The organism is Cohnella lubricantis, assembly GCF_014212015.1.
GTDB classification, from domain to species: domain Bacteria; phylum Bacillota; class Bacilli; order Paenibacillales; family Paenibacillaceae; genus Cohnella; species Cohnella lubricantis.
Map to the genome: position 1 here is coordinate 1 of NZ_JACJVN010000009.1, position 57,671 is coordinate 57,671.

The 57,671-nt window shown below is 57.9% G+C and carries 52 protein-coding genes, 2 tRNA genes and 1 pseudogene (1 of these 55 running past the window's edge); 33 read left to right on the top strand and 22 right to left on the bottom strand.

What is annotated here, in order from left to right:
* Positions 1-121 precede the first annotated feature (121 nt).
* The 5 genes from pqqE to pqqA form a co-directional block, all read right to left on the bottom strand.
* Complete coding sequence (gene pqqE / locus H4Q31_RS01695) at positions 122-1,306, bottom strand: pyrroloquinoline quinone biosynthesis protein PqqE (protein WP_311771660.1); 1,185 nt, start codon at positions 1,304-1,306, stop codon at positions 122-124.
* 152 nt (positions 1,307-1,458) lie between these two features.
* Complete coding sequence (gene pqqD / locus H4Q31_RS01700; protein WP_185177344.1) at positions 1,459-1,737, bottom strand: pyrroloquinoline quinone biosynthesis peptide chaperone PqqD; 279 nt, start codon at positions 1,735-1,737, stop codon at positions 1,459-1,461.
* The gene (gene pqqC / locus H4Q31_RS01705) at positions 1,734-2,444 is read right to left on the bottom strand and encodes a pyrroloquinoline-quinone synthase PqqC (protein WP_185177345.1); all 711 of its coding nucleotides are present in this window, start codon (positions 2,442-2,444) and stop codon (positions 1,734-1,736) included. The genes pqqD and pqqC overlap by 4 nt, the downstream gene beginning before the upstream one ends.
* Positions 2,445-2,446: 2 nt before the next feature.
* Positions 2,447-3,358 carry a pyrroloquinoline quinone biosynthesis protein PqqB gene (pqqB, locus tag H4Q31_RS01710; protein ID WP_209703554.1) on the bottom strand — a complete coding sequence of 304 codons (912 nt, stop codon included), beginning with the start codon at positions 3,356-3,358 and terminating at the stop codon, positions 2,447-2,449.
* 76 nt (positions 3,359-3,434) lie between these two features.
* Positions 3,435-3,506: a pyrroloquinoline quinone precursor peptide PqqA gene (gene pqqA / locus H4Q31_RS22060; RefSeq protein WP_512698812.1), complete on the bottom strand. Its 72-nt coding sequence runs from the start codon at positions 3,504-3,506 to the stop codon at positions 3,435-3,437.
* Between the two features lie 260 nt (positions 3,507-3,766).
* Between pqqA and H4Q31_RS01720 the strand changes: the two genes are divergently transcribed.
* The 7 genes from H4Q31_RS01720 (at position 3,767) to H4Q31_RS01750 (ending at position 13,157) form a co-directional block, all read left to right on the top strand.
* Positions 3,767-6,262, top strand: coding sequence for an EAL domain-containing protein (locus H4Q31_RS01720; RefSeq protein WP_185177348.1), 2,496 nt, complete (start codon positions 3,767-3,769; stop codon positions 6,260-6,262).
* A complete protein-coding gene (locus H4Q31_RS01725; RefSeq protein WP_185177349.1) occupies positions 6,259-7,485 on the top strand; it encodes an EAL domain-containing protein in 1,227 nt (408 codons plus the stop codon). The genes H4Q31_RS01720 and H4Q31_RS01725 overlap by 4 nt, the downstream gene beginning before the upstream one ends.
* Complete coding sequence (locus H4Q31_RS01730) at positions 7,478-8,008, top strand: hypothetical protein (RefSeq protein WP_185177350.1); 531 nt, start codon at positions 7,478-7,480, stop codon at positions 8,006-8,008. The genes H4Q31_RS01725 and H4Q31_RS01730 overlap by 8 nt, the downstream gene beginning before the upstream one ends.
* A gap of 175 nt (positions 8,009-8,183) precedes the next feature.
* Complete coding sequence (gene polA / locus H4Q31_RS01735) at positions 8,184-10,871, top strand: DNA polymerase I (RefSeq protein ID WP_185177351.1); 2,688 nt, start codon at positions 8,184-8,186, stop codon at positions 10,869-10,871.
* 87 nt (positions 10,872-10,958) lie between these two features.
* Positions 10,959-11,909: a DNA-formamidopyrimidine glycosylase gene (mutM, locus tag H4Q31_RS01740; protein WP_185177352.1), complete on the top strand. Its 951-nt coding sequence runs from the start codon at positions 10,959-10,961 to the stop codon at positions 11,907-11,909.
* A gap of 73 nt (positions 11,910-11,982) precedes the next feature.
* A complete protein-coding gene (coaE, locus tag H4Q31_RS01745; protein WP_185177353.1) occupies positions 11,983-12,579 on the top strand; it encodes a dephospho-CoA kinase in 597 nt (198 codons plus the stop codon).
* On the top strand, positions 12,576-13,157 hold the full coding sequence (locus H4Q31_RS01750) for a lytic transglycosylase domain-containing protein (RefSeq protein WP_185177354.1): 582 nt from the start codon (positions 12,576-12,578) through the stop codon (positions 13,155-13,157). Before coaE ends, H4Q31_RS01750 begins: the two co-directional genes overlap by 4 nt.
* Positions 13,158-13,238: 81 nt before the next feature.
* Here H4Q31_RS01750 and H4Q31_RS01755 read toward each other — a convergent pair whose 3' ends face one another.
* Positions 13,239-13,460 carry an alpha/beta-type small acid-soluble spore protein gene (locus H4Q31_RS01755; protein WP_185177355.1) on the bottom strand — a complete coding sequence of 74 codons (222 nt, stop codon included), beginning with the start codon at positions 13,458-13,460 and terminating at the stop codon, positions 13,239-13,241.
* Between the two features lie 125 nt (positions 13,461-13,585).
* On the opposite strand from H4Q31_RS01755, the gene nrdR reads away from it, so the two are divergent.
* From nrdR to H4Q31_RS01830, 16 genes and pseudogenes are all read left to right on the top strand, one after another.
* Positions 13,586-14,047 carry a transcriptional regulator NrdR gene (nrdR, locus tag H4Q31_RS01760; protein ID WP_185177356.1) on the top strand — a complete coding sequence of 154 codons (462 nt, stop codon included), beginning with the start codon at positions 13,586-13,588 and terminating at the stop codon, positions 14,045-14,047.
* 87 nt (positions 14,048-14,134) lie between these two features.
* Positions 14,135-14,210 (top strand) — tRNA-Ala (locus H4Q31_RS01765).
* Between the two features lie 13 nt (positions 14,211-14,223).
* Positions 14,224-14,299, top strand: a tRNA-Lys gene (locus tag H4Q31_RS01770).
* A 172-nt stretch (positions 14,300-14,471) separates the two neighbouring features.
* On the top strand, positions 14,472-14,939 hold the full coding sequence (locus H4Q31_RS01775; RefSeq protein ID WP_185177357.1) for a MarR family winged helix-turn-helix transcriptional regulator: 468 nt from the start codon (positions 14,472-14,474) through the stop codon (positions 14,937-14,939).
* Between the two features lie 35 nt (positions 14,940-14,974).
* Positions 14,975-15,128: pseudogene (locus H4Q31_RS21465) on the top strand (NAD(P)H-dependent oxidoreductase); the annotation flags it as partial.
* A gap of 443 nt (positions 15,129-15,571) precedes the next feature.
* Positions 15,572-15,985 (top strand): chemotaxis protein CheW, encoded by a 414-nt coding sequence (locus H4Q31_RS01780; RefSeq protein ID WP_311771665.1) that lies wholly within the window; start codon positions 15,572-15,574, stop codon positions 15,983-15,985.
* 13 nt (positions 15,986-15,998) lie between these two features.
* Positions 15,999-17,999 (top strand): chemotaxis protein CheA, encoded by a 2,001-nt coding sequence (locus tag H4Q31_RS01785; protein WP_185177359.1) that lies wholly within the window; start codon positions 15,999-16,001, stop codon positions 17,997-17,999.
* A 49-nt stretch (positions 18,000-18,048) separates the two neighbouring features.
* The gene (locus H4Q31_RS01790) at positions 18,049-19,638 is read left to right on the top strand and encodes a methyl-accepting chemotaxis protein (RefSeq protein ID WP_185177360.1); all 1,590 of its coding nucleotides are present in this window, start codon (positions 18,049-18,051) and stop codon (positions 19,636-19,638) included.
* Positions 19,639-19,908: 270 nt separating this feature from the next.
* Positions 19,909-21,081, top strand: a complete 1,173-nt coding sequence (locus H4Q31_RS01795) for an MFS transporter (RefSeq protein WP_185177361.1) — start codon at positions 19,909-19,911, stop codon at positions 21,079-21,081.
* Positions 21,082-21,211: 130 nt separating this feature from the next.
* Complete coding sequence (locus H4Q31_RS01800; protein ID WP_185177362.1) at positions 21,212-22,165, top strand: glycoside hydrolase family 43 protein; 954 nt, start codon at positions 21,212-21,214, stop codon at positions 22,163-22,165.
* A 430-nt stretch (positions 22,166-22,595) separates the two neighbouring features.
* A complete protein-coding gene (locus tag H4Q31_RS01805) occupies positions 22,596-24,347 on the top strand; it encodes a type 2 periplasmic-binding domain-containing protein (RefSeq protein WP_185177363.1) in 1,752 nt (583 codons plus the stop codon).
* A 92-nt stretch (positions 24,348-24,439) separates the two neighbouring features.
* Positions 24,440-25,363 (top strand): ABC transporter permease, encoded by a 924-nt coding sequence (locus tag H4Q31_RS01810; protein WP_185177364.1) that lies wholly within the window; start codon positions 24,440-24,442, stop codon positions 25,361-25,363.
* 20 nt (positions 25,364-25,383) lie between these two features.
* A complete protein-coding gene (locus H4Q31_RS01815; RefSeq protein ID WP_185177365.1) occupies positions 25,384-26,286 on the top strand; it encodes a carbohydrate ABC transporter permease in 903 nt (300 codons plus the stop codon).
* A 31-nt stretch (positions 26,287-26,317) separates the two neighbouring features.
* A complete protein-coding gene (locus H4Q31_RS01820; RefSeq protein ID WP_185177414.1) occupies positions 26,318-28,105 on the top strand; it encodes a glycoside hydrolase family 2 protein in 1,788 nt (595 codons plus the stop codon).
* A 153-nt stretch (positions 28,106-28,258) separates the two neighbouring features.
* Positions 28,259-28,717 (top strand): DinB family protein, encoded by a 459-nt coding sequence (locus H4Q31_RS01825; protein WP_185177366.1) that lies wholly within the window; start codon positions 28,259-28,261, stop codon positions 28,715-28,717.
* A gap of 143 nt (positions 28,718-28,860) precedes the next feature.
* Positions 28,861-30,351 (top strand): S-layer homology domain-containing protein, encoded by a 1,491-nt coding sequence (locus H4Q31_RS01830; RefSeq protein WP_245347269.1) that lies wholly within the window; start codon positions 28,861-28,863, stop codon positions 30,349-30,351.
* A 72-nt stretch (positions 30,352-30,423) separates the two neighbouring features.
* Here the strand turns inward: H4Q31_RS01830 and H4Q31_RS01835 are convergent, their stop codons facing one another.
* The 7 genes from H4Q31_RS01835 to H4Q31_RS01865 form a co-directional block, all read right to left on the bottom strand.
* Complete coding sequence (locus H4Q31_RS01835) at positions 30,424-31,500, bottom strand: lactonase family protein (RefSeq protein WP_311771661.1); 1,077 nt, start codon at positions 31,498-31,500, stop codon at positions 30,424-30,426.
* Positions 31,501-31,587: 87 nt separating this feature from the next.
* A complete protein-coding gene (locus H4Q31_RS01840; protein ID WP_185177369.1) occupies positions 31,588-32,307 on the bottom strand; it encodes an ATP-binding cassette domain-containing protein in 720 nt (239 codons plus the stop codon).
* A gap of 25 nt (positions 32,308-32,332) precedes the next feature.
* Positions 32,333-33,619 carry a hypothetical protein gene (locus H4Q31_RS01845; RefSeq protein ID WP_185177370.1) on the bottom strand — a complete coding sequence of 429 codons (1,287 nt, stop codon included), beginning with the start codon at positions 33,617-33,619 and terminating at the stop codon, positions 32,333-32,335.
* The gene (locus H4Q31_RS01850) at positions 33,616-34,398 is read right to left on the bottom strand and encodes an ABC transporter permease (RefSeq protein WP_185177371.1); all 783 of its coding nucleotides are present in this window, start codon (positions 34,396-34,398) and stop codon (positions 33,616-33,618) included. Before H4Q31_RS01850 ends, H4Q31_RS01845 begins: the two co-directional genes overlap by 4 nt.
* A 2-nt stretch (positions 34,399-34,400) precedes the next feature.
* Positions 34,401-34,778, bottom strand: coding sequence for a GntR family transcriptional regulator (locus H4Q31_RS01855; protein WP_185177372.1), 378 nt, complete (start codon positions 34,776-34,778; stop codon positions 34,401-34,403).
* Positions 34,779-34,943: 165 nt separating this feature from the next.
* Positions 34,944-36,173, bottom strand: a complete 1,230-nt coding sequence (locus tag H4Q31_RS01860; RefSeq protein ID WP_185177373.1) for an aminopeptidase — start codon at positions 36,171-36,173, stop codon at positions 34,944-34,946.
* 84 nt (positions 36,174-36,257) lie between these two features.
* Positions 36,258-36,869: a DUF1796 family putative cysteine peptidase gene (locus H4Q31_RS01865; RefSeq protein WP_185177374.1), complete on the bottom strand. Its 612-nt coding sequence runs from the start codon at positions 36,867-36,869 to the stop codon at positions 36,258-36,260.
* Positions 36,870-37,103: 234 nt separating this feature from the next.
* Between H4Q31_RS01865 and H4Q31_RS01870 the strand changes: the two genes are divergently transcribed.
* Complete coding sequence (locus H4Q31_RS01870) at positions 37,104-40,796, top strand: glycosyl hydrolase family 18 protein (protein WP_185177375.1); 3,693 nt, start codon at positions 37,104-37,106, stop codon at positions 40,794-40,796.
* A gap of 191 nt (positions 40,797-40,987) precedes the next feature.
* On the top strand, positions 40,988-41,905 hold the full coding sequence (locus H4Q31_RS01875; protein ID WP_185177376.1) for a hypothetical protein: 918 nt from the start codon (positions 40,988-40,990) through the stop codon (positions 41,903-41,905).
* Between the two features lie 53 nt (positions 41,906-41,958).
* Here the strand turns inward: H4Q31_RS01875 and H4Q31_RS01880 are convergent, their stop codons facing one another.
* Complete coding sequence (locus tag H4Q31_RS01880; protein WP_185177377.1) at positions 41,959-42,939, bottom strand: glycoside hydrolase family 43 protein; 981 nt, start codon at positions 42,937-42,939, stop codon at positions 41,959-41,961.
* A gap of 302 nt (positions 42,940-43,241) precedes the next feature.
* Between H4Q31_RS01880 and H4Q31_RS01885 the strand changes: the two genes are divergently transcribed.
* Positions 43,242-44,048 carry a (2Fe-2S)-binding protein gene (locus H4Q31_RS01885; protein ID WP_185177378.1) on the top strand — a complete coding sequence of 269 codons (807 nt, stop codon included), beginning with the start codon at positions 43,242-43,244 and terminating at the stop codon, positions 44,046-44,048.
* A gap of 83 nt (positions 44,049-44,131) precedes the next feature.
* Here H4Q31_RS01885 and H4Q31_RS01890 read toward each other — a convergent pair whose 3' ends face one another.
* Positions 44,132-44,794: a response regulator gene (locus tag H4Q31_RS01890; protein ID WP_245347282.1), complete on the bottom strand. Its 663-nt coding sequence runs from the start codon at positions 44,792-44,794 to the stop codon at positions 44,132-44,134.
* Between the two features lie 50 nt (positions 44,795-44,844).
* Positions 44,845-46,023: a sensor histidine kinase gene (locus tag H4Q31_RS21740; protein WP_185177380.1), complete on the bottom strand. Its 1,179-nt coding sequence runs from the start codon at positions 46,021-46,023 to the stop codon at positions 44,845-44,847.
* Positions 46,024-46,225: 202 nt separating this feature from the next.
* On the opposite strand from H4Q31_RS21740, the gene H4Q31_RS01900 reads away from it, so the two are divergent.
* Positions 46,226-46,756, top strand: coding sequence for a CcdC protein domain-containing protein (locus tag H4Q31_RS01900; RefSeq protein WP_185177381.1), 531 nt, complete (start codon positions 46,226-46,228; stop codon positions 46,754-46,756).
* A 54-nt stretch (positions 46,757-46,810) separates the two neighbouring features.
* On the opposite strand, the gene H4Q31_RS01905 is transcribed toward H4Q31_RS01900, so the two are convergent.
* On the bottom strand, positions 46,811-47,119 hold the full coding sequence (locus tag H4Q31_RS01905) for a cyclic-phosphate processing receiver domain-containing protein (RefSeq protein ID WP_185177382.1): 309 nt from the start codon (positions 47,117-47,119) through the stop codon (positions 46,811-46,813).
* Between the two features lie 229 nt (positions 47,120-47,348).
* On the opposite strand from H4Q31_RS01905, the gene H4Q31_RS01910 reads away from it, so the two are divergent.
* Positions 47,349-49,757 carry a glycoside hydrolase family 3 C-terminal domain-containing protein gene (locus tag H4Q31_RS01910; RefSeq protein ID WP_209703555.1) on the top strand — a complete coding sequence of 803 codons (2,409 nt, stop codon included), beginning with the start codon at positions 47,349-47,351 and terminating at the stop codon, positions 49,755-49,757.
* Positions 49,758-49,773: 16 nt separating this feature from the next.
* On the top strand, positions 49,774-50,676 hold the full coding sequence (locus H4Q31_RS01915) for a LysR family transcriptional regulator (RefSeq protein ID WP_185177383.1): 903 nt from the start codon (positions 49,774-49,776) through the stop codon (positions 50,674-50,676).
* Positions 50,677-50,685: 9 nt separating this feature from the next.
* On the opposite strand, the gene H4Q31_RS01920 is transcribed toward H4Q31_RS01915, so the two are convergent.
* Positions 50,686-51,258, bottom strand: a complete 573-nt coding sequence (locus tag H4Q31_RS01920; RefSeq protein ID WP_185177416.1) for an S-layer homology domain-containing protein — start codon at positions 51,256-51,258, stop codon at positions 50,686-50,688.
* A 733-nt stretch (positions 51,259-51,991) separates the two neighbouring features.
* On the opposite strand from H4Q31_RS01920, the gene H4Q31_RS01925 reads away from it, so the two are divergent.
* On the top strand, positions 51,992-52,399 hold the full coding sequence (locus H4Q31_RS01925; protein ID WP_185177384.1) for an SRPBCC family protein: 408 nt from the start codon (positions 51,992-51,994) through the stop codon (positions 52,397-52,399).
* Between the two features lie 90 nt (positions 52,400-52,489).
* Here the strand turns inward: H4Q31_RS01925 and H4Q31_RS01930 are convergent, their stop codons facing one another.
* Complete coding sequence (locus H4Q31_RS01930) at positions 52,490-53,107, bottom strand: NAD(P)H-dependent oxidoreductase (protein WP_185177385.1); 618 nt, start codon at positions 53,105-53,107, stop codon at positions 52,490-52,492.
* Positions 53,108-53,267: 160 nt separating this feature from the next.
* On the opposite strand from H4Q31_RS01930, the gene H4Q31_RS01935 reads away from it, so the two are divergent.
* Together H4Q31_RS01935 and H4Q31_RS01940 are read left to right on the top strand one after the other, a co-directional pair.
* The gene (locus H4Q31_RS01935; RefSeq protein ID WP_185177386.1) at positions 53,268-53,927 is read left to right on the top strand and encodes a helix-turn-helix domain-containing protein; all 660 of its coding nucleotides are present in this window, start codon (positions 53,268-53,270) and stop codon (positions 53,925-53,927) included.
* Complete coding sequence (locus tag H4Q31_RS01940; protein WP_185177387.1) at positions 53,920-55,125, top strand: ROK family protein; 1,206 nt, start codon at positions 53,920-53,922, stop codon at positions 55,123-55,125. Before H4Q31_RS01935 ends, H4Q31_RS01940 begins: the two co-directional genes overlap by 8 nt.
* 129 nt (positions 55,126-55,254) lie before the next feature.
* Here H4Q31_RS01940 and H4Q31_RS01945 read toward each other — a convergent pair whose 3' ends face one another.
* The 3 genes from H4Q31_RS01945 to H4Q31_RS21480 form a co-directional block, all read right to left on the bottom strand.
* Positions 55,255-55,785 (bottom strand): hypothetical protein, encoded by a 531-nt coding sequence (locus tag H4Q31_RS01945; RefSeq protein ID WP_185177388.1) that lies wholly within the window; start codon positions 55,783-55,785, stop codon positions 55,255-55,257.
* Between the two features lie 142 nt (positions 55,786-55,927).
* Positions 55,928-56,476 (bottom strand): TetR/AcrR family transcriptional regulator, encoded by a 549-nt coding sequence (locus tag H4Q31_RS21475; RefSeq protein ID WP_245347270.1) that lies wholly within the window; start codon positions 56,474-56,476, stop codon positions 55,928-55,930.
* Positions 56,477-56,559: 83 nt separating this feature from the next.
* Positions 56,560-57,105, bottom strand: coding sequence for a TetR/AcrR family transcriptional regulator (locus H4Q31_RS21480; RefSeq protein ID WP_311771663.1), 546 nt, complete (start codon positions 57,103-57,105; stop codon positions 56,560-56,562).
* 165 nt (positions 57,106-57,270) lie between these two features.
* Here H4Q31_RS21480 and H4Q31_RS01955 point away from each other — a divergent pair, with 165 nt between their 5' ends.
* Positions 57,271-57,671 carry the 5' portion of an aldehyde dehydrogenase family protein gene (locus tag H4Q31_RS01955; RefSeq protein ID WP_185177389.1) on the top strand. 928 nt of this gene lie beyond the right edge of the window, so only the first 401 of its 1,329 coding nucleotides appear in the window; it begins with the start codon at positions 57,271-57,273; its stop codon lies off the right edge, out of view.

Here is a 57,671-nt window from a genome sequence, read left to right on the forward strand (position 1 = left end):
AGAGGTCGATCAGATCGACTGGATCGGCGGGAGCAAAGCGAAGAAAGCAGGCTGCTCAACGTTGAACAGGCGGAATACACGCCATGTTCCTGTCGAGAGCCTGCCTTCATTAACAATCGCTTTAATACCCGCGCATCCGGGCAACGGGCGGATCGCGATCGCCTTCGGCCGTTATGGCGGGATCGTTCTCGCCCCCGGCCGCCCTCGACCGGGCGGAAGCGCCGCGCGAAGCGACGAAGTCGGCGAGCCGCCAGTGGTCAGGCGACAGCGCGCACACCGGATCCGCGTTCCGCGCATCGCCCGTCAGCAGATAAGCTTGGCACCGGCAGCCGCCGAAGTCTTGGTGCCGGCGGTCGCAGCTGCGGCACGGCTCGGGCATCCAGTCTTCGCCGCGGAACGCGGTGAACGCTTCGGATTCTTGCCAGATCCAACCCAGGCTCCGCTCTTTGACGGAGTCGAAGCGCAGCGTCTCGATCCCCGCCGCGGCCGTGCATGGAAGCGCGCGGCCATCGGGCGTGACGGTGAACGAGATGCTGGCCCAGCCGCCCATGCATGGCTTCGGATATTCCGCATAGTAGTCCGGCACGATCCAGATAAGCTCAATAACGCCGCCTAACCGCGCCTTGCTTCGCATATAAGCTGCCTCGGCGGCTTGAAGCTGCTCCAAGCTGGGCAGCAGATATTCGCGGTTCGCGAATGCCCAGCCGTAATATTGGACATTAGCCAGCTCCAGCCGCTCTGCCCCCCAAGAGACGCACAGGTCGATGATCTCCTCGACCTGATGCAGATTATGCCGATGCAGCACGGCGTTCGCCTGCAGGGGAATGCCCTCGGCCTTGATCCATTCCGCGGCTCTGCGCTTCAGCTCGTGCGACTTAATGCCGGCGATGCGGTCGGACAGCTCCCCGTCCGATGCCTGCACGCTAAGCTGCATGCTGTCCACGCCTGCCTCCGCGAGACGCCGCACCCGCTCGCGCGTCAATCCGACGCCGCTCGTGATCATATTCACGAACAGCCCCAGCTCCCGAGCGCGCCGAACGAGCTGCTCCAGATCCTGCCGCAGCAACGGCTCTCCGCCCGTGAAATGCACATGCGCGACACCCAGCTCAGCTGCCTCGTCCAGCACTCTCAGCCAATCGGCGGTACCAAGCTCGTTCTCTCTCTTCTGCAATTCCAATGGATTAGAGCAGTAAGCGCAATGAAGAGGACAACGGTGCGTCAGCTCGGCCGTTAAGGCATAGGGAGCTTTCAGCGTGTGCGCCGCATTCGAGGAGGAATTCGATTTCGAAGAGTGATCAGCATTCACAGAGTGATTAGTTTTCAAGGTCTGATTCGCATTCATCAAGGTCTGATTCGCATTCATCAAGGTTTGATTCGCATTCAATGAGTGATCAGCATTCGAAGTATGCGCCGCGTTCACAGTATCAGGCGCATTCATAAGGTGCTCATGGCTTGATCTCACGGCTCCACCCACCCTCTGTCCGCGGCTAACATCAGAAACTCGAGAACATCCCCCTTCAAATCCGTCTGTCCATACGCGGACTCGAGCTCTCCGACGATCTCCGAGACCGTCCGCTGCCCGTCGCACAGCCGCAAGATTGCGGCTGCAGTGGCGTTCAGGCTCACGACTCTCTCCGGCAGGAGCAGCAGCTCCGTCTGCCGGAGGGAGTCGTACTTGAGCCGCGCCGGACGGCGCAGCCGCGGCTTCGCTTCCGGAACCGGCTCCGGCAGGCTCATGTGGCCACCTCCTTGTTGGGATAAGCGTGGCTGAGCGCATCGAGCAGCGCCCATAGCACGTCGCATTTGAAGGAGAGCGCGGCGATCGCCTGTTCTTGATCGTCGCGGCTCTTGCATTCGCGCAGCACAAGCTCCAGCCCGTGATCGGCATCGCGCGGCGCTTGATGAAGCCGGGCGCGGAAGTACTCCAGCCCCTCGGGCTTAATCCACGGATAGAGCTCCAGGAATACGCCGATCCGCTTGGATACGAGGGTCGGCGCGAACAGCTCCGTCAGCGAGGAAGCGACGGCGATCGGCCAGGGCTGCAGCCGGCAGAAATTTACGTAAGCGTCGACCGCGAAGCGGACGGCAGGCAGAACATGCTTCTCACCTAGCATCTCGTCTCTAGGAATTCCGCACGCTTCGCCTAGCCGGACCCATGCCTCAATGCCGCCCTCGCTCCCTTCGCGGCCGTCATGGTCGATAATACGCTGAATCCACTTGCGCCTGTCATCGCGCGAAGGCAGCTTGGACAAGATCAGCGCATCCTTGACCGGGATGTTCTTCTGATAGTAGAAACGGTTCGCGACCCAAGCGCGAAGCTGCTCGGGACTTAGCTTCCCGTCATGCATGCGGATATGATAGGGATGCTTATCGTGATAGCGCCTTTCACCTACCTCTCGCAGGCGATTCGTTAATTCCTCATTCGACAACAAGAAAGCGTCCAACCTTAAACCTCCAGTTCCATGCCGTCATAGCCGACTTCGATTCCGAGCGCGTCCAGTTGGCGGCGTTCGGGCGAGTTCTCGTCCAGCATCGGATTCGTATTGTTGATATGAATATAGATTTTGCGGCGAACGGGCAGACGGACGAGCTTCTCCATTGTGCCGCCCGATCCGGAGACGGCCAGATGTCCCATATCGGCAGCGCTCCAATCGGAGATGCCCAGTGTCTGCAGCTCGTCGGAACGCCAGAAGGTTCCGTCCACCAACAGGCAGTCCGTGTCCGCGGCATGCCGCTCCAGCTCCTCGCTCCATCGCTCCACGCCCGGCGCATAGACGGCGACGCCGCCGGTGGCCGTATCCTCCAATCGGTAGCCGACGACCCAGTCGCCTCCCAATCTCTCAGACCGCGTTCCGTCCGCATAGCGAGGCGGTTTGCTGCCCAGCGAGAACGAACACACCTTTACTCTTCCCTCAAAAAGAGGAAAAGATTCCCTCGGACGCGCCTCCTCCCATCGGAAGCTGGCGAAGGGCTCCACGATGCTCCTCACCGGAAAAGAACGCACCAGCGCCGCAAGCACCGGACGCGGCGCCCAAACGCTCAGCTCCGCGGACTGCCGCAGCTGAAGCAAGCCTGCGGTATGGTCCAGCTCCGCGTCGGTCAGCAGCACGCCGGCAATCGGGGAGCCGCGCACGTCAGGGCCGGCCTGCAGCTGCGGAGCGGCTTCGATCTGGCAGCTGATGTCTGGCGACGCGTTCAGCAGGACCCAAGCCCGGCCGTCCGCGGAGACGGCAAGCGAATCGTTCGTTCGGGGACGGACGGCAGGGTCCCCGGCCCGCGCCCTGCGGCAGTTCGGGCAGGCGCAGTTCCACTGCGGCAGCCCTCCTCCCGCCGAAGCGCCCAAGATGCGAATCTGCACGCGATCCCCCCTCTTCTGGACAGTATCGCCTAACTCTGGACAATAGAAAGGCCGGAGAGTCTCCGGCTCAGTGGCGTTATTTTTGATAAGCATAGGAAGTCACTTCAGCGCACACCTCAATGACCTCGAAGTCGGGCTTCACCCACATCGATCCCACCTCCCTTCCAGCGGCGAATGGGCATTTGTCATTAGTATATGTGGCGCCCGCTGTTCCATAACCAGAAAGTTCCTCCGAATCGGACAACATCTCTATTCCCGGCGGCGCAAGAGGGTAGATTCGCCTCGGAAATAGCAGCATCTTGCCGTCAACTGGCGTCGAATTTACATTCCGTTAACAATGGGCAGAACTTGCCCATACATCCGAGTGGTACGGTTAGGACAAAAGTACGATGCCGGGAATGTACGTCTATGCGCGCTGGAAGATTCATGAACCTCTTATCCAACACCTACGCTCATCTGAATAGCTTCCGCCAAGAGGCGGCGGCGACTGCCGAACGCTTCATGCGGCATGGTCTCTTGCGCTCGAACAAGTCTCTTCATTCGGAGGAGTCATACGTGGAGGGGAATCGTCTAAGCATTTGGCCTAATCGGGATTGGATTCACGAGTTGTCTGCCGCCGCTGGAAGCGGACCGCTCTGTCTGATGATCGTCCATTGGAGCCGGAAGCAACGAACGGGGGACGGAGAGCGGGACCAAGCGGAAACGCCGCTTCGCATGCGCAGGCTTCTGCGCGCCGCTGCATATCGGTTCCGCAGCCAAATGGACGGCCGGACGGAATGGGTGCAATCCGGCGATACGCTCGTTCTGCTGACAGTCGTTCCGGAAGCTCCGCAAGGGACAGATCGCCATGCGCTTCCGGGAAGATTGGAGTATTTGCTGCGGGAGACGGTCTTCCGCACGATGACAAGCAAGCTCGCAGGGAGCTTGTCTATTCGGGAAGGCACGTTCCGCTTCGGATGGGCATGGTTGGATTGGACTTGCGGACAAGGCGTGAAGCGGAGCGGAAAGCCGAGAGCGGAGCCGCCCGCAGCGGGTGGGGCGAAGTCGGAGGAAGCGCTGTTGTCCGCTTGGCAGATGGCTTGGAAGCGGACGCTGGACGCTTCGGCTGTCATGAACGGAGCCGCCTTCCGGAAGGAAGACCCGATGTCAGCGGGCGAGATCGAGATCCGGTACGCGCCGATGCTGTCCTTGCTTGACGGCTCGCTGTTCGGCTTTGAAGCGGTTCCGTATCGGAGGCGTACGGGACAGAGGTGGCCCGCGGCCGCCATGCTCGCGGAAGCGGAAGCGGCCGGCAGGCTGTACGAGTGCGACCGGCGCTTCCGGGAAGCGGCTATTCGCGCGCTGCCGATCCGGCACGGGGAAGCGAGGCTGTTCATTCAGGCTTCGGCTTCGATCATGAACGATGCTAGGCTGTATCCCGGCACGACGTTAAGAAGAATGGAAGCGGCCGGCATCCGGCCGGAGCATGTCGTGCTGGTGTTCGAAGTCGGAACGCCGTCTGCCGAGAGAGACGGGGATGCGCTTCGGGCAGCCGTTCGGCATTACCGCGACCAAGGCTTTCGCATCGCGCTAACCGGTATCGAAGCGAAGCGGGAATCGCTGCTGCGCATGCTGACGCTGCATCCGGATTACGCCCGGATCGATGTCGGCTGGATGGCGATGGAAGAATCGGACGACAGCCGAACGATCGATGAGTCGCTTCTCGGAGCGCTCTCCAGGCTGGCGCGGAAGGAGCAGATCGTCTTGCTGGCGGGCGGCATCGAGCGGGATTCGCAGATCGGCCCTTTGATCGCGAGCGGTATCGTGTACGGCCAAGGGAGCTGGATCGGGCCGGAGGCGGCGGCGCCTGCTTCAATCGGGCGCCACGTTCGCGACCGCATCCGCCTTGAACTGAACAAGCGTTACCGCAGGGAAGGCGGCTCCTTGTCTGAGCTTAGCGCGCCCGTCGAGACGTTCAGCCGGCAGACGCCCGTGTCGGATATCGCGCGGCATTTCGAGAGCCGTCGAGATATCCACGGGTTCGTCATCGCCGAGGAAGGGCGCCCCGTCGGATTGCTCATGAAGGAGAAGCTCCATCAGCTGCTGTCCGGTCAGTTCGGCTTGCCGCTCTATTGGAACCGTCCGGTGGATAAGATCATGGATACGCAGCCTCTCATCGCGGACGAGTCCACCCCGATCGATCAAGTGTCGCAGATGGCGATGGCCCGGGAGCCGGACAAGCTGTACGACGCGGTCGTCGTGACGCGGGACGGGCTCGTGAGCGGCATCGCATCGATTCGGTCGCTGCTGGAATGGGTGACGAACGCCCGCATGACGGACGCCCAATGGGCCAATCCGCTCACCGGATTGCCAGGCAACGAGCCGATCCGCAAGGAGCTGACCCGGCGGATCGGGGAGGGCAGGCCGTTCGCGGTGCTATATGCGGACGTCGACTACTTCAAATGGTTTAACGACCGGTTCGGCTTCCATCGCGGGGACGAAGTGATTCGGTTCACCGCAGACGTCATCGTCTCATCCGTACAATCCGGCGCGCAGGAAGACGCATTCGTCGGCCATATCGGCGGGGATGACTTCATTGCGGTCATCGGCTGTGAGGAGGCGAACGAGCTGTCCCGTCTCATTCTGGAACGGTTCGAGCAAGGGATCGCCGGTTACATCGGTTCCGATGCCGGTCCGGTCGTAGACCGGGAAGGCCAGCCCGTGGAGGCGGAAGGGTTGTCGATATCGCTGTCGCTGCTCCTATGCGAAGATTCGGGCGGCTGGACGCCGGATCGGCTGGCGGAGCGGGCGGCGCATCTGAAGAAGCGAGCCAAGCTCCAGCAGGGTAATTCCTTCGTGTGGGAATCGATCCGCCAGGAGCCGATTGCAGCCAACAATATGAAGCATGGAGTGGAGTCATCTTGAAGAACATCGGGTGGAACAAGACAGGCTGGAGCCGGCTCCAGGAACAGGCGAAGAGCTGCGGCTATGCAGAGGATAATGGCGTTAGACTCGGTTTGATTGGTTTGGATTGGCGGGAGAACGGCTTGCAGGTCGACAAGAGAACGAGCGACCGCCATTGGACGGAGTGGCTTCGCGAGGCGCTTCCGGATGAGAACGTCTGGTTCGTAGACCGGATCTCCAGCCATTTATGGTTCGTCGCGGAAGCGACGGAATGCTCCGTGGAAGCGGCGGAAGCTTGCTTGGCAGCCATCGCGCGCAGGCTGCGGCAAGCGCTCGGCGCTGCTCCCGGCGTGCCGGAGGACGGCGAAGGGTTCGGCGTTGCCTTGATGAAGCTGGCTTCCGGCCGTTCGGCCCAAGAAGCCGCATACGATGCGCTGCTTGATGCGGTCGGCCGAATGCGCCGATGGCAGGAAGCGGCTCCCGCCGATCGGGAGCTGCGCCGTGAGATGGAGCGGATTCTGCAAGAGCAGAGCATACGCAGCGTCTTCCAGCCGATTATGCGAATAGCGACGGGAGAGGTATTCGGGTTCGAGGCGCTGACGAGATGCCCGGATCGCTGCCATTTCGACGGACCTCAGGGGCTATTCCAATTCGCAGAGCGGGAGGGCTACGCGTACTCGCTCGACAGGCTGGCACGGGAGAAGGCGATCCGCAGCTGTCCTCCGCTGAATGCCGCGCAGAAGATCTTCCTGAACGTGACAAGCGGCATCATGAAGGACCCGGGGTTCGTCTCCGGACAGACAATCCATTGGCTTCGCCAGAGAGGGCTGCATCCGGGGCAGATCGTCTTGGAGCTGACGGAGAGAAGCTCGATCGATGACTTCTCCGAAGCCAAGAAGGTGCTGGAGCATTACCGCAGCCAAGGATACGAGATTGCCATCGACGACGCGGGAGCGGGCTATTCGTCGCTTCAGTCGATTGTGGAGCTGCAGCCGGACTATATTAAAGTCGACAAGTCGCTCGTCCAGAACGCGGATCGCGACGAGATGAAGAAGCAGATGCTGCGAACGTTCGTCCGATTCGCCAGACGGATGGACATCCGGACGGTAGCCGAAGGCATCGAGCGCCCGGAGGAGCTGCGGCTGCTGCGAACGCTCGGCATCGACTTCGGGCAGGGCTACCTGCTTGGACGGCCGGGCGAATACGGAACGGGTCCCGTTGCGGGCGGCTTGCCCAATGGGTAGGCAGTGGAGGATCCCGGAGAAGTCGGGTTACAGCGGCTCAGCAGAGCCCGAGCAGGCCTGTAACCCGGAGAAGTCGGGTTACAGCGGCTTAGCAGAGCTCGAGCAGACCTGCAACCCGAAAAAGTCGGGTTACAGGAGCTCAGCAGAGCCCGAGCAGGCCTGTAACCCGGAGAAGTCGGGTTACAGCGGCTTAGCAGAGCTCGAGCAGACCTGCAACCCGAAAAAGTCGGGTTACAGGAGCTCAGCAGAGCCCGAGCAGCGCTGTAACCCGAAAAAGTCGGGTTACAGGAGCTCAGTAGAGCTCGAGCAGGCCTGTAACCCGGAGAAGTCGGGTTACAGGAGCTCAGCAGAGCCCGAGCAGCGCTGCAACCCGGAGAAGTCGGGTTACAGGGGCTCAGCAGAGCCCGAGCAGGCCTGTAACCCGGAGAAGTCGGGTTACGGCGGCTCAGCAGAGCCCGAGCAGCGCTGCAACCCGGAGAAGTCGTGTTACAGCAGCTCAGCAAGAACCCGAGCAGCGCTGTAACCCGAAAATATCGGGTTACAGCGACCCCTCGCCTAGCGCCATCACTTGCGTTGTCGCCGCAGCTCCAGCCTTCGCTCGTTCCCCTAGCCTTTATCGCTCGTCTACCGGCCTTTATGGTATGATATCGCTAGATGAATTTACCGGACATAGCGCTGCCGGAGAAGGTGGATGAACAATGGGGAATGACCGTCAGAAGGTGCTTCTGATCGACGGCAACAGCATCGTGTATCGGGCTTTCTTCGCGATGCCGCCGCTGACGAACAGCAGTGGATTACATACGAACGCGGTATTCGGCTTCACGACGATGCTGCTCAAGGTCATGGAAGAGGAGAAGCCGACGCATCTGCTCGTCGCGTTCGACGCGGGCAAGGTGACGTTCCGGCACGAAGGCTACGGCGAGTACAAGGGCGGCCGGCAGAAGACGCCGCCGGAGCTGTCCGAGCAGTTCCCGCTGCTCAAGGAGCTGCTGAGCTCCTTCTCGATCGCGCAGTTCGAGCTGGGCGGCTACGAGGCGGACGACATCATCGGCACGCTCTCGCGAATGGCCGAAGAGAAGGACATCGAGACGGTTGTCGTCTCCGGCGACAAGGACATGCTTCAATTAGCATCGGAAAAGGTAACTGTGCTGCTCACCCGCAAGGGAGTCAGCGAAGTCGAACGGTACTCGCCCGAGGCAGTCGGAGAGCGATACGGGCTGACCCCGCAGCAGATTATTGACTTGAAGGGTCTCATGGGCGACGCCTCCGACAACATTCCGGGCATTCCGGGCGTCGGCGAGAAGACGGCGCTGAAGCTGCTGGCGGAATACGGTACGGTCGAGAATGTGCTCGCGCATATGGGCGAGATCAAGGGCAAGCTCGGCGAGAACGTGCGAGCGCACGAAGAGGACGCGCGGATGAGTAAGCGGCTCGCGACGATCTTCCGCGAGGTGCCGCTGGAACGGACGCTGGACGAGCTGCGCTGGAGCGGCTATGACGCGGCGGAGCTCGCGGCCGCGCTGCGCAAGCTCGAGTTCAAGTCGCTCATCGAGCGGCTCGACCTGAGCGCGGCGGCGGTCGGCGCCGCAGACGCGGATGCGGCCGGAGCGGCTGCCGGACAGGCCGCCTACGAGACGGTATGGGTCGCTGGCGCAGCGGATTGGCAAGCGCTGAATGAAGCGCTGCCGCAGGCGGAGGCGCTGCTTGTGGAGTCGCATGGCGACAACCCGCACCAGGGCGAAGGCATTGGCCTCGGCATTGCGGCGGAGGGATGCATATTCGTCGTGCCTTACGCGGCGCTGGCATCGGAAGAGGCGAAGCCGCTGCGCGATTGGCTGGCCGATGAGCAAGCCGCCAAGACCGGCTATGACCTGCATCGGGCGGAGCTCGTGCTGGCGCGGTCCGGCATCGCGCTTCGGGGGCTCGCGTTCGACGTGCAGCTCGCCGCGTATCTGCTCGATCCGACGGAGGCCGATCCGTCGCTCGTCGGGCTTCTTCAGCGGCACGGGCTGCCTGTGATCGCCGCGGACGAAGCGGTGTTCGGCAAGGGCGCGAAGTTCCGCGTGCCGGAAGACGAGGCGCTCGCCGCCCATCTGGCGGCGAAGACGGACGCGATCCGGCGGCTCGCGGCTCCGCTCGCCGAGGAGCTGGACAAGGCGGGCATGAGGACGCTCTACTACGAGCTGGAGCAGCCGCTGTCGGTCATTCTCGCGGGCATGGAGAAGCAGGGGATCAGCGTGCGGGCCGAGGCGTTAGAGGAGCTGGGCAAGGAGTTCCAGGTTGGGATCGAGCGGACGATGGCGGAGATCTACCGTCTGGCGGGCTGCGAGTTCAACATCGGGTCTACGAGGCAGCTCGGTGAAGTGCTTTTCGACAAATTAGGCCTCCCCGTTATCAAGAAGACGAAGACCGGCTATTCGACGGACGCCGAAGTACTGGAGAAGCTGGAGCCGTATCACGAGATCGTGCGCCTCATCCTGCATTATCGGACGCTGACGAAGCTGCAATCGACGTACATTGAAGGGCTGCTGAAGGAGATTCGGCCGGAGGACGGCAAGATTCATACGTATTACCGTCAGACGATCGCGGCGACGGGACGGCTGAGCAGCCAGTACCCGAACCTTCAGAACATCCCGATCCGGCTGGAGGAAGGACGCCAGATTCGGAAGGCGTTCGTGCCTTCCGAGGAGGGCTGGCTCATTCTCGCGGCGGACTATTCGCAGATCGAGCTGCGGGTGCTGGCGCATATCTCCGGCGACGAAGGGCTGAAGGAAGCGTTCCGCAACGAGATGGACGTCCATACGAAGACGGCGATGGACGTGTTCGGCGTGACTGCGGATCAAGTCGATTCGAACATGCGGCGGCAGGCGAAGGCGGTCAACTTCGGCATCGTGTACGGCATCAGCGATTACGGCCTGTCGCAGAACTTGAACATCACGCGCAAGGAAGCGGCCGCGTTCATCGATCAATACTTCGGCGCCTTCCCTGGCGTGAGACGTTACATGGACGACATCGTCGCGCAGGCGAAGCAGGACGGCTATGTCACGACGCTGCTGGAACGGCGGCGTTATCTGCCGGACATTCGCGCGTCGAACTTCAACCTGCGGTCGTTCGCGGAGCGCACGGCGATGAACACGCCGATTCAAGGTACTGCGGCGGACATTATCAAGCTCGCGATGGTGCGGATGGACGAGACGTTGAAGTCGCGCGGGCTGCGCAGCCGGATGCTGCTCCAGGTGCACGACGAACTTGTCTTCGAAGTGCCGCCGGAGGAGCTGGAGATGATGAAGGAGCTGGTGCCGAAGGTGATGGCGGAAGCATTCCCGCTTGATGTGCCGCTTAAGGCGGACGTGAACTTCGGCGTCAACTGGTACGAAGCCAAATAGCGGCGGGGAAGTCCGAACCGGTGGTTCGGGCTTTTCCTATCCTATATAATGAGAGAAGCTCATATGTTAGTAAGGAGGGAATTGACAATGCCGGAGCTTCCGGAGGTCGAGACGGTGCGGCGCACCTTGAATAGCTTGATTACCGGGAAGACAATCCGCCAAGTGACGGCGACCCTGCCGCGCATACTGCAGCGTCCGGACGATCCCGACGCCTTCGCAGCGACGCTGGAGGGACATACCTTCCTCGGCGTGGAGAGACGCGGAAAGTTTCTGCGGTTCGTCATGGACGGGCTGGTGCTCGTCTCCCATCTGCGGATGGAGGGACGCTACGGCGTCTACCGCGATGACGAGCCTGTGGAGCCGCATACGCATGTTATATTTCATTTTACCGACGGTACGGCATTGCGATATAAGGACGTTCGTCAGTTCGGAACGATGCATCTGTTCGCGCCGGGAGAGGAATTCCGTTCCGCACCGCTGAAGAAGCTTGGTCTGGAGCCGCTGGACGAGTCGTTCACCTATGAAGCGTTCGTCAAGGCGCTTGGGAAGCGAACCACGAAGATAAAGCCTCTGCTGCTGAACCAGGAGGTTATCGTCGGGCTTGGCAATATCTATGTCGACGAGGCGCTGCACTTGGCGCGCATTCACCCGGAACGGGCGGCCGACACGCTGACGGGCCCCGAGAAGAAGCGGCTGTACGAAGCGATCTGGAGCACTTTAAGCTCGGCGGTGGAAGCCGGCGGCTCTTCGGTCAAGTCGTATGTGAACGGACAGGGCGAGATGGGCATGTTCCAGCACCGGCTCCGAGCTTACGGCCGGACGGGCGAGCCTTGCGGCGAGTGCGGGACGCCGATCGTCAAGTCTATCGTCGGAGGCCGCGGCACGCACGTCTGCCCGAAGTGCCAGAAGGCTCCGAAGGGAAGCGGAGCCGCGGCGAAGAGCGCATCGGAATCGCGGCCAACGGCGAGAACGAAGGCGAATTCGGTCAAACTTCGGCTGGATGGGCAGGATCGGGCGTCCCCTTTGTCGAAATCATAAGAACAAGCACCATGATCCGCGTCGGATTGTGGGCAAACGGAAGCAGCCAGCGAATGAAGAAGAGGTGCATCAGGTGAATATCGGACTGACAGGCGGAATCGCCGCTGGCAAGAGCACCGTCAGCCGAATGCTGACGGACCGCGGAGCGGCCCTTGTCGACTTGGATCAAATCGCCAGAGAAGTGGTGAGTCCGGGGCAAGAGCCGCTGCGGCTTATCGCTGAGCGCTTCGGTCCGGCCGTCCTAAGCGCTGACGGGACGCTGAACCGAGCGAAGCTCGGCGAGATTGTGTTCTCGGACGATGCCGAGCGCAAAGCGCTCGAAGCGATTACGCATCCGGCGATCCGGGCGCGAATGCTGCAGCTTATGGAAGCGTTCCAGCGCGAACGGCCGGAGCAGCTGGTCGTGGTTGACGTCCCGCTGCTATTCGAGTCGGGGCTCCAATCTTATTTTCAACAAATCATGGTCGTTTATGTTCCGAGATTTGTACAATTGGAGCGGCTCATGAAGCGCAGCGGATTGGCGGTGGACGAGGCGAATCGGCGGATCGACGCACAGATGGACATTGAGGAGAAGCGGCGGCTGGCGGATATTGTCATCGACAATTCAGGCGGCCTCGAGGAGACGGCGGAGCAAGTCGAGCGGTTCTGGCGGGGCAAAGGATTGGCATGAAGAAGAACAGCAACGCGAAGAGTAAACGAAGAAGAGTTGTCCTGCTGCTTCTGATCATTATCGTCGGACTGCTCTTCATTCAATCGGAATGGCTTGGCAGAACGATCTATCCGATATACTATAAGGAAGAAATCAAACAAAGCGCTGAATTGTACGAGCTGGATCCGCTCCTGATCGCTTCCATCATTCGGGTGGAGTCGAATTACAAACCCAGAGCGGTATCGCCCAAGGGCGCCATCGGCATTATGCAGCTGATGCCGGACACGGCAGAGTGGATTCTGTCCCATGACAACTTCGGTTCGATCTCGCTTGACGATATCGGGCGCCAGCCGGAAGCGGGCATTCGAATCGGCACTTGGTACATGAAGGATCTGCTGCGGCAATTCGACGGGAATCTGGTCGTATCGCTGGCCGCGTACAATGCGGGTCCGGGGAAGGTACGGCAATGGCTGAAGGACCGGACGTGGGACGGCAAGGCGGAGTCGGTCGCCGATATTCCCTATGGGGAGACAAGACAGTATGTGCAGAAGGTTCTCCATTACTACAATAAGTACAAGGAAGTTCATAAGGACTTATAACGCGCGTTTGCCCGTCTAACAAGAGAAAGCCTTGAAGCCGCAAGGGCTTCAAAGCTTTTCTCCTTTATCGTTTACTGAACATTACCTAAATTGACCGGCAAGTTGCTGCTCGGCGATCTGAACCAGACGTTTCGTGATTTGGCCCCCGATATGGCCCGTATCGCGCGTTACCATGTTACCGTAGTAACCGTCTTGCGGCAGGGTGATACCGAGTTCTTGCGCCACTTCATACTTCAATTGGTCCAGCGCGCCGATCGCTTGAGGGACGACCAGCTGATTGCTGCTACGGGATCCTGCGCCCATTGTTGTTCACCTCCTTGCGGTTGGTACAAGTATTATGACCAATCTGCTAAGCTTCATGTAATCACCTGTTTGGGAAATATCGGATAACGATATTTAGCAAGGCGAATCGGAAGGAGATGAGAAGCGTGAGATGCCCTTTCTGCGACTTTAACGGAACGAAGGTGCTGGATTCGCGGCCGGCCAACGACAACAAGTCGATCCGCCGCCGGCGTGAGTGCGAGCAGTGCAGCCGCAGATTCACGACGTTCGAGATGGTTGAAGAGACGCCGCTGATCGTCATTAAGAAGGATGGCGGACGCGAGGAATTCAGCCGGGACAAAGTGCTCCGCGGGCTGCTGCGCTCTTGCGAGAAGCGCCCGGTGTCGATCGAGCAGCTCGAAGTGATCGTGTCGAACGTAGAGCGGGAGCTGCGGAATACCGCGAATCCGGAGATCGAGAGCCGCGTCATCGGCGAGCTGCTCATGGAGCAGCTGTACGCTGTCGACGAAGTCGCATACGTCCGGTTCGCTTCTGTGTACCGGCAGTTCAAGGACATCAACATGTTCCTGAAGGAGCTTAATTCGCTCATTAATAAGCACGGCATATAAGGGATAAAGTTTGAAAATAGTTGACATGCCTTTTGCTCTTGTGATACACTCTTTCTTGTCGCCAAGATAGCTTGCGGCAAGATTTATGGGGAATTAGCTCAGCTGGGAGAGCGCATCGCTGGCAGCGATGAGGTCAGGGGTTCGATCCCCCTATTCTCCACCAAGTCCCATCATATGGGCTCTTAGCTCAGTTGGTAGAGCAGTTGACTCTTAATCAATTGGTCCAGGGTTCGAGTCCCTGAGAGCCCACCATATCTTTAAACGCGGAAGCGGCAGCGATGCCGTTTTTTTTGTTGTTTTTATCCGCCATAAATCCACTTTTCTCGCCAAATTCAGAATTTTCCTCCTATTTATTGACAATAGTAGGACAAAAGCCTTATCCTTTAAATAGGGGGCAATGCGGAAGCGGCGGAGGGATTTGAAGATGTTGAACCGAAGGGATCTCTTGATCTCATACACGAGTAATTTTACGACTCACCACCGTATATTCGTGGCGGAATGGAACAGACGCAACACGACTGAAATCACCTATGCCCAGGGTATGATCTTGAACTTATTAGCGGCGGAAGGACCGAAGCAAGCCAAAGAACTTATTCGAGACGTTATGATTACTTCCGGCGGAATTACATCGATTGCCAATAAACTGGTGGACCGCGGGTTGATACGCCGTTCCAGAGCGGATCACCAGGATCGCAGAGCTGTTATTCTGGAAATAACCGATGCAGGACGAGACATGCTGAAGATTCTTGATCAGATCAGGGACGAGACGCTTGATTCGATTTTTAATTGTCTGTCAGATGCGGAGATTGCATTCTTGGAGCGCATCTATTGGAGATTAAACATGGACGGCCGGATAGGCACTCAGGATAAGGTAGCCCGAAGCTCCGTTTGAAGCTTCGCGCTTTCTATGAAAAGTTGGAAATATCTGATCCTTGGAACAACAAAGCTGCAGGCATCGTCAGCTACGGATCGACGGGAGGAGCCCGCGCTGCGGAACATCTCCGCGGAATTCTGGGCGAGCGTCAACGTGATGCTGGATCAACTGGTTGCATGGAGCGGCGCATTGAAGACGTTGAGATAACGAGATGCTCCGATATGGAAACATCTTATACAAGACTCCCGCTTAGGCGGGAGTTTTCTTTATCCATCGATGAAAATATAGGAAAAAAAGCTCGTTGACAGCGGCTGATCCAAAAGTAATAATTACCTGTGGTTCGAATTTCCTATCGCAAAATGATTTATCAGATAGGGCAATGCTTTTTTTCTATATGTTGTCACTCTCCTATTTAAGCTTACAGGCAGCCAGGATCGACATTAGGAATGGGAAGGTGATGGAAATGACAATCAATGTCCTCATGTACGGTTGCTCCTCAATGAAGCAGATCAAGCGCGAGATCCCCCTCGTTCGCCGCTATTTGTCTTTGTCCTCCTAACCCCGATCCTCCATTCATTCCTTGACGCATGTATGCGAAAAGAGCAATAAACAACACGGAATACGGAAGGAGGATGCTTGCGTTGTCTGAAATGGAACAGTATGTAGAGTTCGGTATCGGAAACGAGAATTACGCCATCCGAATATCGGAAGTGCACGAGATTATCCGAATGCAAGATATTACGGAGATTCCCAACGGTCCTTCTTATGTGAAGGGCGTTATTAATTTGCGGGGCCGAATCGTTCCGGTGATCGGTCTGCGGGAAATGTTCGGACTTCCAGATAAGGAGTTCGGCAAAGCGACCCGAATCGTGGTTCTTAACCATCTAGAAGAATTCATCGGCATCGTGGTGGATCGCGTGAATCAAGTAGTCTCGTTCGAGAATACGCAGCCCCCGCCTGATCGGATCGGCGGACTGAACGGCAACTTATTCACCGGCATCGGCATCTCCTCCACGGGGTTGGTTGGCATCCTCAAATTAGACGAAGTGCTCCTTCGGAATTAGGGGAGGGGCTCGATTGAACGACTTATCTCAGTACATAGACATCTACCTGGAAGAATTGGATGAACAACTTAATGCCGTCGAGGAAGAGATGCTCCGGCTGGAGCAAGAAGGATCCACGGAGTCGGGCATCCAACGTCTGTTCCGGGCAGCCCATACGCTGAAAGGATCTTCGGCGGCGATGGGATTCGCGAAGATGAACGAATTGACGCACGAGATGGAGCACCTGCTGGACCTGGCCCGCAACGGACAGCTCTCCTTCGCGACGCCGATGACGGATCTGTTCTTTCGCTGCTTGGACGGAATGAAGAAGCTTCAAGCCGAGATCGTTCGAAGCGGTCAAGAGCAATTCGATATCGGGCCGTTAATTCTTCAACTGCGCGAGTACACGAAGCGGAACAGGCCTGTCGCCGAGGCGGATTCGTTCGATGCTGCGCCCCCGGAAGCTTGGCGGAATTTGCAATTGAACGCCGTGCACGGACGCCTGGCGGTCAAACTGCGGGTGAGCCTTGCCGACACCTGCGAGATGAAGGCCGTGCGAGCGTATATGGTTGACGTTCAGGTTCGCGAGCTGGGATACGTGGCTTGGTCGAACTTGACCGATCCGGAACCGAACGGCGACGATCCAGGTTCCTTCGTTTGGCTGGCGGCGATTGCCGTGCAGGCGGACGAGCTCGAAGAACGAATCGCTGGCATGATGGACGTCGAGAATGCCGCCGTCGAGATGTGCGATTTGGCCAGCGTCGGCTTTGAAGCAGAAGCGCACGCGCGCGAACCGGGCGGGAACGGGGAAGAGCCGGCTGAATCCACAAGCGCGGCCGATCGATCGAGATCGCAGACGGTTCGGGTTCAAGTCGATCGTCTGGAGCACTTAATGAATCTGGTCGGGGAGCTTGTGATCGACCAGACCCGGATGCAGCAGCTGCAGAAGCTGTTCCGGCAACAGCTCGGATCCGACGATCATGTCGATGCGTTGTCGGCTCTGTCCGACCATCTGACGAGGACGGTCGGGGAGCTTCAGCAGAGTGTCATGAAGGTCCGCATGCTGCCGCTGGAGCACCTGTTCAACCGGTTCCCGAGAATGGTTCGGGACACGGCGAGAACGCTGCAGAAGGACGTGGAATTCGTCGTCGAAGGCAAGGACGCCGAGCTGGACCGGACGATCATCGAGGATTTGGGAGATCCGCTCACTCATCTGATCCGCAATGCGCTCGATCACGGTCTTGAAGCCCCCGTGGACCGGATCCAAGCAGGCAAACCGGCGAAGGGGACGCTTCGGATCAGCGCCATTCACGAAGATAACCAAGTCGTCATTACGGTTGAAGACGACGGGGCCGGTATCCGAGCGGAACGAATCCGCCAATCGGCAGTCGCCAAAGGGATCATTGCGGCGGCGGATGCGGCCAAGTTGATGGATGCGGAGGCCGTTCATCTTATATTCCGGCCAGGCTTCTCGACGGCGTCAACGGTCAGCGAAATATCCGGCCGCGGCGTCGGGATGGACATTGTCCGTACCGAGATCGAGCGTCTGAATGGGACGATCGAGATCGACACCGTTCCAGGCCAAGGGACCCGGTTCGTCATCCGGCTGCCGCTGACGCTCGCGATTATAACCGGCCTTCTGGTCCAGGTGTCCGAGAAGGAATTCATTCTCCCCATGAGCAGCGTAGCGGAAATAATTCGGACCGAAGCTTCGGAGATCCGGACCGTCAACGGGAACCCGGTCGTCAAGATTCGCGATCAGATCGTTCCCATCGTCTGGCTTCACGACGCGCTGCGGCTGCCGAGAGGCGAGGCGAGACGCAAACAGATCCCGCTTGTCATCGTTGGCCGCATGGAGAAGAGGCTGGCCTTGGCCGTTGACGACCTGCTGGGCAATCAAGAAGTCGTCATCAAGTCACTCGGCACGTTCATCGGCCAAGCGGACGGTGTATCCGGAGCGACCATACTCGGGAACGGCAAAGTCGCGATGATATTGGACACGACCAGCATCTTGAAGTGGGTCGAGGCCTTGTAGAAGAAAGGGCGATTCGCCTAATTCCAATAACTTTCAGAGGAGCTTCCAAATGAAATGGTTCACGAATCTTAGAACGAGCGTCAAACTCATCTCTTCCTTCCTGACGCTCTCCGTATTGCTCGCTGCCATCGGCATTTATGGAATCGTCAATTTGAACAAAATGAACAACAGCTTGGACTTTATGTACGATGGCAATCTCTTGTCGGTAACGAACCTGCTCGAGGCGAAGTCGAGCGTCAACGAGATTCGCAAGGTCGTTCGAGATCTCTACATCGACAAGACCGCCGAGCAAATAGCGGAGAGGCAGCAGCAATTGGACGGTTACATCCAGACGGTAGAACAAAGGATGGGCGAATTCGGCGAGACATGGCAGAGCGAAGAATCCTTGAAAATATACGCCAAGTACTCCGACAGCTGGGCGTCTTATTTGGACGATATTCATAAAGGCTCCGAGCTGGCGGATCAGTTCAAGGATGACGAATTGCTGATCCTGATCCAAGGGGACATGGACGAGAAGTCGACGGAGCTCCGCCAAGTGCTGGACGATCTGATCGAAGTGAATAACGCCGACGCCGAGCAAGCCAAAGTCGACGGCAACCAGCTGTACCAGACGTCCCGGAACATCACGATCGCGGTCATCGCGGTCTCCGTCTTGTTGTGCATCGTGCTCGGCATCTTCGTGTCGCGGGTCATCTCCAAGCCGTTAAACGATGTCGTCCGGCTCGTAAGGAAGGTAGCGGGCGGAGATTTGACGGAGACGACCGATTACCGTTCCAAGGACGAAGTCGGCGCGGTGGCGATGGCGACGAACGATATGGTGGGCAACCTGCGTTCCATCGTGGGCAACATTACCGAATCCTCGCTTGGCGTAGCCGCCGCGGCCGAGCAGATCTCGGCCAGCACCGAGGAGATCGCGAACGGTTCCTCGGAACAAGCCCATTCGGCGCAGATGATCAACGAGCTGTTCTCCGAGCTGTCGACGGCCATTCATTCGGTTGCGAAAAATACGGAGCAGGCGGCGGAGATCTCGGATCGGACGATTGAGATCGCGGAGCAAGGCGGCCAGGTGATTCAGTCTTCGTTGGAAAGCATGAATACAGTTCGAACGCAAATGTCCCGGCTCGAAGAGGATTCCGCGAAGATCGGCGACATTATCGAAGTCATTGAAGACATCTCTGATCAGACGAATCTCTTGGCATTGAACGCCGCTATTGAAGCCGCCCGCGCGGGCGAGCAAGGAAGAGGCTTCGCCGTCGTGGCCGACGAAGTCCGCAAGCTGGCCGAGCGGAGCGGGGAAGCGACGAAGCAGATCGCCGTTATCATTAAGGGCATGCAGGAGAATACGCGCCATAGCGTACAAGCCTTCGAGGAGAGCTCCAGCCTGTCGAAGGAGACGGGGGCGTCATTCCGCTCGATCGCCGAGATGGTCAATCGCGCGGGAGAGAAGGTGTCCGAGATCGCCGCCGCGAGCGAAGAGCAGGCCGCTCAATCCTCCAGCGTACTTACGGCCGTGGAGAATATCTCCTCCGCCGCTCAAGAATCGGCCGCCAGCAGCGAAGAGACGGCGGCAACCGCCCAATCGCTCTCGCAGCTTGCGGAAAGCCTGCAGCATTCCGTCAAGGCCTTCAAGCTGTCTTAACACACGGCTAAGCGAGGAAACGCGAATAATATAGCACCTTTTGGCAGAACTTCGATTCTTGCCGCGCTGGCTATCGCCGCCGGCTGCTCTGATTCTAATGCCGGGACGGATCGGCAAGCGGCGCCGGCTCCGGCGAGGACGGAAGCTTACATTCCCAAACAAGCTTACACGCCTTCTACGGCGTGTTTTTTTGTTTCCTCCGATTAGACAAGCCGCCGTCCGAACGAGCATACAATGGTTGAAGTGCTGAGATAAGGCTGGTGGAGAGGATTGAAGCAGAAGCAACTCGCGTTGCGCAATTTGAGAATCGAGATCCTATCGACGATGCTGGGCGGCTTGGGAACGGGGATGATCGTGCCGTTCCTGGCCGTCATGGCGTTGAAGTACGGAGGCGATGCGCTCGATACGGCTGTTATTGCGGCAGCGCCGGCGGCGGCGAATTTGTTGGCCCTGCTGTGGGGCAGAATGACGCAGAATTATGACCGGGTCCGGCTGATGTCTCTCTTATACGGTTCAGCTCGTATCTTTATCTTGTTCATGGCGTTCACGACGCAATCATCCATTCTGGTGCTGCTCACGGTCATGTTCTACGTCATGCTGAGCATTGCGATGCCTTCCTATGTCGGCTTGATGCGCACGATCTATCCGGAAGCCAAACGGGCGAGTTATATGGCCTATGTCCGTATATCCGGCGGAATTGCCGTGATGGCAGGGACGTATACGGGCGGCCATTGGCTGGACGGCCGCTTCCGTCTCGCCGTTCTTATCTCGTGCGGGTTAGGCATAGCCGGAATGGCTGTGTTCAGCCGGATTCGCGAGCCTATTGCCGGACGCGAAGAGGACGAGCAGGGCGGTTCGAGCCTGAAGGATTCCGTAGCCGCGATCAAGCTCGACGGCGCGTTCCAATTGCTATTGCTTGGTGTCTTCATCTATGAATTCGTACAACTGCTTCCAGCCTCGATCTATCCCATATTCCAGTTGAATCACCTGGGTCTCTCGTTCGGACAGATCGGCCTGCTAAGCATCGTGATGACGGCGGCGGCGTTGCTGTTCAATCCAATCTGGGGAGACATCATCGACAAGCGCTCAAGCTCCTCGGTTCTGTTCATTTGTGCGATGCTGGGCGCGTTCTATCCGCTCGTCTATTGGCTCGTTCCCCATCCGTTCGCGATTATCTGCGCATCATTCGCGGCAGGCGTTGCAGGAGCGGGAATGGATCTGGCCTGGATCGGCTTCATCTCACGCACGGCAGGCCGGCACATTACATCGTACAGCGGAGTGTACTTGACCCTGGTCGGAGTCCGCGGCATTCTCGCGCCGCTATTAGGCGCAATCGCGGCGAGGCGATTCGGCATGGATTCGGTCATAGCGCTGTCCTTTTCCTTTACGCTGTTGTCGCTAATTCCCTTCTTTCTATTGATTAAGAGGGAGCGGTATATCTAAGGAGTCGGCATCGCCAAGTGCGGTATGCGGAAATGGGTGCTTTACCATAGGCGCGAAATCCAACTATAATGGCAATAGTCTGACCATAATCCGACGGTTAGCGACAGCGCCGTCCTAAGGGAGAGATTCGATGCCGAACGACCGTACCTTTCGCAATCCGATCGTCGAGAACGCAGCCGATCCTTGGGTGTTCAAGCACTCCGACGGCAGCTACTACTTCATGTGCACGAGAGGGACCTGCTTGGAGCTTACGCAATCGGACACTTTGACCGGAATCGCGAAGGGGCGCAAGCAAGCGATCTGGACGCCGGAGCCAGGCGGCCGATACAGCCACAACCTGTGGGCGCCGGAAATTCATTATGTCGACAACAAGTGGTATATCTACTACACGGCCAACGACGGCGGAGGCGACGAATCGCGCCGGATCTGCGTGCTGGAGAACGAAGCCGCGGATCCGCTCGAGGGAGAGTGGACGTGGAAGGGCGCGCTTGAGACACCGGTTGCCGGTCTGGACGGCACGGTAATGGAGGTGCGCGGACAATTGTACTTCTTGTATGCCGGATACGGACGATTCCCGGATTACGGGTCCGCGATCTACATCATGCGCATGCCGAATCCATGGACGGTGACGGGCGACCACGTCATGCTGACGGCCCCGACCTTAACGTGGGAGAAGCAAGGCGGCATGGCTATCAATGAAGGGCCGGTCATTCTGAAGAGGAACGGACGCATCTACCTCGTCTATTCGGCCAGCACGACATGGTCCGAGGATTATTGTCTGGGCATGCTGACAATGGAGGAGCAGGCAGACCCGATGTTGGCAGCATCATGGGCCAAATCGATGGAGCCTGTCTTCCGCAAGAGTGTGGAGAATGGCGTCTATGCCACTGGACACAACAGCTTCACGCAATCCCCGGACGGCGAAGAGGATTGGATCGTTTATCATGCGCTTCCGGCACCCGACGCGCCTTTGAGCCTGCGGGCAACGCGCATTCAGTCCTTCGGCTGGCATTCGGACGGAACGCCGGATTTCGGATCTCCATTCGGCGACGAGCAGGCTTTGGCAATTCCTTCGGGCGAATGACGGGCGGAGTTTCTTTTCAATAAACACGGGGCTTTTGTCTCTATTAGTACAACAAATGTGTAACAAAACGATATAATTATACTTCTAATCCAATAGGGCGGCATCGTATTTGAACTCAGATACGAAGGGCCGCCCTCTATTTTGTTCTTTTGTTTTAAGGGATTTTCATGTCTTCGGTAGGAGGCGGGAGCTCGATCCGTTGACTTCTTACGTTGCTGATGTCAAAAATTAATTACATGAAATATGAATGAAAGCGTTGACACATATCAATACCGGCCTTATACTTTGGAATATGATACAGAAAAATTGTATTGTATCGAAAATGTTATTTTAGAACAGAATTTCCAAGCGAAGGGGGAACGAAGGGGGCAGTTGCAGGCAACATTGAAGAAGAGTCATTTTATCATTCATTTATCGTGGGAGGATAAACATGGGCAAAAATAAAAAGAAGTTCTTAAGCCTGTTAATGGTATCAACACTGGCAATCTCCATGGTAACCGCTTGCAGCAATTCGAACAATGAGCCTGCGAGCTCCGCCTCCAGTTCCGCTTCTACGGACGGAACCGCTTCCCAAGCACCGGTTAATTCGACGGCATTCGAGGATATCAGCGCAGATATCCGCGGCAACACCGCGCCGACGCAGGAGCAAATTGATCTCGTGAACAATTCGCTCAACGATACTTATCTCGCCGACATGTTCGACACTAAACTCCCGACCGATTACTCGGCGTACCCATACAAGAAGGACGTCACCTTGGACGTCTGGGTTCCGGCGACCTCCGACGTTCCGGACTGGAATAAGCATATCGTTCAACAGCAAGTTCAGAAGCTGACCGGAATTAAGGTTAACTTCATCTCGCCTCCGGTAGGACAGGAAGCAGATAACTTCACGCTGATGATCTCTTCCGGCAATCTGCCCGACATCATCATGGATCCGGGCCGGTATCCGGGAGGCGTCGCCGCAGGCGTCACCGACGGCGCTTACCAGGACCTGACGGACTTGATGGAGAAGTATGCGCCGAACTATTCCGCATGGCGGAATTCGGAAGAGATGAGAAGAAAGACGACGATCACCGACGACGGCAAGCTGCTGGGCTTCTACGGGCTCGCTCCGTATTCGGAGTGGATGTGGTTCGGCATGCTGATCAAGCAGGAAGCGCTTGATAAGACCGGCATGGAGATTCCGACGACCGTTGAAGAATGGCATCAGTTCCTGCTGAAGGCGAAGGAAGTCGGCTACAGCGAGCCATTGAACTACGGTTCGACATATGGCCAGATCTTCACTGGCATTATCAACGGCGCCTTCGGCGTATGGGATTGGACGTTCCAGGACGCGAATGGCAAGGTTCAATGGGGCCCTGCTCAGCCGCAAGCCAAGGATTACCTGGCAACGATGGCACAATGGAACAAGGAAGGCCTGCTCAATAAAGACTGGGCAACTGCCGACTTCAACCAGCGCATGGCAGAAGCAGTATCCGACAAGACCGCGGTTATGATGGACTCCCCGGATACGATGTGGAGTTATTGGAAGCAGCAGAACAATATCGACTTCGTTGGCGCGCTGAACCCGGTTCTGAACGAAGGGGACAAAGCGCAGACGACCTACAAGAACTGGATGGTAACCGGCATGAACGCCGCAGTTACTACTCAAGCCGATGATGTAGAAGCAGCTATGCGCTTCCTGGACTTCAGCTACACCAAGAAAGGCTGGGAGCTGTTGAACTACGGTCTCTACGGCAACTATCACCTGGTAGACGAGAACGGCAAGCCGTACTTCCAAGCCGACAGCTACATCTATAAGGATCCGGACGGCGCTCCGGTGGCGTCGACGCTCCTGAAGTACCGGAACCACAACTGGCCGGATATCCGCGACGAGCATAACGCCAACCCGAATATCGTGGCGGAAGGAAGCTATTCCGGCGATATCCGGAAGTACTGGACGGAGAATATGGATACGAGCGTGGCTATGCCTCCGATTACGTTCACGCAGGACGAAGCTTCAAGAGAGGCTGAGCTTGGCAGTCAGCTGTCGACGCTTCGAGGCGAATACTTCGCGAAGATCATTATGGGTCAATTGCCGGTAGACGCTTATGACAAGTTCCTCCAAGAAGCGAAGAACATGGGGCTGGATGAATTCCTGAGCCTTCATCAGGCGGCATTGGATCGTTATAACCAAAGATAAGCTCCTTACAAGCATGATACATGGAGAGACGGGCATGATTGTAGCGTCATGCCCGTCGATCTCTATGTCCCATAGAATGAGGTGGTTGGAACATGGAGGCCCTGCGCAAGAGCGTCAGAATGAAGAAGGATATCAAGAAGAACTGGTTTGTCTACCTGCTGGCCATCCCGGTGCTGGTCTGGTTTTTTGTCTTTTGTTACGGCCCTATGTGGGGCGTGCTCATCGCGTTCAAGGATTATAAGCCGCTGCTTGGATTCTCGGAGAGCCATTGGGTGGGCATGAAGCACTTCATGGATTTCTTCCAAGGGCCTTACTTCTGGAGAACCGTGAAGAACACGCTGATGCTGAACTTCTGGAGCATCGCGTTCGGCTTCACCGCTCCGATCCTCTTGGCGCTGCTGCTCAATGAGATCAAGGACGGCAAGTTTAAGAAGACCGTGCAGACCATTACGTATATGCCTCACTTTATCTCGCTGGTTGTCGTATGCGGCATGATTCATATTTTCACAGCGGATGAAGGGGTAGTTACGCAAGTATTGCAATTCATTACGGGCAAGGACTACACTTCGCTTCTTGGTTACTCCGACTTCTTCCGGCCGATCTATACGTTCTCCGGCATTTGGCAGAATGTCGGCTGGGAATGCATTATCTATCTGGCTGCGATGAGTTCCATTGATTCTTCTCTCTATGAAGCGGCTGAGATGGACGGCATCGGAAGAATTCAGAAGATGTGGCACATTACGCTGCCTTCGATCAGGCCGGTCATCATCATTCTGTTTATCTTCGCGGTCGGCGGCCTCATGGCTCACGGCTACGAGAAGATTATTCTGCTCTATAATCCTTTAACCTACGACACATCGGATATCGTCGCATCTTACGTGTACCGAAGAGGCTTGAGAGAAGCGAGTCTGAGCTATTCCACGGCTGTCGGCTTGTTCAGCTCCGTCGTCAACTTCGTCCTGCTATGGGTGACGAACCGGATAGCGAGACGCACCTCTGAAGTCAGTCTGTGGTAGGAAGGAGGAGCTCATAACCGATGAGATTACGCACATCTATTCGCAACCGGGCGTTCGACGTCACGATCTATGCGATATTGACATTGCTGACGCTTATTTGCCTTTATCCAATCTTGCATATTCTGCTTGCTTCTCTCAGCGATCCGGTCCGATTGGTCGCTCATAACGGCATTCTGTATAAAACGCTGGGCTTCACCGTTAACGGCTACAAGCTCGTCTTCCGAGACAACAGCCTTCTGGTCGGGTACTGGAATACGATTGTCTATGTTGGATTAGGTACGTTAGTCAACATGATCATGACGATCTTGGGGGCATTCGTCCTCTCCCGCCGGGAGCTGTATTTCAAGAATCATATTATGGTCGTGATCACGATCACGATGTTCTTCGGAGGCGGCCTGATTCCTTGGTTCCTGCTCATGAAGGATATCGGCATGTACAACAATCTGTGGGCAATGATTCTTCCGGTCGCGTTGAACACGTGGAATATGATCATTCTGAGAACCGGGTTCCAATCGATTCCTTACGAATTGGAAGAGGCTGCGACGATTGACGGCGCAAGTCACTTGCGGATATTGCTGAATGTCATTCTTCCTCTGTCCAAAGCGACGCTGGCCGTTATCTTCCTCTACTATCTGGTCGGCAACTGGAACTCTTGGTTCAACGCAATGGTTCTGCTGCAGGATCGGGACAAGTTCCCGCTGCAGCTGCTGCTGAAGGAGATTCTGGTGGCGAACGACACTTCTGCCAGTACGATGGGCAGCGCGGGCGGCGTCGTCATCGACAGCGCCGGCAGCGCGACCGCTTACCGGGAATTGGTGAAATATTGCACCATTGTCGTGTCGACGCTGCCGATCTTGTTGGTCTATCCCTTCCTGCAGAAGTATTTCGTCAAAGGCGTATATGTAGGTTCGATTAAAGGCTAATTGGCGTGACGGCGAGGAGCGAATAAAGTTGATGATGGAACTAGACAGCAAACCTGTACTGCGTTCAGAATATCCCAGACCTCAGTTTCACCGTCAGGATTGGTTGAGCCTGAACGGCGAATGGGAATTTACTTATGACGATGCGGCGAATGGGGAAGATGAACGGTGGTATCTAGCAGATGCATCCGCTCCTTTCACGCGTACCATCGAGGTGCCTTTTACGTTTCAAAGCAAGCTTAGCGGCATTGACGACCCGGCTTTTCACGATGTGGTGTGGTATCGCCGATCGTTCGAGATTCCGGAGCCATGGCAAGGCAAGCGGATTGTGCTTCGCTTCGGCGCGGTCGATTACTTGGCGAAGGTGTGGGTGAACGGACAGCTGGTCGCCGTGCATGAAGGCGGACATACGCCGTTCCACGCGGATATTACTTCCGCGCTCGCCCAAGGAAGCAATACCGTCGTCCTGCGGGCGGAGGACTTCAGCCGTGACATCACGTTGCCGAGAGGCAAGCAGTATTGGCTCGAGAATTCGGCCAGCATCTTCTATACGCGTACGACCGGTATCTGGCAGAGCGTCTGGCTGGAGCCTGTAGCCCCGGTGCATCTGAGCAAGATCAAGCTGACGCCTGACATCGACCGCAATGAGATCCGGGTTCGGGCTTTCTTGGACGGACTCAAGGATTCGGCTTCGGGGGTGGGCGAGCTTCAGCTGCAGGTGTCGGTGACGTTCGAGGGCAGGCCGGTTGCGGAAGATCGGTTGACGGTCCGGCATCCGGAAGAGAGGCGGACGATCGGGCTGCACGACTTTGCCGACCATGGACTGGGCCGGCTGTGGAGTCCGGAGCATCCGAACCTGTACGACATTCGGTTCCGTCTTCTTCGAGACGGGGAGGTTCTCGATGAGGTCTCGAGCTACTTCGGGATGCGGAAGATCTCGATTGAGAACGGGAAGTTCTGCTTGAATAACCGTCCTTACTTCCAGCGGCTGGCACTGGATCAGGGCTACTTCCCTGAAGGCGTGCTGACGGCTCCTTCGGACGAAGCGCTTAAGCGGGATGTCGAGCTCGCGAAGGAGATGGGCTTCAACGGCGTCCGCAAGCACCAGAAGACGGAGGACCCTCGGTTCCTGTATTGGTGCGACCGCATCGGCTTGCTGTTATGGAGCGAAGCGGCGAATGCGTACGACTACTCGGAGGAGTATGTGCGCCGGTACACCAAGGAGTGGCAGGAGATTATCGAACGCGACTACAACCATCCTTGTATCGTTGCCTGGGTTCCGCTGAATGAGAGCTGGGGCATCCCGAACGTCCAGATCGATAAGCGCCAGCAGCAGCATGGTTTGGCCATGTATCATCTGACGAAGTCTCTCGACGATACGCGGCCTGTCATCTATAACGACGGATGGGAGCATATGACTACCGATCTGGTGACGATTCACGATTACGAGAGCCGTCAAGAGGTGCTGGAGAACCGGTATGCGACGACGGAATCCGCCGTGAACGCGATGCCGGCCAATCGCAATATCTTCGTCGGCGGCGCATCCTATCAGGGACAGCCGATTCTCGTATCGGAGTTCGGCGGCATTGCCTTCAAGAAGAGCGATTGGGAAGGCTGGGGTTACTCCGGCGCGGAGAACGAGGAGGACTTCTTGGGCAAGCTGAAGGCGGTGGTCGATCCGATGCTCACGTCGCCGGTTATCCAAGGCTATTGCTACACGCAATTGACGGACGTCGAGCAGGAGATCAACGGCTTGCTCACGTACGACCGGCAGCCGAAGGCGCCGCTTGAGGAGATCCGCCGGATTATGACGGGGAGATAGCGTCCAGGTTGGCAGACAGGTGCGTCTGCTGCTCCTGCCGCTAGTTGGCGGTCTGGCCCAAGGATGCGCTTCGGATCCAGAATCGTTATAATATGGAGTAGCCGTCGGCAAATTCGGCGGCTATTCTATATAGGCCGAAGGAGTAATCGTGAGATGACGAACGTCAATGAATTCATGCGAAGTTGGCTCAGCCACCGCAAAGTACTGCATCAGATGCTGGAAGAAGTCTCAACCGAGCAGCTGTCGCTCCGGCCATGGGAGAAGGCGATGTCCGTCTCGGAGCTGGCGCAGCATATCGCCGGAGCGATGGGCATGTTCGCCGAGACAGTGAAGAATGGCGCCTTCACGCCGGGAGCGCCTGCGAAGGAGATCGCGACGGCAGACGAGCTGCGAGCCATCGTATCCGCGGAGACGGAGAAGGCGGAAGCGACGCTGCGGTCGCTGACGGAAGAGCAGCTTAGCCGGTCGGTCGACTTCTTCGGCCGTTCGGTGCCGGGTCATACGCTGCTTCAAGAAGCGAAGGATCATGAGATTCATCACAAGGGCCAGCTGTTTGTCTACCTGCGCCAGGCGGGTATTGAGAAGCTGCCGTTCTTCGTGAACCACGGGTAAGACGTTATAATCTGCGCGCGAATGTGGCCAGTCGGATTGCCGGCTGGCTTTTTCACATGCTTTTTGATAGAAAATATTGGATTGTTCAAGGCGTTGTTTACTATAATTAACTTATGAGATTCGTAGAGTACGGGAGGGGTACGATGAGGGAGATGTGGAAGATGAGGAAGTATGCGATGGTCTTAATGGCGCTGGCTCTAACGATAATCTTGACGCCCGATACGGTAACCGCTGCTTCAGCCGCTGTTCCCGGTTCGCCGATGGGCGTGACGGCGGCGGCAGGCGATGGCCAAGCAACGGTAAGCTTCTCGCCCCCGGCCAGCGACGGCGGCAGCGCCATTACAGGCTACATCGTAACGGCGAGTCCCGGAGGTGCCGCCGCGACAGGAACGGCCAGTCCGATCACGGTGAACGGCCTCACGAACGGCACCGATTACACGTTCACGGTCGCTGCCGTGAACGCTGCCGGGACCGGGGCAGCTTCGATGGCGTCCAACAGCGTTAAGCCGTTTGCCGTTCCGCCTTCGATCGATGATTCGTTCATCAACATGGGCGGCATTCTCGTATACCCGGACTCGATCGACCCCGAGAAGCCGTCGATCACGATGGAAGTGAAGCCCGCTCAAGGCGTTGCCTACGTCAGCATACCGGCTGACATCTTGCAGAGCTACGCTGAACGCAATGCGGACTTCTTCATGGAGATCAGAGCCCCTTACGGCAGCTATCGATTGCCGGCTCGATTGCCATCGCTGATCCCCGGTTTATCGGAGCTGCTGAAGGCTCAGAGCTTAAGCATGGAGGACATCCGATTCCGAATCACCTTGACGGATAAATCAAGCTATCCCTCCATCCAATCGGCATTGACGGAAGGATTGCCGAATGCTCAACCGATTGGCCCGGCCGTTGACTTCGGCATCGAGATCGTCCGGATCGAGACCGGACAAGTGATCGGCCATGTCGATACGTTCAAGGAACCGGTCATAAGGCTTATTCCGCTGCCTAGCGACTTGACCGCTATGCCGGAACGCTGGGGCGTATTCCGTTACGATGAAGCGAATCAGCGGTTCGACTTCGTGCCTGCGCGCGCCATACAGATCGACGGCTTCTGGCACGCGCTCATCAACTCGAACACGAACAGCGTCTATGTCGCGGCGGATAACGCCGTGAGCTTCTCCGATGTGCCTAGCTCGCATTGGGCATACTCGGCTATCGACTTAGCCGCATCGAAGGGGCTCGTCGCGGGTGTAGGCGGCGGCCGGTTCGCGCCGAGCCAGCCGGTCACCGGGGCGGAATTCGCTGCGATGCTGAAGCGGGCGATCGGGGTTGAGGTGCTAATCGGCAACGGGGCTGCATCCGATCAGCCGCTGACGCGCGAGGAGATGGCGAGTATGCTGGCAGCCGCCGTTCGATCGGTGCAGCCGCAGACAGCCCCTGCTTCGGTATCATTGGACGCATACAAGGATATCGCAGCCGTCAGCTTGGACCATCTGGCAGACATCCAGCTCATGATCGAGCTTGGCATCATGACCGGTTCAAGCGCGGATACGTTTGACCCGAAGGGTGTGACGACTCGCGCGCAAGCGGCCATCGTATTCGTTCGCACGCTGCAAGCGTTGGAGTTGATCGATGGTTGAGCCTTGAAATGCAATGGCAGCGCAGTGATTTTTTTCACTGCGCTGCCATTCTTGATATACAACTATTCCTGATTAGGCGAAGGCGGCGAAGCGGATGCACACCGGCTTGGACACCTTCAGCTCGCTGCCGGTCGGCGTCAGCTTGCCGGTCTCAGCATCTCGGCTGAACGTGACGACGTTGTTCCCGTCCCGATTGGCGACGAGCACGAACCGTCCGTCCGGCGACACGCCGAAGTTGCGCGGGTGGCCGCCGAGCGTCGGCGCGTATTCGATCGCCGACAGCCTGCCGCTCCCCGAATCGACGCGGTACACCGCAACGCTGTCGTGTCCGCGGTTGGAGCCGTACACGAACTTGCCGTCCGGCGACAGGTGAATGTCCGCCGTCGCGTTGTCTCCATCGTAGTTCTCCGGCAGCGTGGAGATCGTCTGGACGACGGCGAGCTTGCCGGCTGCCGCATCGTACGAATAGACGGTAATCGTGCTGCTCAGCTCGTTAATGCCATAGGCGTAAGGCAGCTCCGGATGGAACACGAAGTGGCGCGGGCCCGATCCCGGCGCGATGCTCGTCTCGCCGTGGGGAACGAGGCGATGGTTCGGCGCATCCAGCTTGTACACGATCAACTTGTCCATCCCGAGATCGGAGACGACCGCATATTTGTTGTTCGGGTCGACGATGACCGAGTGGACGCGCGCTTGCGTCTGAGCCGGATGAACGCTCGACCCCTCATGCTTGTGAACCTCGGCCGACGGGCCTATGCGCCCGTCCTCCAGTATAGGCGAGACGCCCAACAGGCCGCCGTGATAGCTCGAAGTAACCGCTAACCGATGCGTGCGGTCCAGCGTAATGTGGCAAGTCGTCGCCGGCGTCGTCAGCTCATCGTTGATCCGCTGCAGCTTCCCTTCGGCCGGATCGAAGCGGAACGCGGCGGCCGCGCCGCTTTTCCGACCATCGGCATCTTTATGCTCCATGATCGTATACAGCATGTTGTTGTCCTCGTTCGGGACGAGGAACGTCGGATTCAGCAGGCCGCTCGCCTGATCCAGCAGCTTCAGGCTGCCTGTCTGTTCATCATACGCGCAGGCGTATAAGCCCGGACCGTCCGCCTCCGCATAAGAACCGATAAATGCGAATATTTGTCTCGTCGTCACGACATAAGCACCTCCCAATAACATATCGCTCTAAAGTTGAATTGTAGCACTAAACGGGCCAAAACGCATATTTAGCCTCTCATTAATTCAGCCAATAGGCCAACGGAACGGCTCGGGCGTGTTCGAATCGCGCACCAGCTGCATCACATCCGCTATGGTCAGGCCGCGCTCCCGCATGTCGTCGATGTAGAAGTCCGCGCGAATGAGACCTCTGTGCAGAATGATCGCCCGGTCGACCACGTTCTCGATCTCGTCGATCAAATGAGTCGTCAGCAGCACCGTCTCGCGGCCGGACAGCCCGGAGACGATCTGGTTAACGGAATCGCGCCGCGAGAAGATGTCCTTCCCGACGAAGGGTTCGTCCATCAGCAGATAGTCGGCCCGCTTGGCGAGCCCGGCGCAGATCTCGAGCGAGAGCTTCTGGCCTTTGGAGAACGTCCGGATCTTCCGCTTCTCCGGCAGCTCGTAGGCGTTGACCAACTGATCGTAATAGGCGCGGTCGAACCGCGGGAAGAATTCCGCCAGGAATTCGCCGTAATCGCCGGGCGTCAGATCAGGGAGGAAGGTGCCCTCCTCCGTGACGAACGCGATGCGGTCGTAGAGCTCCTTAACCGTCCGGCCTTCGATTCGAACCTCATAATCGTGCGTCTCTCCGATGCCCATAATCGCTTTGAGCAGGCTCGTCTTCCCGCTGCCGTTCTCCCCCAGAATGCCGACGAACTCGCCGCTGTTGATCGTCAGGCTCTTCACGTATTGGATAGAGTTGCTGACATAATAGCGCGCATTCACGAATTGCAGTTCGATCATGGATGCTGCCTCCACTCGCAATCGATTAATCAATCGCTAGATTGGTGTAAGAGCGGGATCTCATGTCGCCGTCAGCGATCGTCCCGTCTTCGTAATCATCGTTCTGATCGGTTACGAGTTCTCCTTTGTATGCCAGCTTCGATTGATCGTAGACATAGAGGTAGAAGCGATGCGGACGAGCGATCTCATTCACGTCATTCGGGTCGGAGCTACGGGCTTCCTTATACGCTCGGATCACGTACAGTTTGCCGTTGAGGTAGCGGATAGCCGACCGTTCATCGATGAGATGCTGGCTCTCCTCTTCCGACCGATCGGCTTCGACTTGATTCACGATCCGCACGCCGTCCGCCAGATCCGCACTCAGCATCAGTTGTCTGGAGCGGCTTCCTCTAAAGCTCAGATTCAGAATGCCCAGCTTCGAATCGCTGAACGCTTCATAGCTGGAGGAATAGGCGATCGCGCCGTCTGATCGTTCGGCTTCGGCGGCCGGACGCTGCAATTGGAAGTTCGGCAAGGCAGCCTCTCCAAGAAGAGCGCCGCTGCCGCTGTCGAAGCTTCGGATAACGAGCTCGCCGTTCGCTGCCGAGATCAGTACGAGCTTGTCGCCGACGGCCTCTAGACCGAGCACCTCTATATTGGGCTGTTCAGCGGATTCGTTCGCCCTCAGGTCGAGTTCCGCGATCAGGCGCGGCGGATATTGCTTCTGGGCATTCACGAATAATTCATCCGCCCAATGGAAGAAGTTGAGCTCGTAGATCCCGCTGCTGCCCGTCGACCGAGAGGATACCGGCACTGTGAAAAAAACCCGGTCCCCGTTCTTGGCAATCCCATATTCCAGCGGATTGGCCAAATCGATGTTCCCGTTCTCGTCTTTGCCGTAATGGATCGTTGGCGTTACGATCGCTTTGCCATCCGGAACATAGTAGATATTATAAAGCTTCGGCTTAAGGGATAGAATCTCGAAGGTCCCCAACCCTTCTACGCTGAACATCGTGTCGTCTATTCGTTTGTCGGCGCCCGGCACGTAATGATAGGGATAGGTGAACTCCGGCTGCCGGAAAACTTCCGTCTCTGTCCTCAGCTTCCCATTCTCTATGTGAAAATGGACCGAGTGATAGCCGTCCCGCAACTCGCCGCTTATCACGGCATCGGCGATAGCTTCACGGCTGCCGGAGAGATCGTTCAGCTCGAAGGCGGCTTCGTCCTTCATCGCGTATGTGCTTGCGCCGATGGCAAGAAGGAGAGCTGCGCCCAAGCCCAATGCGGGAATGGCGGCATGCTTGCGCATCCTTGCCCATGCCGTCTTGTTCATGCGACAGCACCCCTTCGAATCAGCCATAGACTGTGCCATACGAAGAGGCCGCTAAGCGCGAGCATTAAGAGACTGCTGGCGTACAAGCCAGTGGGAGAGGTGTAATGGTTAACCTCATTCAGCCGATAAGCGACCGCCCGGTACAGGAGATAGCCGGCAGCGGCGATGGCGGCGAAGCCTTCGTACCTCCGGCATCGTTCGCATAGAGCGCCGTAGTAGAATCCGGCAGCGATGACGGCCAGTATGCTGAAGGAGGAGAGGGCTCGGCTGAAGCTGAACGGCAGCAGCAGGCGGAAGAAGTCGGATCGCACGAACGCGAGGAACAGGCCGTTGTGCATGACGAGCTTGCCTTCATAGACGGAGCGGGCTTGGTGCTCGAAGATCGCATATCCTAGATGAATGCTGATCAGCTGCGCGGCGAGCAGCAGCAGGAGGCAAGCGATGAAGACGAACAGCTTGCTGAAGTAGAGCGACTCGCGCCGAACGGGCAGCGTCAAGTACGTATAGATGCTTTTGCCGCTCCAATAGCCTCTATATATCGTGATCAGGAAGTAGGCGCATAAGAGCGTGAGCAAGAGCAGGAACAGAATCGGGCAGCCCGACGCGGCGTATAGATCTTCATACCGGGGGTGAGCCGTCAGTTCGCCGGAATCGCTTGACGCCGAATGCAGCAGCAATAAAGGCACGATAATCGCGGCAGCGCACAACAGCGCGATGAACCGCAGCCAGCGGCTGAATTCATGGTTCAGAAGACGATACAAGCCGTTCAAACGAATCATCTCTACTCCACCTCCCAGTATTCGCGGATGAGCTCCACAACGGAGTCGAACGACAGCTGAAGCTCTTGGGCCGAATCGACGAACGGCTTCACGAGTTCGCGGGTCAGCTCATTCTCGATCCGGGCTATGATCTCGCTATCGACATAGATAATGCTGCCCAGGGTGCTGCTGGTGCGTACATAGCCTTCGTCCTCCATCAGCTTGAACGCCTTCTGGACTGTATTCGGGTTAATGCTGAGCTGCGCGGCGACTTCCCGCCTGGAAGGCAGTTTGTCTCCGGACAAGGCGCGTCGGAGCCAGATTTGCCTTTTCACATACATTGCAGCTTGTATATAGACCGGATCCCGGTTGTTCAACCTCAGATCGTAGAAGTTCAGCACACGCCTCGTCACCCGCCTTCTCGCTTGATTGTATTATGGGTATAGTACAGCGGGATTGTCAATGGGCATCCGTCTTGCCTCATCTGCATGAACACAAGAACAATCCGCCTGAATAGACGGATTGCCTGTCTGTTGATGATTCAATTTGCTCTTCGGCAATGCAGCTCAGAACACCCAGTTCCCCTTGCGGAAGATCGGTTCGGCTTCGCCAGACGCCGTGATGCCGTCGATGTCCAGCTCCGCCGATCCGATCATGAAGTCGACATGGATCATGCTGCGGTTAAGCCCGGCTTGGTCGATCTCCTCGCGGGACATCTTGGCGCCGCCTTCGACGCAGGTCGGGTAAGCGTTGCCCAAGGCGAGGTGGCAAGAGGCGTTCTCGTCGAACAGGGTGTTGAAGAAGATCAGCTTCGAATTCGAGATCGGCGACCGGTGCGGCACAAGCGCGGCTTCGCCTAGATAGCGTGCCGCTTCGTCCATATCCAGCATTGCTTGCAAGGATTCGTACCCTCGCTCTGCCGTGAAGTCGACAACCTTGCCGTTCTTGAACGTGAGGCTGAAGTTCTCGATGATATTGCCGCGGTAGCTGAGCGGCTTCGTGCTGCGCACAACGCCGCTCGTGCCTGTCTTCAGCGGCGAGGTGAACACCTCTTCGGTAGGAATGTTCGGGTTGAAGCAGTTGTCGTGCTCGTTGTAGGAGATGCCCCCGTTCCAGAGGTGGCGCTCCGGCAGTTCGATCGTCAGATCCGTGCCCGGCCCCCGGTAGTGCAGCTTCTTGTATTGCTTGTCCTTCAGATAAGCCCGTTTGGCGAGCAGGCTGTTGTTATGCTCTTCCCACGCCTTCACCGGATCTTCGCGATCGACGCGCACCGCCTTGAAGATCGCGTCCCAGAGCGCTTCGACCGCAGCATCGGCGTCGAGCTTGGGGAATACCAGCTTCGCCCAGTTCACCGACGGCGCCGCGATGATGGACCACGTCATCTTCTTCGCGGACATGTATTCCCGCCACTTCGCCAGCGCGGCTCCCGCCGCTTTGGAATTGGCTTGAATCCGCTTCGGATCGACGCCCTTGAGCAGCTCGGGATCGCCCGACTCGATGAAGAGGAAGGCGCCGCCCTTCTCCGAGAACTCCGTTACGGCCTTCGCTCTCCACATCGGATATTCCTCGAACGCCTCTTCCGGCGCGTGCCGGTATTTGAGCAGCGTGCAGATCTCGTCCTGCCATTCAATATGTACGTCCTTCGCTCCGGCCTCGTAGGCCTGCTTGACGATCAGGCGCACCAGTTCGGGCGAATGAATCGGGGCGTTGATCCACAGCGATTGGCCGGGCTGAATGTGAACCGCCGTCTTCACGGCGAGCTCGGCGTATTTCTCCAGGTCTCTTACATTTGGCAAAGGTGTTCCTCCTTAAATACATACTGCTTTTTTTATACTACTACCATACGCTTATTGATCCCGAATTTCCATCTCAATCCCGGGTCACCCCGTCACCCGGAATCCGCGCATGATCTGATCCCACGCCGAGTCGGAGCCCCGCCAATCCGGGCCTCGCGGTATCGATACAGAGGCGATGTTCGTGAGTCCCCAATCCTCGTGACGAACTTGGTAATCGTCCATGAAGTTCACGACCAATAGACGGAAGGCGCCGGGCTGCGCCGCGCGCAAGGCCGAATGCAGCTGCACGGCTTCGCTTCTCGATGCTTCGATCCGAACGTAACAGACGGGGCCGGCTGCGGCGGCTGCCTGCATGGCGCAGATGCGGCGATAAATTCTCTGCTTGAAGGCGGGGTAGGCGTTCATCACATGATCATGCATCGGAAAGTCATGATAGGAATCGATGTTATACCCGGTGTCGCGGACGATGTGATGAGGCGGGTCGACGCCGATCAGCTCCAGCCGATGCGGATCCATGAAGCCGTGGAAGCGGCTGCGAATCAACCGGGCCACGCTGACCGCTTCGCGTGACATGAACCAGTCGAGCGGCCCCGCGAACGCGCGCAGGCCGAGTCTCCTTAGCTGATAAGCCGTCTGGCAGGTCGAGCCGAGGCTGATGAACGCTCGATAGGCGTCGGCGCAGTCATGCCATCTCATCCCGATCACTCCTCGCGTAACCCCCGCTAACAGCGGAACGTTCTAACAGTATATCGAGGCGCGAGTTGGCGCGATACGGTCAAACGCTCATATATTCGGGAATCGTGTCGGCTTGCCGCAGGATCGCTCGAAATCATCCAATATTGCCCCTGCACTATGGAAATGTCCACCTTTTCCCCGTGCGCGGTTTCCTCTAATGATTAAGTTAGATTGCCAGAAGAGGAGATGAGAGCGTTGGTTGTTCGTCCGAAAAGGTTTCTGCCGCTCGCCTTGCTGCTATGCCTCAGTCTCGCATTCGGTTCGTTCGTGAATACTGCTCGCACCTATGCCGAATCGGATGCGCCTGAGCCTGCGCCTCCCGAGAGCTCATCGGTCGTAGACGCGACCTATGCGACAGAGGATGATGCTGCGCACACGGGCCCAACGAATTTGCGGATTGCGCTGGATGAGGAAGGCAACGAGAAGATTACGCACAACACGGTTACGTACGAATGGGATTATCTGCCCGATGACGCCAACGAGATCGATGTCTGGAACGCGGACACCAACGCTTGGCTGACATGGGGCAACCTGACCACTCATACGCTTGGCAGCCTGAAGCCGGAGACGACTTATCGTATTTATATTACTTGGTTCACAGACAGGCCCTCGCTCGAGTACAAGAGCAATGTGATCGAGTTCACGACGCTGCCCGACCCGGGCGGTTATCCTGAACCTCCGTTAACGCCGCCGCTGAACCTGCGAGTCGACTCGTTAACGGATTCCAGCGTGACGCTGAAGTGGAAGACCAGTCCCGGCGCGACGGGCTATGATCTCTACGTGAACGGGGGCTGGGCGCAAGGCGTGTGGGACGGCTCGCTGGATACGGTCACGTACCAACTGCCGGAGGACGGCAGCGTAGCGGGAGCCGTCTACAAGTTCGAGCTTGGCGCGCAGAGAAGCGCCGAAGGCGAGCCGTTAGCTGTCTCGAAGAACAGCAACGCTGTCACCTTAACATGGGGCGAATTGGACACGCCGAAGGACCTTCAGGTCGTGTCGGCGAACCGGACGTCCGTCTCGCTCGGATGGGCGGCTGTGCCTGGGGCGACAAGCTATGATATTTACCGGGACGGCGCTCTTGTCGGCACCAGCGAAGCTAATCGTTATCTGGCATCCGGTTTGCGGGAAGGCCAGACTTACAAGTTCCAAGTGGCCGCCCGCAACGGCCTCTGGACCTCGGAGCCAAGCGCCGAGACGGAGGCGGTGCCAGGCCATAACTACAATATCATTACGTACTACACGTCATGGTCGATCTACGCGCGCGACTTCCAGCCGGAAGATATCGCTGCGAATCAGATCACCCATATCAACTATGCGTTCTCGGATCTGTGCTGGCGAGGGATGAGCTCCGCGGCGGCGGCTTGCCAGAATGACGACGTTCCGCTGCAGAAGGACTATGTGTACGACGGCGAGATGGTCGTCGGCGACCCGGCCGCGGATCTGGCGAACTTCGCGGCGCTGAATGAGCTGAAGCGGACGAACCCGAAGCTGAAGCTGATGGTGTCCGTCGGCGGCTGGTCCTGGTCGAACTTCTTCTCGGATATGGCGGCGACCGAAGAGACCCGCCGCGCGTTCGCGAATTCGGTTGTCGAGTTCCTTCGCGCTTATCAGCTGGACGGACTGGACATTGATTGGGAGTATCCGGTCGAAGGCGGGGAGGATGACAACTCGCGCAGACCAAGCGATCCGGTGAACTTCACGCTGCTGACGCAGACAGTTCGCGAGGCGCTGGATGCCGCAGGGGCGGAAGACGGCAAGTACTATCTGCAGACGATTGCCTCCGGGCAGGGGGACAACTTCGTCGTTAATGCGAATTTGGCCGAATCGGTTAACGCGCTGGACTTCATCAACATAATGACTTACGACTATCACGGCAGTTGGGAGACGCGCGCTGCGCACAACTCACCGCTCTATTACGATGAGAATGATCCTACTGAATTGGCGGAGCGGAACAATGTTCAGGGCGGCGTCCTTGGCCATTTGAACGGCGGAGTTCCCGCCGCCAAGCTGGTCGTCGGCATCCCGTTCTACGGCAAAGGCTGGATCAGCTGCCCGCCGGACGGCGAAGGGCAGTATCAGGTCTGCACGAGTGCGACGCCATTCGGCACTTGGGAGAACGGCAGCTTCGACTTCGCGGATCTGGAGAACAATTACGCGGATCAAGACGGCTATGTCCGTTATTGGAACGAAGCCTCCAAGGCCGCCTATCTGTACAATCCGGAGAAGCAGGTGTTCATGACGTATAACGACAAGGCGTCTATGATGTATATCGCTTCCTTCGTGAAGTCGCTGAATCTGGCCGGCGTCATGAGCTGGGAGATTAGCGGCGACCGCAGCCGGACGCTGTCGACCGAGCTTGCGCGCGACCTGCCAAGGTATGGAGAGGCAGGCGAGCCGGGGCTTGCCGCGCCGGCGCAGCTGAGAGCGACGGGCAAGAGCGCGAAGTCGATCGCGTTGGCATGGGATGCGGTCGCGGACGCGACCGGCTATGAGGTGTTCGTGAACGGCGTGCTGGCCGGACAGACGAACGAGACGAAGTGGGCGCTGGACGCGCTCACGGCGAATACCGCTTATCGGATCAAGGTTCTAGCGGTGCGGAGAACGGAGACGACCATTGAAGCGGTATCGCCGTTCAGCGAGGAGATGAGCGTGACAACTTCCCGCGCGCCGTCCACGAGTACACCGCCTGCAGGTACAGCGCCGCAGCCGGCCGCTGGGCAGCTGGAGACGACGGCTGCCAAGGATGGAGACAGGACCGTATACACGGTGAACAAGGATTCCGCTCTTCAAGCGATCGCGGGCTCCGAGCTTGCGCAGTTCCAGATTGTCATCGACGCCGCGACCAGCGCTTCGGACGTGATCGTGCCGCCAGAGGTCATGGCAACCCTCGCAGCTAAGGGCGAGAATGCAGCCTTGTCCGTCATCGCTGGCGGGACGGAATTCCGCATTCCCGTTCAATCGCTTCCTTCGGCTGCGGGAATTCGAATCACGGTCTCTGCACCGAGCGGAGAGGAGCTGAACGCTATGAAGCAGAAGCTAGAGGCGCAAGGGCTGACGCTGAAGGCGAATCCAATTCAATACGGCGTCGCGCAGCTGAATGCCGACGGTGAGTACGCCGCGATCGCGAGCTTCGCGGGCGAGGGGCCGAGCCGTATTATGACAGCAGACGGGTTGAACGCGGATCAAGCAACCGGCGTCGTCTACGTGCCGAAGCTTGGCGAGTTCCGCTCCGTGCCTACTTTGATCGGAGAGACGGAGAATGGGAAGGCTGCGGCGATATTGCGGGATCGCGGAGATTGGATCTATGCCGTCGTCGAGACTTCCGCTGCATTCGGCGATGTTACGGCGGAATGGGCGAAGCGGGATGCGATGGCTGCGGCAGCGAAGCTGATCGTCTCCGGCGAGAGCGCGGATACGTTCGGCCCGAACATTCCCGTCACCCGAGCGGCGTTCGTCTCGATGATCGTTCGGGCGCTGGGGCTGATCCCGGATCCGGCGGCGGCAGGCTCGTTCTCTGACGTCGATCTGAGCTCCGCTTACGCGAGCGACATCGAGCTCGCGAAGAAGCTGGGTATTGTGGAGGGCAAGACGGATTCGCTCTTCGATCCGGCCGGCCGTATCACGCGCGAACAGATGGCCGTTATTCTGGCGAACGCGCTGCGAGTTGCCGGTGTTGAGAACGTGACGGGCGACATCTCGCTCTTGGAGAAGTTCGGGGATCACGGCGAGATTGCGTCTTATGCGCAGTCCGCGTTGGCTTATCTGGTAGAGCAGAATCTTCTGCTCGGAGTCAGCCAGGCTGAGCTTGCGCCAAGGGCCAGCTTGACGAGAGCGCAGGCCGCCGTCGTCGTGATGCGGATGCTGCGCGATCTGGGCTGGGCGGAGTAGGCCGCGCAGACCGGATAAGCGAGGCGAACGGCTGCCGGCAGCTAGCTGGCCTATATAGAGAAGGACTTCCGATCAATTCGGAGGTCCTTCTCCCATAATATGGATAACAAGGGGTAAAAGAATGAGGGCGATCTTCCGATAAAGGTAAATATGGAACAGAATATAAACTATGGATAACAAGAGGGGTTACGATGAGGATCGACAACCATGCGGCTTGGCATCTCAATATCAATGCCGCGAAGCAAGCTCCCGCACAGCTCCGTGTAGAGTCTGGCGTTGCTTCCGAATTCCTGCGCAGGGACAGCGTAGAGATTAGCGAGGCAAGCCGGCGTTTGGCGGAAGGGGCGGGAAGAGAGCTTCCCGAAGGCGTCGTTCATCAGCAACCGGCCAAGCGCTTCTTCTCCGCTGATCTGAACGGAACGCTGGATCGCGTGCTGGGCGGGCAATCGGCCGAAGTGCGGGAAGCGGTCGATGCTATCATCGACCGTCATTTCGTGCCGGACGGGAGCGACGCAGCGGACGAAGGGACGAGGAAGGCATTGCTGGAGCTGGGGCTGACTGAGGCGCAATATATCGCGGACAACTACTTGTCCCGGGAGGATGCGCGCGATTTCCTCGCCGCGATGAACCAGATTGCCGCATACGCGAGCACAGGAACGATGGATCCCTCAACCGGGCGAATGACCTATACGGCCATTCCGCAGAAGCCGCTGGGCGCGCCGGATGACTATGTCGCGATCGACGATCTAATGAAGACAGTTGAGCCGGATACATACGAACGATTGGCAGAAGCAGTTCGCTCGGGCTCGAACGGCGAAGGAGACGATTATGGGAGCATCTTAATCGATTTCGCGAATCGGGCCGCTCAGAATCCGAAGTGGACGGAGGACTATTTGAAGAATGTCCGTCAAGCGAACGCATACTTAAACGATACGATCGCCCACAATCGGTTCGAAGGCGTCGACACCTCCGGCCTGGATGATTTCCTGCGAGAGTTAGAGGCCAAACTTCAGAATGCGGGTTGGGGAGATTCGCAACTCTTGCAGAACAACTTGAAGGAATTTGCCCGTCTTCTTGACGGAAGAGAAGAGACTGATTCGCATACTTAACAAAGAAGCGGCTCAAGGGTACCCTTGGCCGCTTTCGGTTTATGCATTTGTCGTTAATTGTTGTACGGATCGATCGTCCGGATCGTGCCGTCCGGGTTGTACTTCAGCTCCGTGAACTTCACGCTCCGCTTGTTGTCCGCTCCGCCGGAGAGGGAGCTGTCATGGTAGAACAGGTACCATTTGTCCTGGAACTGCACGATGGAGTGGTGCGTCGTCCAGCCGATAACCGGCGTCAGGATCGTTCCCTTGAAGACGAACGGCCCCTTCGGGTTGTCGCCAACGGCGTACACGATCTTATGGGTCGAGCCTGTCGAGTAGGAGAGGTAGTACCGGCCGTTGTACTTGTGCATCCATGGCCCTTCGAAGTACCTTCTGTCCTCGTCGCCGGCCAGAATCGGGTGGCCGTTCTCATCGACGATGGAGATCTCCTGCGGCGCTTCCTTGAACGTCAGCATGTCATCGCTAAGCTCGGCTACTCTCGGGCCATACGCAGGCTCGGATGCCGGCGGCTCCGCTCCGTCCGGGTTAAACGTGCCGGTCTGCCACTTCTCGAGCTGGCCGCCCCACAGTCCGCCGAAGTAGATGTAAGCCTTCTCATCATCATCGACGAGAACCGCAGGGTCAATGCTGAAGCTGCCCGGGATGTAATTCGGCTCCGGCTTGAACGGGCCCGCAGGCGATTCGCTGGTCGCGACGCCGATTCGGAAGATGCCGTCCTTGTCCCGCGCCGGGAAGAACAGATAGTAAATGCCGTTCTTGTAAGCGGCGTCCGGTGCCCACATCTGCTTCGAAGCCCATGGAACATCGCGCAAGTGAAGCGCTTCCCCATGATCGACGGCGGGAGCGCCTTCGCCTTCCATCGAGATTACGTGATAATCTTCCATGTCGTATTGGTCGCCGTTGTCGTTGGAGACCATCTCGTGATCGAGGTCATGGGAAGGGTAAATGTACAGCTTGCCTTCGAAAACGTGAGCGGAAGGGTCCGCCGTATAAATATGCGTTACAATCGGTTCATTGCGCTTCGTCTCTGCCAATCTCGTATCCTCCTTTAGGCGTCACACACACTTATCATACCAAATGCTTGGCTGATTTTGACCCCCCTAACCATTCGAAATAATACTAAATTATTTAGAATCGAAGGGAATGGATGCTTCTAAGAAGGTTTCCCGATTCCGTTCACGGCAATCCTTTCTCGCGGTATATGTCCCGGCTCAGGGCGCAGATCCTCGAAACTGCCTTCAAGCGGCCATTAGCAAATAAGTTATCCGTTGAGCCCTCCGCGACGGTGTGCTAGAATGATGGGAATAAGAATCATTATCAATTATGGGGCGATGAGATGACAAGTCCGTACGATTTTTCCTTAGCGAAATACTACTTTCACATTTCTCCCGAGGGCGTCGATCACCTGATTGCCGAGATGCCGGCAGCCGAATTGCTTGGCGGCAGCCGCCTTAAGGATATGATCCAATCCATGGGAGAGATGGTGCAGGCGTTCGACATGACGCTGCCTGCCTCCTTCTTCGGCACGAGCTTATGTCATCTCTGCCTCGTCAAGCTCCAGTTCTTGGCGCAGTATAACGTAATTCTCGATCTGTCCTTGGAGCGGCTGACATTCCAAGTGGATTACGAGGAGTCGCACGGCCATCCTCATCTCGGGTTCCGAATCAACGAGGTCGCGACCCGGGAGATCCCTTCGGAGAATGGCGACGCCGCGGTGCGCGAGGATTGGGAAGCTTACGCCCGCGATGTCGTGACGCCTGCGGTCGAAGCGGTCGCCCAGACGGCGGGGATGAAGCCGGAGATGATCTGGCCGCAATTCGGCGGCTTGGCCGCGATGATGCAGGATTTCGTCCAGCAATCGAAGGCATCGGCCGAGACGAACGAACGGTTCGAGCATCATCTTCAGCTCCTGACCGAATCGATCTCGCCGGAGGCGTTCCATCAGAAGCGGAGTCCGTTCAAGTGCAAGGTGCGCTACGTCGAGAACTTCTATGAGCCTGGAGAGAAGTGGGTCATGCGATCGGCCTGCTGCCTGTACGACCGTCGCGAAGGCGGCGAGAAGTGCTACATCTGCCCGCGCCGTACGGACCAAGAGCGCGAGGAGATGAAGGAGCGTCTGCTGGCGGAAGCAAACGCGAAGTAACGGGAAGAGAAGCGTTAACCGGCGTTAAAAAAAAGGTTTTCCCATGGGGCCGCGCCCGCAGGAAAACCTTTTTTTGCATACGCTCACTTCACCATACCGCTGCGAAGAGCGGCGACCACCGCCTGCGTCCGATCCTCGCAGCCGAGCTTCTGCAAGATGCGGTGCACATGCGACTTGACCGTCCCTTCGGCAATGAACAGCTTGCGGCCGATCTCGTCGTTGCGCAGCCCGTAAGCCATCTCCTGCAGAATCTCGCGTTCCCTGTCCGTAAGCGGCTCCGACATGGGGATCTGTACGATCGTCTCTGCGCTGTTGCCGCTGGACGTCTCCGGAGCCTTCCCGAAGCTGACTTCACCTTCTGGCGCCGCCATCCGCTGGAGAGCGCCAGACGCCAGCTTCGACTTGTACACGGCTTCGCCTTGGAAGGCAGAGCGGACGCCGTTAAGCAGTTCCTCCGCTTCCGCGTCCTTGAGCAGATAACCAACAGCTCCAGCGCGGATGCCTTGATAGATATACTCCTGATCGTCGAACGTCGTCAGAATGACAATCTTCGTGTCCAGCTGCCGCTGCACAATCTCACGGGTCGCTTCGATACCTGTCATGCCGGGCATTCGAACGTCCATCAAGATGACGTCCGGACGAAGCCTCTCGGCCAACTCCGCCGCTTCTCGCCCGTCGGCCGCCTCGCCGACGACCGTCATATCGGACTGCAGTTCGATGATGTATCCGATCCCTTGGCGAATCATCGCTTGATCGTCGGCGAGCAGAACCCGAATGCTATCCAGTGAAGCCACCCTCATTCCTCCTTCGCCAGCGGCGATCCCGCCGATAGTCGAACTTCCTCGTTCGGAACGACGGCAACGATCTCGAAGCCGCTCGGCTCAACCGCCCGATAGATGAGGCTGCCGCCCATCTCCTCTAGCCGCGCACGCATCGAACGCAAGCCGAAGCCTTCGGGGATGCCGCGATCAAGCCCAAGTTCGCCATTGTCGCGGATGCGCATCTCGACATTGCCGTTCTCCGCACGAAGCTCGACGTCTACGATCGTGGCGCGGGAGTGGCGAATGACGTTCGTCAGCGCTTCCTGCAGCACGCGGAACAGCGTCTGAACCGTCTCGGCGCTAAGCGCCGTTCCGTTCAGATCGTTCTTCAGCCGACATCGAATAGAGGAGGATGCTTCCGTTCTGGCCAGCAGCGACTCCAAGGTGGAGACGCCGGGCATCGACTGGTCGTCGGCTAACGCATGAATGGACGTTCGAATATCGGTTAATCCCTGCCGCGCGACGGACAACAGCTCTTCAAGCGAATGCGCGGCCCGTTCAGGGTTCTCCCGCAGCATATACCGCATCGCCTGAAGCTGCACGATCATCGACGTCAGGCTGTGCCCGACCGAGTCGTGCATCTCTCGCGCGATCCGCGTCCGCTCTTGGAGCACTGCGTTCTGCATCGCGGTGGCGGAGGCTTCTTGAAGCTGCACGTAAGCGTCCTGAAGCTCCGCGAGCTGCTTCTGGTTCACTTCGTACATCGCATTGCGCTGCATGCGGCTGCGGATGAAGAAGTATAGGACCGCCGCCAGCAGAGCATAAGAGAGGAGATCGAACAGATCGGAGCTCCCGAACCTCGAATAGAGGAATGCCGTCAGAACCATGCCCGCGATGAGAGGCGCGAGCGTGCGGCGGACGCTGCGGCGAAGTATGACAGCAAACGCATAAATGGCGATGAAATAGAGCAGTTCCACTTCGTGGAACCAAGCTATGCCGATCGCACATTCGATGCTAAGGATGCTGGCAGACGCAGCTCTTCTCGCGGGAGTCCACCGCTTGTCCGTGATGAACAGGATGCCCGAGAGCGTCGCCCAGATCGCAAGATGCAGCACGGTTTGCGGCAGCGAAGCATGGAACAGCCGGTTTATATACATCAGTAGGAAGATAGCAGCCGCACTGGCGAGAGGCTTGCCATAGAAGCGAAAGTTCACGGCCATCCCCCCTATTGGTCGAATCATCCCATTGTAGACACGACAAGCGGCATCCGGCAACGGATATCGCTGATCTCGCAGCAATTTCTATCTGCAGATATAGAACCCGCGGGTTCAATTGTATCTACGGTTGGTCGTGCCCGCACGGTCTGTCGGGTACGATTAGAAGCGTCGATAGATACTCAACTTAGGGGGAATCATCATGAACATGCAATATCTTGCGATGGTGCTTCTCATCGCTATTATCGGTTACCGAATATACCTGCGCGTACGCCGGACGTTCGTCTGGCAGCAATTGAGATTAGGCAGGCTACGGTTGAAAACGATACTTCTAAGCGTCATCGGATTGCTCTTCTTCGCTGAGGGCGTATTCCCGGCCGAGGGCGGCTTGCATGCAGTTAGCCTTATCTCGGATATCGTCGGTATCGCGTTCGGCGCTATTCTGGCTTATTACAGCAGGGCCAAGACTGCCTTCGAGCAGCGCGGCGCTTGTTGGTTCTATCGGCCAAACGCCTGGATTGGCGGATTCGTGACCGTTCTGTTCCTAGGAAGGCTTCTCTATCGCATTTACGGCATGCTGCACCCCGCCGGCGATCCGTCCGCGATGACCTGGGCTGAGAGGATGAACGGCGCAGGAAGCTCTTGGACGTCGGGCCTCATCCTGATCATGTTCGCTTATTATGTCACATATAATATCCTGCTCATGCGCAAGCGGAGATCCGTAGAAGCCTAAGCAGACATAACCAGCGCGAGGGACTCGTCCCCCGCGCTTAATTGCTTCCTCTTATCAAATCCAAGGCAGAGGCTGTACGGTCACCGCAACGGACTCGGGCTTGCTTGGGAGCAGCATGCGCAGCATTCTGCGCCTTCCGAACGGGTTGGCGGAATGGATGATGATGCGCTTCGGATAGATGCTTCTATCGACCATGAAGCGCACGACGTCTAATCCGGTTACCGGGTGCGTGCTTAGATCATAGTCGAGGGAGAGCGTGTTCACTTGCCTGGCGCGCAAATAGCGGATTGCCTCCTCCGCCGTGCGAGCCAGCTTGTAGCCGGGCGGATTCGGCCTTCGATCGTCAAGGAACACGTTGAGCATGGCTTGCTGCCTCCCGCGTCGAAGTCGGGCGCCGATGGATCGAAGGCATGCGGTACGCACGCCAAGGATTGCGCCACGATGCAGTCTATTCTCCGGCGGCAAATCGGTGACGTGCGATAGAGCCAAATGTCGATGCCGGAGACGGCATAAGCTTGCGAACAAGGAATTGCCGGTGTTATCGTCGAAAATTTCTGGTAATGGAAGAAAGCGAGATAAAGGGGGAGCCGCAGTGGATCGTTCCGCAGAATCGCTGGTTGCGCAGATGACGTTGGAGGAGAAGGCCGGTCTCTGTTCCGGAGCCGATTGGTGGACGACGAAGGGGATCGAGCGCCTAGGACTGGCGCCGATCCGTGTGGCGGACGGTCCGCACGGCTTGCGGAAGCAGAAGCCGGGGGCGGCGATGGCGGGCAGCGAGCCGGCGACCTGCTTCCCGACCGCGGCAGGGCTCGCCGCTTCCTGGAGCCGCCAGCTGGCACGGGAGGTCGGCGCTGCACTCGGCGTCGAGAGCCGAGCGCAGGGCGTCGCCGTGCTGCTGGGCCCAGGCATCAATCTGAAGCGTTCCCCGCTGTGCGGCCGGAACTTTGAGTATTACGCCGAGGACCCTTATCTGTCCGGCATGCTGGCGGCCGCATTCATCGAAGGCGTGCAGTCCCAAGGCGTCGGCACGTCGCTGAAGCACTTCGCCGTCAACAATCAGGAGCATCTGCGCATGACGATCGACGCGGAGGTGGATGAGCGGGCGCTGCGCGAGCTGTATTTGACCGGCTTCGAGCTCGCGGTTAAGCACGGCCGGCCTTGGACGGTGATGGGCGCCTACAACCGCGTGAACGGCAGCTATGCTTGCGAGAACGACTATTTGCTGCGCGATATTCTGCGCGGCGAATGGGGATTCGAAGGCGCGGTCATGTCGGACTGGGGAGGGACGAATGACCGAGTGGCAGGACTGAGAGCAGGATTGGATCTGCAGATGCCGACCGGCTACGGTTATACTGACCGGGAGATCGTCGATGCCGTGAAGGAGGGCCGATTGGCGGAATCCGTATTGGACGAATCGGCGGCGCGGATCGTCCGGCTGCTGCAGATGGGGGCCGCCTCTGCCGTCTTCGATAAGGACGCTCACCACCGGCTCGCGCGCAAGGCGGCAGCCCGCAGCATGGTGCTGCTGAAGAACGAAGGCGATCTGCTGCCGCTGCGCAAGACCGGCACGGTCGCGCTCATCGGCGAGTTCGCCGAGAAGCCGCGCTGCCAAGGCGCGGGCAGCTCGCTTGTCAACCCGACGCGGCTCGATACGGCGCGGGCAGCCTCGGCGTCCGATGCGGTATCCGGTCTGACCGTCCGTTACGCCAAGGGTTACGACTCGCGCTCCGCCGAGCCCGATCCGAAGCTCATCGCAGAAGCTTGCGAGCTGGCCCGCGGGGCGGACGCTGTCGTCATTCTGGCCGGGCTGCTCGAGACGGACGAGATGGAAGGCGCTGACCGCACGCATCTGGAGCTGCCGGCCGCGCACAACGAGCTGATCCGCCAAGTGGCGAAGGCGAATCCGCGCGTCGTGGTGGCGCTTAGCAATGGCGCCCCCGTCACGATGCCTTGGGCGGACGCTGTCCCGGCGATCTTGGAGACATATCTCGGGGGCCAAGCTGCCGGCAGCGCCTTGTGGGATGTCTTGCTCGGCGAAGAGAATCCGAGCGGGAAACTGGCGGAGACGTTCCCGCTGACGCTGGAAGACTGCGCGGCTACGCCGTTCTTCCCGATGGGACCGGACCTAGTGGAATACCGGGAGAGCATCTATGTCGGCTATCGCTACTACGATAAGGCGCGGCGCGATGTGCTTTACCCGTTCGGCCACGGGCTGTCTTATACGAAGTTCGAATATGCCGAGCTTCGGCTCAGCCGAAGGAGGATGACAGACACGGAGGAGCTGACCGTGTCTTGCAAGGTGAAGAACGCCGGCTCAAGAGCGGGAAGGGAGACCGTTCAGCTCTACGTGAAGGATGTTCAATCGACGATTTTCCGCCCGGAGCGGGAGTTGAAGGGGTTCGAGCAATTGGAGCTGGCGCCTGGCGAGGAGAAGTCCGTCACCTTAATGCTGGACCGAAGAGCGTTCGCCTATTACAATGTCGAGTTAAGAGATTGGCAGGTCGAGAGCGGCGAGTTCGAGATTCAGCTTGGCGCCTCCTCCCGGGATATCCGGCTGTCAGAGCGGGTTCACGTCGAGGCGGCCCAAACTTACGACGAGCGCCGCAACGATCGCAGGGACGAACTTGCCGCCTATTACGATCTGTCCCGACTGCCTAGCGTTGACACGAAGACGTTCGCGGCGCTCTGCGGCCGGCCGATCGAAGCGGACTTCCCGCCAAGCAAGCGGCGCTATCACCGCAATTCCACGATGATTGACATCCGCAGACATTGGATCGGACGCATCCTGATGAACCGGATGATGAAGGAAGTGGAGAAGGGCATGGCGGGCCAGGAAGAGAAGACGGTCGCGATGACGAAGGCGTTCATCCGGGAGCTTCCGCTGCGCAACCTGCCGATGATCTCGAACGGGATGTTCACGCCGCGGCTGGTGAGTGGGTTGATCGATCTGCTGAACGGCCGCATCGTGCGAAGCATCGGGCAATTCATCAAGAGAACATAGAAGGGGAGAGAAGTTCTTGACGCTCCAGCAATTGAAGTATGTCATCGAGGTAGCGAAGCGGGGCTCCATGAACGAAGCGGCGAAGCGGCTGTTCATCTCGCAGCCGAGCCTCTCGAACGCGATCCGGGATCTGGAGGAAGAGATCGGGATCATCATCTTCGAACGGACGAACAAAGGGATTACAATGTCTTCGGAGGGTGCCGAATTCCTCGGCTATGCCAGGCAGGTCATCGAGCAGGCGGAGCTTCTAGAGGGCCGTTATCTGAACGCGAAGCCGGCGCCGCAGCATTTCTCCGTCTCGACCCAGCACTATGCGTTCGCGGTGAACGCGTTCGTCAATCTGGTACGCGAGCATGGGCATGACGAGTACGAGCTGGCCCTTCGGGAGACGAAGACGCACGAGATTATCCAAGACGTGAAGAGTCAGCGAAGCGAGATCGGGATTCTCTACTTGAACGAGTTCAACAGCAAGGTCATGAACCGGATGCTGCGCGACGCGAATCTGAAGTTCAACCACCTTTTCACAGCCGAGCCTCATGTGTTCATCAGCATCTACAATCCGCTCGCGAAGCAGTCGGTCGTGACGATCGATCAACTGCAGGATTACCCTTACCTCTCCTTCGAGCAGGGGGAGTACAACTCGTTCCACTTCGCCGAGGAGATTCTAAGTACGTTATCGCATCCCAAGAGCATTCGGGTCAACGACCGCGCGACGTTGTTCAACCTTCTGATTGGATTGAACGGCTATACGATCTCCACCGGCGTGCTCAGTTCGGATCTGAACGGCAACGAGATTATCCCGGTGCCGCTCGAATGCGAGGAATCGATCCATGTCGGCTGGATCAGCCACAAGGAAGCGGCGTTGTCGCAGCTGGCCCAAGCTTATGTGGAAGAGCTGAAGCGGGCGATCGCGCCGTGAGATCGACGTCTAATCGTCTTTTCGCCTAGCCGATTCGCCCCACGTCTCGCTCCCGTCCGGCGTCGGTTCGAAGAGATGGCTGATAGACGCTTCTTGGATGTCCTCGTATTCCTCGCGGTCCGCAGACACGTCGATCCATTGCTGCGGAGCGTCGGTGAGTGGTCTGCGCCTTAGCATCGCATTCATCCAGACCACGAATTCGGCCCGGGATACGGCGATATGCTCATCATGCACACCATGCGCGTCTTGCGGGACCTGTTCGTCATGGATTGAAGCCGAGCGCCCGTTCATGATCGATAACGCTTCGGTCTCACTGCCAAGCAGGCGGCCGAAGACGATGGTCAGCTCGCGGAACGTCACCGCCCGATTCGGCTCGAAGGCCCCGCCCGGTTCGCCTGCCATTAGCCGCATTCGATAGGCTTTAGCGATGGCCGAACTCGCCCAGTGGCCGGCCTCGACATCCGTGAACGCCGGTGCGGAGCCGATCTCTTCCCGCTGCACTGCCCGTGCCAGTGCGCTGGCAAGCTCCGCGCGGGACAGCGGACGGTCGGGCTTGAACGTGCCATCGGAGTAACCGGCCATATACGCTTCATGCGATATGCCAGCTGGTTCGGCATCGGCTGGAGCAACTGATGACGCAGATGAGGGAGCTGCTGGAGCTGGTCGCGCATCCATAGCTCCGAACAGAACGATCCCAGCCACCACAAAACGAAGTGCGGTTATTCCCGTTTGCCGGATCATCGGCTGTCCCCCCCCTCGGCACGTGTTAGGGTTGGTGTGATACGAATAGTATACTTATATTAATCTATATGCCAAGATGTATCAATCAAGTTTTGGACGGCGGCCGGGCGGCGGAGGCGGTGGAGGCGGCGGAGGCGGCGGAGGGGGAGCAACCGGAGGCGCAGGAGCAACCGGGGGCGTCGGCGGAATCGACGGACCGGGCTGCGCCCAATTCAGTGGCAATGCCGCGTATGACGGAACCGGCGGATACGTTGAATAAGCTAGATGCGACGAATAAGTCGAGAATGGCGAGGACATCGAAGGCAGCGAAGACGAATACGGCGAGGATAGCGGATAAAGCGGATGCTGCGAGATATGCGAATACGGCGGATACAGCGAGTAAGGCGAATACAGCGAATATGGTAAATAGGGCAAATACGTCGAATATGGCGAGTACGTCGAATAGAGCATGGCGTTCCTCCTTGGGCGGCGATGGTTCAATTTATTAAGGAGACGCCGCGTTGGTGAAGGCGGTCCAGACACAAGCGTGATAGAATGGAGATTAGCGGTTCAATAGCCGAAGGAGGGGTAACGAATGGTCCGATTGCATGAATCCAAGATGCTGAGAGTGGTGATCGAGCGGCAGCCCGACGAGGTGTACGAGTATGCGGTCAATCCGGAGCGTCTGCCCGAATGGGCGGCGTCATTCGCCTTGGCCGTCCGCAAGGAAGGGGACGAGTGGATCGTCGACACCCCGGAAGGGCCGATGAAGGTCGAGTTCGCAGAGCGCAATGCATACGGGATATTGGACCATTACGTGACCGTCGCTCCGGGGATTCGGGTGCTCAATCCGATGCGGGTCATCCCGAACGGCATGGGCAGCGAAGTGATCTTCACGTTCTTCAAGCCCGACGAGATGCCGATGGAGCAGTTCGAGCTGGAGGCTGCCAACGTCTTGCAAGATCTGCATTCTTTAAAAAGAGTATTGGAACAGCAGCGGTAATCTCCGCTTTCTTCCAGCCGTCCGCCTAACTGCGGACGGCTTTTCTCTATGCTGCCTTAGCGCTCCTGACAGCAATATAGCCCCGTGGAATTAGAGACGAGCGAACCGTTGCTCCGTCTTCTTCAGCAAGGCGGTACGGGTCTCCAGGCTGCGGCTTTCCATTCCTGAGTAGTTGTACCAGCGCAGTTTGTGAATGCCCATCTTGCGGAACGTGCCCCGGAACAATATTTTCGTCACCGGGCTGCTGAAGATCAGCTTGTAGAAGAAGGTCGGAGTGGCCATGACAGTCAATAGGGACACGCCTTCGAGCCTGGTCAGCTTCGATACGAACGGCCGTCCGGGCTTCACTTCCTCGTAGATGATTCCTTTCACGAACACTTTGTCGATAAAGCCCTTCATCAGGGCGGGCATCGCCTCCCACCAGATCGGGAAGAGGAAGACGAGGTGATCCGCTTCGAACAGCCGGCGCTGGTAGTCTGCGACAAGCGGATCCAGCGTCTTCTTCTGCCGCCATGCGGCAAGCTCTTCCGCCGACAGCACGGGATTAAAGCCGTCCGCTCGGGGATCGATGAGATCCGCTTCGTGGCCGGCTTGCCGAAGTCCGCGCAGTACGGCGGCGAGCAGAGCAGCCGAATAGCTGCGGCGGTGCGGGACGTTCTCCGAAGCCTCCGCTCCGTAAGGATGGTCGAAGATGATGGCGACTTTCATGGGATCACTCCTTCGTTGGTTTCGCATGAGATTATAATGTTTGCTTTGAAACCAAAATAGCACTATGGTTTCCTGGTTGTCAATAATGTTTCTTTTGAAACTTAAAATAGATTTGTGCTATACTGGCGTTAGATGTATGTAGAAGGGGTTAGGGGATAAGATGAGCGATCGTTCCGAACGGGATGTACTGATTCAGCGGATGCTGGAGCTGTCGGCGGAGATGCAGCGCAAGTTCCAGGCCGTGGACGACGAAGAGCATAGATGGCTGATCGATCATTGCGAGACGCAGGCAGCCGGCAAGGTTCTCCGCGACATGAGCGTTATGATGCTCGATATCGTGGACGCCGTCGGGAAGCTTCAGCCGGTCAACGGCATCACCATCTCGAAGCGATTCGGCATTCCGAAGGGCAGCGTGTCCAAGCAAACCCGCAGGCTGGTGGATATGCAGGTTCTTCAGACGCAGCTTCATCCCGGCAACAAGAAAGAGATTTATTTCAGTCTGACCGAGGTTGGGGACGAGATCTATCGGCTGCATGAAGCGCTCCACCGGCAGATCTACATCGGAGCGCGGAAGTTCCTGGAACGGTATAGCAACGAGGAGCTTCGGTTCTTGGCTGATTGTTACCAAGATACGCTGCAAGCTTCCTGGCTTCAGACGGAAGAACCGGTGTCGAAGGCAACATCGGCTGTATCGGATAGAGGAGACCTGCAGGAGATTCAAGACATGCTGAAGTCGATAGACGCTGCGCAACTGCGGCAAGTGAAGGCAATTCTGAAGGTAATGTTCTTCACTTCGTTCGAGGAGGATCGCGATGATTGACCAACGGAGCCATCGGCTGCCATCGCCGAAGCGTATGGTCTATTTCGATATCGCTGAGCGAGGGACCGTGTCCAAGGCGGAGCTGCTCGGCCGCTTCTCGCTGTCGGGCACTTCGATGACAAGGCTGCTCGAGGAGATGACGGCGGAGGGGCTGATTCTAGCTTCGGGCTTCGGACCTTCGAGCGGAGGCCGGCGGCCGATTCTGTATGAGACGAATCCGGCGTTCGGCTATTTTTGCGGATTAGAGATCTCTCGGTTCCATTCGGCGCTCGGCTTGTTCGATATGCGAATGAACCCGCTGTCGTTCGTCCGCTGGCGGATGGACGAGAAGATGACGCCGCAGGCGCTCGCGGATCGGGTCGCCGGCGCTGTGCAGGCCGCGCTTCGGGAGCAGGGGATCAAGCAAGAGCAAGTGCTTGGCTTCGGCATCGGCTCCGTCGGTCCGCTAGACCGAGAGAGCGGAATCATTCTGCAGCCGCTGCACTTCCCGGCCCCAGGCTGGGCGAACGTCCCGATCTGCCGGCTGATCGAGGAGCGAACAGGCTTCGCTGCCCAGTTGGACAATGGCGCGAACACAGCGCTGATAGGCGAACATTGGTCGATGCGCAGCGCCAATCCGCAGCACATGCTGTACGTGCATACCGGCGTCGGCTTGCGATCTGCTATGATGTCCTACGGCCAGATCATCTATGGCTCCGTCGATATGGAGGGGGCCATCGGGCAGATGATCGTTCAGTCGGACGGACCGCAGCTGTACGATGGGAGCAACTTCGGCGCGTTGGAAGCCTACGTGTCCGTGCAGGCGTTGGAGAAGCGAGCGCAAACCCACGCAATCATGGGCGCGAGCCCTCTGACGGAGCTGTTCGGCGTCCAGCCGGAGCAGATTCGCTACGACCTGCTGCTTGAAGCGCTCCGGCAGGAGCATCCTTACGCGATGGAGCTGTTCCAGCAGGGGGCGTCGTTCTTTGGCATCGGGCTGGCCAATATGATCAACATGCTGCATCCGGAGATTGTCATCGTCGGCGGCACGCTCATTCAATCGCACGAGATGTTCCTCCGGACAGCCATCGATATCGCGCGCAAGAATACTTACTATCATCCGCAGTACCAGCCCGTCTTCTCCGAAGGCGAGCTGAAGGAAGACGCGGTCGCCACCGGTGCCGCGCTAATGATGTGGAAGCAGCTGGAACTGCGCTAAGGCGCGCTGTAACCCGCAAAAGTCGGGCACAGATCCCGCCCGCGCACCGCCTGCACGCAGCGCGCGCAGCAACAAGCCCGGCCAAGCGTCCAAGGACGCCGGGCCGGGCTGTGTGTTGCTGCACCGAGCCTATTCCCAAGGCTGCGATGCGGCGTAGTCCTTCTTCTTCCGCAGGAAGAGGAAGCCGATACCGGCAGCCGCGACGGCCAGCGCGAGCAAGTGTCTCATGCCGGAGAAGCGCTCCAGCAAGGCGCTGAGGCCGAACACCGCGAAGAACAGCACCGACAGCGTCGTCAGAATGCCGATCGGGATGAGCAGCCATCGGTTGCGGCTGCCGAACAGATACAGCTCGAGCAACCCGACCGCAGGCGCAAGGATGAAGCCCGGCCACATGACCGACCAGCTGCCCGACAGCGAAGCGATCTGGCAGACGATGCCGACGGTCATGACGACGCCTCCGGGCACGAGCAGCCCGACGCCTCTCTGGTTCAGGAAGAAGTACAGCCAGTGGAAGAACACGCCGACCGGAATGACGAACAGCGTCGGCCAGAAGTGCGCGAAGATCGAGCCGACCGACCAAGAGAAATCCGCATGGACGGCGATCACGACCGCCAGCAGAAGCAGCAGGAAGCCTGTCAGGGCGTTCCGATGAACTCGCATATTTTCACCTCTCCGTAACTATTCTTTATATTCTAAAGCATACTCTAATAGTGAGAGGTTTACCCCCTGCTGCGGGGTAGTTGGAAACTCGACTAAGGTCGGGGACTTCCGGCGGAGCCGGCAGCGTCAGAGTTCAGCGCAACTATTCAATCACAATAACTTTATATTTCTTAATATCTAGGAACCGGATGAATTCGCGGGCCAAGTAGGCAGCCGAATGCATGGTACCATCTTGAAGCCGGTATAGCAGCAGGCCGATCACGAGTCCCGACACGTAATACGCGCACAACTCGCGGTCTGCGATCCCGGGAAGCGGCTGTGACAAGTAGAACGAGCTCAGCTGTTCGATCATGTCCGGTATCGGATCGGGAATGCTGTAATCTGCGTTTAGAAAATGTGCGATGGCCTCATGCTCCGACAAGTCGTCGAGCAGGCGAGTCAGTGCGTCGGCCGCTTGATCCATTGTGATAGGGCCTGTCCCCGCTACGGTCAAGTAGCCGATGAGGATGCCGCAAGCTTCGCGAATCATATCCCGCAGCAGTTCATCCTTATCGGCATAGTGCGAATAGAACGTGGCCCGGCGGATGCCGCTTCGTCGGGTAATGTCCGCTATCGTGACCACGTCATAGTCTTTATGCGCCAGTATCGACTCGATAAGCGAATGGCGCAGCGAAGCGCGCGTTCTCGCCACACGGCGGTCGATGTGTGCCTTCTCCGAGGATAGTTCGGCTTCGCCGTTATGGCCGAACAGCCAGAAATAGCGTTTGTCCGGAATCAGCGCCAGAAGCGCCGGCTCATCTCCTCTGGCGTTGACTGCAGACCTTCCTTCACCCAGAACAGTAGAATCGAATACAGGTACAGCGTCATATAATGCGCGTACAAGTCGCGAGCCATCCGTGATAGATTAGGCTCTTGCGGCTCCAGAGCGACGTCTTCCCGGAACACCTCCAGGAAGAAGCGGTGGAAATTCACGTAAGGCTTCATGCTCCTGTTGATCATCGTGCGGAAAAAGGCTCGATGCTCCGCTACATATCGCAATGTGGGATGAACCTTTAATTCCACATGCTGCAGATCGAGCGACACTTTGTTGCGGAGCGATTGCCGGATCGCTTCGCTCAGCCCTTCGCGCATCTCCTCGACGATCTCCCCGAACAAAGCATATTTGTCCTCGAACAGCGTGTAGAATGTTGCACGGCTCACTTGCGCCGAATCCGCGATTTCTTTGGCCGTTACCCGGCGAATGTCCTTGTCGGACAATAGGGCAAGCAACGCTTCCTTCAACCTGGCCGTCGTTTCCTCTTGATGGGATAGCTGCGGCACAAGGTTCGCCTCCTTACCAACTTTTACGTGTATCATGCAAGTTTATCGATGTAATGGTTAAGAAACCGTACACATCGGATCGGATTGTCTTTGTTCGTCTTTCGAACAAACCTACAATAACCGATGAAAGCTAGTTAAGCAATGGCACAAGGAGGATCGCAACAAATGGACAGTGCTGAGAAGCAAGAAATCAAACGTGTGTTCGAGCTGCAACGGTCCCATCGCGGCGCGATGCGTCAAAAGACGGCGGAGCAGCGCAAAGCGATGCTGGCCCGGCTGCTGGAAGCCGTCAAAGCGAACAAGGAAGAAATTATCGAGGCGGTCCGCCAAGATGTACGCAAGCCGTACCGTGAAGTCGAGATCGCGGAATATTGGGGAACGGTCAAATCGATCGAACATAATATCGCTAACCTCGAGCAATGGATGGCGCAGATCGAAGTGACTTCGACTCTTAGGCCGGACGCCAGCGGCCGCTTGATGTATGAACCGAAGGGCGTCTGCCTGGTGCTTGGCCCTTGGAACTATCCTTTCATGCTGACGATGGTTCCGCTTGCTTCCGCAATCGC

Coding starts and splice junctions, on each gene's coding strand:
- pqqD (WP_185177344.1), bottom strand. CDS start 1,737: ATGAGCCTGCCGGAGCCGGTTCCGGAAGCGAAGCCGCGGCTGCGCCGT.
- H4Q31_RS01720 (WP_185177348.1), top strand. CDS start 3,767: ATGCGCGCTGGAAGATTCATGAACCTCTTATCCAACACCTACGCTCAT.
- H4Q31_RS01730 (WP_185177350.1), top strand. CDS start 7,478: ATGGGTAGGCAGTGGAGGATCCCGGAGAAGTCGGGTTACAGCGGCTCA.
- polA (WP_185177351.1), top strand. CDS start 8,184: ATGGGGAATGACCGTCAGAAGGTGCTTCTGATCGACGGCAACAGCATC.
- mutM (WP_185177352.1), top strand. CDS start 10,959: ATGCCGGAGCTTCCGGAGGTCGAGACGGTGCGGCGCACCTTGAATAGC.
- H4Q31_RS01750 (WP_185177354.1), top strand. CDS start 12,576: ATGAAGAAGAACAGCAACGCGAAGAGTAAACGAAGAAGAGTTGTCCTG.
- H4Q31_RS01755 (WP_185177355.1), bottom strand. CDS start 13,460: ATGGGCGCAGGATCCCGTAGCAGCAATCAGCTGGTCGTCCCTCAAGCG.
- H4Q31_RS01775 (WP_185177357.1), top strand. CDS start 14,472: ATGTTGAACCGAAGGGATCTCTTGATCTCATACACGAGTAATTTTACG.
- H4Q31_RS01780 (WP_311771665.1), top strand. CDS start 15,572: ATGGAACAGTATGTAGAGTTCGGTATCGGAAACGAGAATTACGCCATC.
- H4Q31_RS01790 (WP_185177360.1), top strand. CDS start 18,049: ATGAAATGGTTCACGAATCTTAGAACGAGCGTCAAACTCATCTCTTCC.
- H4Q31_RS01800 (WP_185177362.1), top strand. CDS start 21,212: ATGCCGAACGACCGTACCTTTCGCAATCCGATCGTCGAGAACGCAGCC.
- H4Q31_RS01805 (WP_185177363.1), top strand. CDS start 22,596: ATGGGCAAAAATAAAAAGAAGTTCTTAAGCCTGTTAATGGTATCAACA.
- H4Q31_RS01810 (WP_185177364.1), top strand. CDS start 24,440: ATGGAGGCCCTGCGCAAGAGCGTCAGAATGAAGAAGGATATCAAGAAG.
- H4Q31_RS01815 (WP_185177365.1), top strand. CDS start 25,384: ATGAGATTACGCACATCTATTCGCAACCGGGCGTTCGACGTCACGATC.
- H4Q31_RS01820 (WP_185177414.1), top strand. CDS start 26,318: ATGATGGAACTAGACAGCAAACCTGTACTGCGTTCAGAATATCCCAGA.
- H4Q31_RS01825 (WP_185177366.1), top strand. CDS start 28,259: ATGACGAACGTCAATGAATTCATGCGAAGTTGGCTCAGCCACCGCAAA.
- H4Q31_RS01830 (WP_245347269.1), top strand. CDS start 28,861: ATGAGGGAGATGTGGAAGATGAGGAAGTATGCGATGGTCTTAATGGCG.
- H4Q31_RS01840 (WP_185177369.1), bottom strand. CDS start 32,307: ATGATCGAACTGCAATTCGTGAATGCGCGCTATTATGTCAGCAACTCT.
- H4Q31_RS01845 (WP_185177370.1), bottom strand. CDS start 33,619: ATGAACAAGACGGCATGGGCAAGGATGCGCAAGCATGCCGCCATTCCC.
- H4Q31_RS01850 (WP_185177371.1), bottom strand. CDS start 34,398: ATGATTCGTTTGAACGGCTTGTATCGTCTTCTGAACCATGAATTCAGC.
- H4Q31_RS01865 (WP_185177374.1), bottom strand. CDS start 36,869: ATGAGATGGCATGACTGCGCCGACGCCTATCGAGCGTTCATCAGCCTC.
- H4Q31_RS01875 (WP_185177376.1), top strand. CDS start 40,988: ATGAGGATCGACAACCATGCGGCTTGGCATCTCAATATCAATGCCGCG.
- H4Q31_RS01885 (WP_185177378.1), top strand. CDS start 43,242: ATGACAAGTCCGTACGATTTTTCCTTAGCGAAATACTACTTTCACATT.
- H4Q31_RS01890 (WP_245347282.1), bottom strand. CDS start 44,794: ATGATTCGCCAAGGGATCGGATACATCATCGAACTGCAGTCCGATATG.
- H4Q31_RS01900 (WP_185177381.1), top strand. CDS start 46,226: ATGAACATGCAATATCTTGCGATGGTGCTTCTCATCGCTATTATCGGT.
- H4Q31_RS01905 (WP_185177382.1), bottom strand. CDS start 47,119: ATGCTCAACGTGTTCCTTGACGATCGAAGGCCGAATCCGCCCGGCTAC.
- H4Q31_RS01920 (WP_185177416.1), bottom strand. CDS start 51,258: ATGGCCGGTTACTCCGATGGCACGTTCAAGCCCGACCGTCCGCTGTCC.
- H4Q31_RS01925 (WP_185177384.1), top strand. CDS start 51,992: ATGGTCCGATTGCATGAATCCAAGATGCTGAGAGTGGTGATCGAGCGG.
- H4Q31_RS01930 (WP_185177385.1), bottom strand. CDS start 53,107: ATGAAAGTCGCCATCATCTTCGACCATCCTTACGGAGCGGAGGCTTCG.
- H4Q31_RS01935 (WP_185177386.1), top strand. CDS start 53,268: ATGAGCGATCGTTCCGAACGGGATGTACTGATTCAGCGGATGCTGGAG.
- H4Q31_RS01940 (WP_185177387.1), top strand. CDS start 53,920: ATGATTGACCAACGGAGCCATCGGCTGCCATCGCCGAAGCGTATGGTC.
- H4Q31_RS01945 (WP_185177388.1), bottom strand. CDS start 55,785: ATGCGAGTTCATCGGAACGCCCTGACAGGCTTCCTGCTGCTTCTGCTG.